The sequence below is a fragment of the Streptomyces sp. IBSBF 3136 genome (genome assembly GCF_036815105.1).
GTDB lineage: Bacteria > Actinomycetota > Actinomycetes > Streptomycetales > Streptomycetaceae > Streptomyces.
The window spans coordinates 1-54,188 of record NZ_JAJSZC010000067.1 but is presented as its reverse complement, the minus strand read 5'-3'; the positions used below and the strand labels follow the sequence as shown (position 1 = coordinate 54,188).

General features: G+C 71.3%; 57 protein-coding genes and 1 pseudogene (1 of these 58 running past the window's edge). 27 read left to right on the top strand and 31 right to left on the bottom strand.

Features of this window, described 5'->3' with window-relative positions; all coding sequences use genetic code 11:
• Both V7E45_RS16955 and V7E45_RS16950 read left to right on the top strand, forming a co-directional pair.
• A protein-coding gene (locus V7E45_RS16955; protein WP_333775007.1) for a chitinase crosses the window boundary here: on the top strand, positions 1-167 show its final stretch. The gene continues 1,357 nt to the left of window position 1, outside the view; the window shows 167 of its 1,524 coding nt (coding positions 1,358-1,524); its start codon lies off the left edge, out of view; its stop codon occupies positions 165-167.
• Positions 168-231: 64 nt separating this feature from the next.
• Positions 232-417 (top strand): annotated as a pseudogene (locus V7E45_RS16950) (MFS transporter); the annotation flags it as partial.
• A gap of 17 nt (positions 418-434) precedes the next feature.
• Here V7E45_RS16950 and V7E45_RS16945 read toward each other — a convergent pair.
• Positions 435-1,184, bottom strand: a complete 750-nt coding sequence (locus V7E45_RS16945) for a DsbA family protein (protein WP_333775006.1) — start codon at positions 1,182-1,184, stop codon at positions 435-437.
• A gap of 240 nt (positions 1,185-1,424) precedes the next feature.
• On the opposite strand from V7E45_RS16945, the gene V7E45_RS16940 reads away from it, so the two are divergent.
• From V7E45_RS16940 to V7E45_RS16930, 3 genes are all read left to right on the top strand, one after another.
• Positions 1,425-1,748, top strand: a complete 324-nt coding sequence (locus V7E45_RS16940; protein WP_333775005.1) for a hypothetical protein — start codon at positions 1,425-1,427, stop codon at positions 1,746-1,748.
• 104 nt (positions 1,749-1,852) lie between these two features.
• Positions 1,853-2,047, top strand: coding sequence for an antitoxin (locus V7E45_RS16935; RefSeq protein WP_333775004.1), 195 nt, complete (start codon positions 1,853-1,855; stop codon positions 2,045-2,047).
• A 140-nt stretch (positions 2,048-2,187) separates the two neighbouring features.
• Entirely contained in the window at positions 2,188-2,532 is a 345-nt protein-coding gene (locus V7E45_RS16930; protein WP_333775003.1) for a hypothetical protein, read from the top strand.
• Positions 2,533-2,592: 60 nt separating this feature from the next.
• Here the strand turns inward: V7E45_RS16930 and V7E45_RS16925 are convergent, their stop codons facing one another.
• The 3 genes from V7E45_RS16925 to V7E45_RS16915 all read right to left on the bottom strand — a co-directional run bounded on the left by V7E45_RS16925 (position 2,593) and on the right by V7E45_RS16915 (position 5,491).
• Positions 2,593-3,477 carry an AraC family transcriptional regulator gene (locus V7E45_RS16925; protein WP_333775002.1) on the bottom strand — a complete coding sequence of 295 codons (885 nt, stop codon included), beginning with the start codon at positions 3,475-3,477 and terminating at the stop codon, positions 2,593-2,595.
• Between the two features lie 162 nt (positions 3,478-3,639).
• The gene (locus tag V7E45_RS16920; RefSeq protein ID WP_333775018.1) at positions 3,640-4,407 is read right to left on the bottom strand and encodes an alpha/beta hydrolase; all 768 of its coding nucleotides are present in this window, start codon (positions 4,405-4,407) and stop codon (positions 3,640-3,642) included.
• A 181-nt stretch (positions 4,408-4,588) separates the two neighbouring features.
• Positions 4,589-5,491 (bottom strand): aminoglycoside phosphotransferase family protein, encoded by a 903-nt coding sequence (locus tag V7E45_RS16915; protein WP_333775001.1) that lies wholly within the window; start codon positions 5,489-5,491, stop codon positions 4,589-4,591.
• Positions 5,492-5,689: 198 nt separating this feature from the next.
• On the opposite strand from V7E45_RS16915, the gene V7E45_RS16910 reads away from it, so the two are divergent.
• A complete protein-coding gene (locus V7E45_RS16910; protein WP_333775000.1) occupies positions 5,690-7,663 on the top strand; it encodes a lamin tail domain-containing protein in 1,974 nt (657 codons plus the stop codon).
• A gap of 230 nt (positions 7,664-7,893) precedes the next feature.
• On the opposite strand, the gene V7E45_RS16905 is transcribed toward V7E45_RS16910, so the two are convergent.
• Positions 7,894-8,832 carry a LysR family transcriptional regulator gene (locus tag V7E45_RS16905; RefSeq protein WP_333774999.1) on the bottom strand — a complete coding sequence of 313 codons (939 nt, stop codon included), beginning with the start codon at positions 8,830-8,832 and terminating at the stop codon, positions 7,894-7,896.
• 84 nt (positions 8,833-8,916) lie between these two features.
• On the opposite strand from V7E45_RS16905, the gene V7E45_RS16900 reads away from it, so the two are divergent.
• Positions 8,917-9,843: an EamA family transporter gene (locus V7E45_RS16900; RefSeq protein ID WP_333774998.1), complete on the top strand. Its 927-nt coding sequence runs from the start codon at positions 8,917-8,919 to the stop codon at positions 9,841-9,843.
• Between the two features lie 173 nt (positions 9,844-10,016).
• Here the strand turns inward: V7E45_RS16900 and V7E45_RS16895 are convergent, their stop codons facing one another.
• From V7E45_RS16895 to V7E45_RS16885, 3 genes are all read right to left on the bottom strand, one after another.
• Positions 10,017-12,593, bottom strand: a complete 2,577-nt coding sequence (locus V7E45_RS16895) for a prolyl oligopeptidase family serine peptidase (RefSeq protein ID WP_333774997.1) — start codon at positions 12,591-12,593, stop codon at positions 10,017-10,019.
• Positions 12,569-14,350 (bottom strand): N-acetylglutaminylglutamine amidotransferase, encoded by a 1,782-nt coding sequence (locus V7E45_RS16890; protein ID WP_333774996.1) that lies wholly within the window; start codon positions 14,348-14,350, stop codon positions 12,569-12,571. Before V7E45_RS16890 ends, V7E45_RS16895 begins: the two co-directional genes overlap by 25 nt.
• A gap of 179 nt (positions 14,351-14,529) precedes the next feature.
• A complete protein-coding gene (locus tag V7E45_RS16885) occupies positions 14,530-15,726 on the bottom strand; it encodes a carboxylate-amine ligase (RefSeq protein ID WP_333774995.1) in 1,197 nt (398 codons plus the stop codon).
• Positions 15,727-15,999: 273 nt separating this feature from the next.
• Between V7E45_RS16885 and V7E45_RS16880 the strand changes: the two genes are divergently transcribed.
• Positions 16,000-16,335 (top strand): UBP-type zinc finger domain-containing protein, encoded by a 336-nt coding sequence (locus V7E45_RS16880; protein ID WP_333774994.1) that lies wholly within the window; start codon positions 16,000-16,002, stop codon positions 16,333-16,335.
• 15 nt (positions 16,336-16,350) lie between these two features.
• Here V7E45_RS16880 and V7E45_RS16875 read toward each other — a convergent pair whose 3' ends face one another.
• Positions 16,351-16,989 (bottom strand): glyoxalase, encoded by a 639-nt coding sequence (locus V7E45_RS16875; protein ID WP_333774993.1) that lies wholly within the window; start codon positions 16,987-16,989, stop codon positions 16,351-16,353.
• A gap of 241 nt (positions 16,990-17,230) precedes the next feature.
• On the bottom strand, positions 17,231-17,647 hold the full coding sequence (locus V7E45_RS16870; RefSeq protein WP_333774992.1) for a DUF4345 domain-containing protein: 417 nt from the start codon (positions 17,645-17,647) through the stop codon (positions 17,231-17,233).
• An 89-nt stretch (positions 17,648-17,736) separates the two neighbouring features.
• Here V7E45_RS16870 and V7E45_RS16865 point away from each other — a divergent pair, with 89 nt between their 5' ends.
• The gene (locus V7E45_RS16865; RefSeq protein WP_333774991.1) at positions 17,737-18,363 is read left to right on the top strand and encodes a TetR/AcrR family transcriptional regulator; all 627 of its coding nucleotides are present in this window, start codon (positions 17,737-17,739) and stop codon (positions 18,361-18,363) included.
• Positions 18,364-18,435: 72 nt separating this feature from the next.
• On the top strand, positions 18,436-19,077 hold the full coding sequence (locus tag V7E45_RS16860; RefSeq protein WP_333774990.1) for a carbonic anhydrase: 642 nt from the start codon (positions 18,436-18,438) through the stop codon (positions 19,075-19,077).
• Between the two features lie 229 nt (positions 19,078-19,306).
• On the opposite strand, the gene V7E45_RS16855 is transcribed toward V7E45_RS16860, so the two are convergent.
• Entirely contained in the window at positions 19,307-19,804 is a 498-nt protein-coding gene (locus V7E45_RS16855) for an FBP domain-containing protein (protein WP_333774989.1), read from the bottom strand.
• Between the two features lie 71 nt (positions 19,805-19,875).
• Between V7E45_RS16855 and V7E45_RS16850 the strand changes: the two genes are divergently transcribed.
• A complete protein-coding gene (locus tag V7E45_RS16850) occupies positions 19,876-20,445 on the top strand; it encodes a TetR/AcrR family transcriptional regulator (protein ID WP_333775017.1) in 570 nt (189 codons plus the stop codon).
• Between the two features lie 82 nt (positions 20,446-20,527).
• Positions 20,528-21,706 (top strand): GDSL-type esterase/lipase family protein, encoded by a 1,179-nt coding sequence (locus tag V7E45_RS16845; RefSeq protein ID WP_333774988.1) that lies wholly within the window; start codon positions 20,528-20,530, stop codon positions 21,704-21,706.
• A 115-nt stretch (positions 21,707-21,821) separates the two neighbouring features.
• Here V7E45_RS16845 and V7E45_RS16840 read toward each other — a convergent pair whose 3' ends face one another.
• Positions 21,822-22,358 (bottom strand): GNAT family N-acetyltransferase, encoded by a 537-nt coding sequence (locus V7E45_RS16840; protein WP_333774987.1) that lies wholly within the window; start codon positions 22,356-22,358, stop codon positions 21,822-21,824.
• Between the two features lie 128 nt (positions 22,359-22,486).
• Here V7E45_RS16840 and V7E45_RS16835 point away from each other — a divergent pair, with 128 nt between their 5' ends.
• Complete coding sequence (locus tag V7E45_RS16835; RefSeq protein ID WP_333774986.1) at positions 22,487-22,909, top strand: ASCH domain-containing protein; 423 nt, start codon at positions 22,487-22,489, stop codon at positions 22,907-22,909.
• Positions 22,910-23,073: 164 nt separating this feature from the next.
• On the opposite strand, the gene V7E45_RS16830 is transcribed toward V7E45_RS16835, so the two are convergent.
• Positions 23,074-23,244, bottom strand: coding sequence for a hydrophobic protein (locus tag V7E45_RS16830; protein WP_333774985.1), 171 nt, complete (start codon positions 23,242-23,244; stop codon positions 23,074-23,076).
• A gap of 163 nt (positions 23,245-23,407) precedes the next feature.
• Between V7E45_RS16830 and V7E45_RS16825 the strand changes: the two genes are divergently transcribed.
• Positions 23,408-23,581 (top strand): CsbD family protein, encoded by a 174-nt coding sequence (locus tag V7E45_RS16825; protein WP_333774984.1) that lies wholly within the window; start codon positions 23,408-23,410, stop codon positions 23,579-23,581.
• A gap of 58 nt (positions 23,582-23,639) precedes the next feature.
• On the opposite strand, the gene V7E45_RS16820 is transcribed toward V7E45_RS16825, so the two are convergent.
• Positions 23,640-24,116 carry an ATP-binding protein gene (locus V7E45_RS16820; RefSeq protein WP_333774983.1) on the bottom strand — a complete coding sequence of 159 codons (477 nt, stop codon included), beginning with the start codon at positions 24,114-24,116 and terminating at the stop codon, positions 23,640-23,642.
• 145 nt (positions 24,117-24,261) lie between these two features.
• Between V7E45_RS16820 and V7E45_RS16815 the strand changes: the two genes are divergently transcribed.
• On the top strand, positions 24,262-24,624 hold the full coding sequence (locus V7E45_RS16815) for an STAS domain-containing protein (RefSeq protein ID WP_333774982.1): 363 nt from the start codon (positions 24,262-24,264) through the stop codon (positions 24,622-24,624).
• A 77-nt stretch (positions 24,625-24,701) separates the two neighbouring features.
• Here V7E45_RS16815 and V7E45_RS16810 read toward each other — a convergent pair whose 3' ends face one another.
• Positions 24,702-25,547 carry an RNA polymerase sigma factor SigF gene (locus V7E45_RS16810; protein ID WP_333774981.1) on the bottom strand — a complete coding sequence of 282 codons (846 nt, stop codon included), beginning with the start codon at positions 25,545-25,547 and terminating at the stop codon, positions 24,702-24,704.
• 379 nt (positions 25,548-25,926) lie between these two features.
• On the opposite strand from V7E45_RS16810, the gene V7E45_RS16805 reads away from it, so the two are divergent.
• The gene (locus V7E45_RS16805) at positions 25,927-26,322 is read left to right on the top strand and encodes an STAS domain-containing protein (RefSeq protein ID WP_333774980.1); all 396 of its coding nucleotides are present in this window, start codon (positions 25,927-25,929) and stop codon (positions 26,320-26,322) included.
• A gap of 13 nt (positions 26,323-26,335) precedes the next feature.
• Positions 26,336-28,576 (top strand): SpoIIE family protein phosphatase, encoded by a 2,241-nt coding sequence (locus V7E45_RS16800; RefSeq protein WP_333774979.1) that lies wholly within the window; start codon positions 26,336-26,338, stop codon positions 28,574-28,576.
• Between the two features lie 131 nt (positions 28,577-28,707).
• Here the strand turns inward: V7E45_RS16800 and V7E45_RS16795 are convergent, their stop codons facing one another.
• On the bottom strand, positions 28,708-29,271 hold the full coding sequence (locus tag V7E45_RS16795) for a GNAT family N-acetyltransferase (protein WP_333774978.1): 564 nt from the start codon (positions 29,269-29,271) through the stop codon (positions 28,708-28,710).
• An 83-nt stretch (positions 29,272-29,354) separates the two neighbouring features.
• Here V7E45_RS16795 and V7E45_RS16790 point away from each other — a divergent pair, with 83 nt between their 5' ends.
• Entirely contained in the window at positions 29,355-29,951 is a 597-nt protein-coding gene (locus tag V7E45_RS16790) for a YdcF family protein (protein WP_333774977.1), read from the top strand.
• 16 nt (positions 29,952-29,967) lie between these two features.
• Here V7E45_RS16790 and V7E45_RS16785 read toward each other — a convergent pair whose 3' ends face one another.
• Genes V7E45_RS16785 through V7E45_RS16775 form a run of 3 tightly spaced genes read right to left on the bottom strand, consistent with a single transcriptional unit; the run spans position 29,968 to position 32,569 of the window.
• Positions 29,968-30,510, bottom strand: coding sequence for a hypothetical protein (locus tag V7E45_RS16785; RefSeq protein WP_333774976.1), 543 nt, complete (start codon positions 30,508-30,510; stop codon positions 29,968-29,970).
• A 48-nt stretch (positions 30,511-30,558) separates the two neighbouring features.
• Positions 30,559-31,848: an amidohydrolase gene (locus tag V7E45_RS16780; RefSeq protein ID WP_333774975.1), complete on the bottom strand. Its 1,290-nt coding sequence runs from the start codon at positions 31,846-31,848 to the stop codon at positions 30,559-30,561.
• Between the two features lie 46 nt (positions 31,849-31,894).
• Positions 31,895-32,569 carry a trimeric intracellular cation channel family protein gene (locus V7E45_RS16775; protein ID WP_333774974.1) on the bottom strand — a complete coding sequence of 225 codons (675 nt, stop codon included), beginning with the start codon at positions 32,567-32,569 and terminating at the stop codon, positions 31,895-31,897.
• 402 nt (positions 32,570-32,971) lie between these two features.
• Here V7E45_RS16775 and V7E45_RS16770 point away from each other — a divergent pair, with 402 nt between their 5' ends.
• Complete coding sequence (locus V7E45_RS16770; RefSeq protein ID WP_333774973.1) at positions 32,972-33,427, top strand: hypothetical protein; 456 nt, start codon at positions 32,972-32,974, stop codon at positions 33,425-33,427.
• A 199-nt stretch (positions 33,428-33,626) separates the two neighbouring features.
• Positions 33,627-34,028, top strand: coding sequence for a WhiB family transcriptional regulator (locus V7E45_RS16765; RefSeq protein ID WP_333774972.1), 402 nt, complete (start codon positions 33,627-33,629; stop codon positions 34,026-34,028).
• Between the two features lie 21 nt (positions 34,029-34,049).
• Here V7E45_RS16765 and V7E45_RS16760 read toward each other — a convergent pair whose 3' ends face one another.
• On the bottom strand, positions 34,050-35,057 hold the full coding sequence (locus V7E45_RS16760) for a YihY/virulence factor BrkB family protein (RefSeq protein WP_333774971.1): 1,008 nt from the start codon (positions 35,055-35,057) through the stop codon (positions 34,050-34,052).
• Between the two features lie 490 nt (positions 35,058-35,547).
• On the opposite strand from V7E45_RS16760, the gene V7E45_RS16755 reads away from it, so the two are divergent.
• The gene (locus V7E45_RS16755; protein ID WP_133924777.1) at positions 35,548-35,922 is read left to right on the top strand and encodes a hypothetical protein; all 375 of its coding nucleotides are present in this window, start codon (positions 35,548-35,550) and stop codon (positions 35,920-35,922) included.
• A 191-nt stretch (positions 35,923-36,113) separates the two neighbouring features.
• Positions 36,114-36,500 carry an ArsR/SmtB family transcription factor gene (locus V7E45_RS16750; RefSeq protein WP_333774970.1) on the top strand — a complete coding sequence of 129 codons (387 nt, stop codon included), beginning with the start codon at positions 36,114-36,116 and terminating at the stop codon, positions 36,498-36,500.
• A gap of 353 nt (positions 36,501-36,853) precedes the next feature.
• Here V7E45_RS16750 and V7E45_RS16745 read toward each other — a convergent pair whose 3' ends face one another.
• The 4 genes from V7E45_RS16745 to V7E45_RS16730 form a co-directional block, all read right to left on the bottom strand.
• Positions 36,854-37,288 (bottom strand): VOC family protein, encoded by a 435-nt coding sequence (locus V7E45_RS16745; RefSeq protein WP_333774969.1) that lies wholly within the window; start codon positions 37,286-37,288, stop codon positions 36,854-36,856.
• A 180-nt stretch (positions 37,289-37,468) separates the two neighbouring features.
• Complete coding sequence (locus V7E45_RS16740) at positions 37,469-37,792, bottom strand: DUF5133 domain-containing protein (protein ID WP_333774968.1); 324 nt, start codon at positions 37,790-37,792, stop codon at positions 37,469-37,471.
• Positions 37,793-37,826: 34 nt separating this feature from the next.
• The gene (locus V7E45_RS16735) at positions 37,827-38,693 is read right to left on the bottom strand and encodes a SigB/SigF/SigG family RNA polymerase sigma factor (RefSeq protein WP_333774967.1); all 867 of its coding nucleotides are present in this window, start codon (positions 38,691-38,693) and stop codon (positions 37,827-37,829) included.
• A 309-nt stretch (positions 38,694-39,002) separates the two neighbouring features.
• The gene (locus V7E45_RS16730) at positions 39,003-39,977 is read right to left on the bottom strand and encodes a DNA polymerase Y family protein (RefSeq protein ID WP_333775016.1); all 975 of its coding nucleotides are present in this window, start codon (positions 39,975-39,977) and stop codon (positions 39,003-39,005) included.
• Positions 39,978-40,258: 281 nt separating this feature from the next.
• Between V7E45_RS16730 and V7E45_RS16725 the strand changes: the two genes are divergently transcribed.
• Complete coding sequence (locus tag V7E45_RS16725; protein WP_333774966.1) at positions 40,259-40,996, top strand: alpha/beta hydrolase; 738 nt, start codon at positions 40,259-40,261, stop codon at positions 40,994-40,996.
• Between the two features lie 225 nt (positions 40,997-41,221).
• On the opposite strand, the gene V7E45_RS16720 is transcribed toward V7E45_RS16725, so the two are convergent.
• Positions 41,222-41,407: a hypothetical protein gene (locus V7E45_RS16720; protein ID WP_333774965.1), complete on the bottom strand. Its 186-nt coding sequence runs from the start codon at positions 41,405-41,407 to the stop codon at positions 41,222-41,224.
• A gap of 200 nt (positions 41,408-41,607) precedes the next feature.
• Between V7E45_RS16720 and V7E45_RS16715 the strand changes: the two genes are divergently transcribed.
• A complete protein-coding gene (locus V7E45_RS16715; RefSeq protein ID WP_333774964.1) occupies positions 41,608-42,807 on the top strand; it encodes a cysteine desulfurase-like protein in 1,200 nt (399 codons plus the stop codon).
• A gap of 24 nt (positions 42,808-42,831) precedes the next feature.
• On the opposite strand, the gene V7E45_RS16710 is transcribed toward V7E45_RS16715, so the two are convergent.
• From V7E45_RS16710 to V7E45_RS16690, 5 genes are all read right to left on the bottom strand, one after another.
• Positions 42,832-44,094 (bottom strand): cytochrome P450 family protein, encoded by a 1,263-nt coding sequence (locus tag V7E45_RS16710; protein ID WP_333774963.1) that lies wholly within the window; start codon positions 44,092-44,094, stop codon positions 42,832-42,834.
• 151 nt (positions 44,095-44,245) lie between these two features.
• Positions 44,246-44,992, bottom strand: coding sequence for an endonuclease/exonuclease/phosphatase family protein (locus V7E45_RS16705; protein ID WP_333774962.1), 747 nt, complete (start codon positions 44,990-44,992; stop codon positions 44,246-44,248).
• Between the two features lie 1,201 nt (positions 44,993-46,193).
• Positions 46,194-46,490 carry a hypothetical protein gene (locus tag V7E45_RS16700; protein ID WP_333774961.1) on the bottom strand — a complete coding sequence of 99 codons (297 nt, stop codon included), beginning with the start codon at positions 46,488-46,490 and terminating at the stop codon, positions 46,194-46,196.
• 186 nt (positions 46,491-46,676) lie between these two features.
• Positions 46,677-47,207 (bottom strand): hypothetical protein, encoded by a 531-nt coding sequence (locus V7E45_RS16695; protein ID WP_333774960.1) that lies wholly within the window; start codon positions 47,205-47,207, stop codon positions 46,677-46,679.
• A 30-nt stretch (positions 47,208-47,237) separates the two neighbouring features.
• Entirely contained in the window at positions 47,238-48,326 is a 1,089-nt protein-coding gene (locus tag V7E45_RS16690) for an NAD(P)/FAD-dependent oxidoreductase (RefSeq protein WP_333774959.1), read from the bottom strand.
• Between the two features lie 97 nt (positions 48,327-48,423).
• Between V7E45_RS16690 and V7E45_RS16685 the strand changes: the two genes are divergently transcribed.
• The 3 genes from V7E45_RS16685 to V7E45_RS16675 all read left to right on the top strand — a co-directional run bounded on the left by V7E45_RS16685 (position 48,424) and on the right by V7E45_RS16675 (position 53,693).
• Positions 48,424-49,014, top strand: coding sequence for a helix-turn-helix domain-containing protein (locus V7E45_RS16685; RefSeq protein ID WP_333774958.1), 591 nt, complete (start codon positions 48,424-48,426; stop codon positions 49,012-49,014).
• Positions 49,015-49,175: 161 nt separating this feature from the next.
• Positions 49,176-50,090 carry a class I SAM-dependent methyltransferase gene (locus V7E45_RS16680; RefSeq protein ID WP_333774957.1) on the top strand — a complete coding sequence of 305 codons (915 nt, stop codon included), beginning with the start codon at positions 49,176-49,178 and terminating at the stop codon, positions 50,088-50,090.
• Between the two features lie 657 nt (positions 50,091-50,747).
• On the top strand, positions 50,748-53,693 hold the full coding sequence (locus tag V7E45_RS16675) for a SpoIIE family protein phosphatase (protein WP_333774956.1): 2,946 nt from the start codon (positions 50,748-50,750) through the stop codon (positions 53,691-53,693).
• Positions 53,694-53,776: 83 nt separating this feature from the next.
• Here V7E45_RS16675 and V7E45_RS16670 read toward each other — a convergent pair whose 3' ends face one another.
• Positions 53,777-54,145 (bottom strand): gas vesicle structural protein GvpA, encoded by a 369-nt coding sequence (locus tag V7E45_RS16670; protein ID WP_317441245.1) that lies wholly within the window; start codon positions 54,143-54,145, stop codon positions 53,777-53,779.
• Between the last annotated feature and the right edge of the window lie 43 nt (positions 54,146-54,188).

Genomic DNA, 54,188 nt, shown 5'->3' with positions numbered 1-54,188 from the left:
CCGGCAACCAGTGCACGGACGCCCCGTGGGCCAAGGACAAGGTCTACACCGGCGGCCAGAAGGTCTCGCACAAGAGTCACGTCTGGAAGGCCAAGTGGTGGACGACGGGCGAGGAGCCCGGCACCACCGGCGAGTGGGGCGTCTGGCAGGACCTCGGCGCCTGCTGAACCTCCCGGCCCACGGGGCGGCCGTGCTGGTCGCAGACCTCGGCGAGGGGCTGCGACCAGCACGGACTACCTGCCCTCCCGTGTCGGCAGCGTCGGCGGGATCACCCTCGGCCTCACCGTCAGCATCGGCGATCCGACCAGCCCCGCCATCGGCAGCCTCGCCGACGCCGCGTCCCGGCGGACGGCCCTGACGCCCCTCGCGGCGATGCCGGTACCGAGCGGGCTGTGGCTGCGCACCCTGCCCGAGCCCGACCGGCGGTTCGTCGCTCAGGCCGACTCATCGACCACCTTCGCCAGGAACTGGTCGAAGAGATCCGCCTGGTACAGGATCGCGCCCTGTTCGACGGGGATCCGGTACCCGTTCACTTCGGCGGTCGGCGTGCCCGGGCCCTCGTGTCCGTTGTAGTGACCGGCGGCAGCGAACGACTTCTCCGAAGCGTCCACGAACGCCTGGTACTTCACGGATCTCACAGCCGATTCGAAGGACGGCGTGCGCAGCCCCTCCACCTTGCCGGCCAGTTGCAGCAGCCGCGCGTCCGTGTAGCCGTCCTCCTCCTCGGGGGGCTGGTTCAGGTAGAGGACGGTGTGGTACTCGGCGAACTTGCCTTCCTTCAGCGCGGCTCGCAGCGCGTTGACCGCCTTCTTCGACCCGCTTCCTCCCAGCCGTCCGTCCAGGAAGGACGCCATGGTGTACTCGACCTTCACCTTGTGCGTCAGCACCCACTTGGTCAGGACCGGGCCACCGCCGGTGGTCTCGAACTGCCGGCAGTAGGGGCAGCGCGGGTCTTCGAAGAGGTGCACGGTCACCCGCGCGTCGGGGTCGCCCACCACGACGGTCGCGCCGTCGGGCTCCACCTGCTCGGGCACGTCGGCCACGCGGGTGTAAGCGGGCTTGTCCCCCGCGTGTCGCTCTCCGCCGTCCGCCGCGACCGGATGCCGAGCACCGCAGCCCAGCACCGTCGCACCGAACCCCAACACCAGCACGGCTGTGATCAGCCGTCCACCCCCACGCTTCACGCCCGTCAACCCCCTGTATGCGTCTTGGACACGCGAGAGTAGGGCATCCGCGGAAGGGCCGCGGCTGCGGGGCTCCTTCCTTTTCCCCGGATGCGCGGAGGTTCGACGTGCCGCGCGGCTGTGGAGGTGCTGCGAACTCGGGCGCCCCGTAGGGCCGAACCGGCCGTCTTGACGGAGGAGTAAGCGCGTTTTCCGGCCAGTACTCACAGGTAGCCGCATGCGCACCAGGGCGGTGGGGGCATGATCGCGGTTGTGTTCAGCGAAGACAAGCCCTGCTGCGTGAAGTGGGAGATCCTGATGCACGAGCGCTTCAGCGACGTGTGGATCTGCAAAGGCTTCGGCCGCGCCAGCACCGGCGCGGATCCCACCGAGCTGGGCAGGGCCGTGCTTGCCGCGTACCTCGCCGGGCGGCCCACCCGGGGTGAAACGTTCCGCGTCGTCGTCCGGACCGACGACGGCGGCCAGTTCGTCATCACTCCCGGCCAGCTCGCCGACCCCGGCTGGAAGGCGGACCCCGCCATCTGCCGGGAACTGCCCGTATACCTCCGCAACGCCCTCGCCTGAACCGGCACGCCCGCTTTCCTCCGATCCCGCAGGCGCGCATCGAACGGGGTGCCGCGGGTACTCAGCGCCGGGTACGACACACACGTATCGCCTGGAGGTACCTGATGGGCAAGCTGGGAGACATGGCGAACAAGGCCAAGGAGATGGCGAAGGGCCACCCGGACCAGGCCGACAAGGGCGTCGACAGTGTCGAGCGGATGGTCGACGAGCGTACGGGGGACAAGTACGACGCGCAGACCGACAAGGCCGCCGACGCGGTGCGCCGATCCTACGGCGGCCGGGAGATGACGGAGCGCTGATCCCCGCGGCACCCGGAACCGGGCCCCGGCGCGCGGCGTCGGGGCCCGGTCGCGCTCCGGGCGTGAAGCGCCGCCGCGCCCGCGTCATCGGCCACGTCGGCATAGGGTGAGCGGGGCGGGACGAGTGGAGGGGGCGCACGATGCACGACGGAAAGACGCCGGCGCAGCAGGCCCTGGAGCGTTCCTGGTCCAGCCTTGACCATGTCGGTTTCACCGTCACGGGATTGTCCATCGAGCACCGTCCCGACCGTACGGTGACGTTGGTGTACGCCCTCACTGTGGAACGTCCGGGCCATCCGCACGAAAGCTGGGCGGTCGCTCTGCCCTGGGACGACAAGTCCTTCGCGGACGTGTTCACTTCGCCCGCGCCGGACCCTGACCGGTTGCGGCAGCTCGTCCACGTCGTCCGCGCCTTGCTGGAAGAGTGGTGGGACACCAAGGGCCGCAACAGGCGGTCGGCGAGGATGGGCCGGCGGATCTCCTGAGTCGGCGTCGCCGCCGCTGCTGGTGATGGCGCCGGCCACCACGAGGCGCCTTGGATTCGGTTACGCCGACTCGCGGGTGCGTGTGCGGGTCACCGGGATCCACAACTGCGCGTCGGACTCGGTCGGGGTGTCCCGCGACGGGCGGGTGCGCAGGATCTCGGGACCCGGCCGGTACTCGTACGGGTTGGACGGGATCCACTGGGCGGCCACGTCACCCCACATCCGCTGCAGCGCCTGCGGGAACGGGCCGGTGTTCTCGAAGACGGCCCAGGTTCCCGCCGGGCACTCCAGCACGTCGAGGTCCTCGGGCAGCTCGGCGGCATGGGTCACCACGGCGTGGTGGTATTCGAGTTCACTGCCCTCCTCGAAGCCGTCCGAGAGGCGTACGGTCGCCGACACCACGCCCTCCGGTTCCTGGTCGGAGAGGCCGGCGATGCGCAGCATCGTCTGCGGCGAGATGCTCCGGACGTGCTCGGCGATGTACGGGTTGACGCCCTGGTGGATCAGCGGCACGCGGGCCTTCTTTCCGACGACCCGGAATGCTTCCTTCTCCACGATGCGGTACCGCATGGTGCTGTTCCCTTCGACGGTGAGGCGGAAGGACAGCCGGGGCTGCGAGTTCAGGGCCGCACCGGTGCGCCTGGCCTCGCCGGGACCGACACCGTGCACCGCGCGGAACGCCCGGGCGAACGCCTCCCCCGAGGTGTATCCGTAGCGGATCGCGATCTCGAGCAAGGTCGGCTCCCCGGCCAGCACCTCGGCCCCCGCGACGGTGAGCCGCCGGCGTCGGACGTACTCCGACAGCGGCATCCCCGCCAGTGACGAGAACAGCCGCCGGAAGTGGTACTCCGACGTCACCGTGATCCGGGCCAGCGCGGACACCTCGATGGGGTGGTCGAGGTGATCCTCGATGTGCTCCATCGCCTGGTTCAGCCGATCCAGCAACCCCGGCCTCCTTTCCTTTCGATCACCCACGTTAGGAACGGCCGGGCCTGCCGTACCCGACATCCTGTGCCCGTTCCGGTCGGGTGCGGCAGGACCGCCTGGCTCGTGCCCCTTCGCCTGGGCGGCGCCCGGCCGGCAAGCCTGGCGCCGCGCCCGTGGACGTCAGGCCGTCGAGGTGACGGACCTGCGGAGGTGCCGGGCGAAGAACCGTACCGCGCTGTCGGCCTCGAAGCGCGGCAGCTCCTTGTGCCTGCCCGAGTTCACGTGCAACGACTTCTCCTTCGAGGCGAAGGCGTCGAACAGCGCGAGACCCTCCTCGCGCGAGATGTGCTCGTCGTCCCACTGCATGTCGAACTCGATCGGAACGGTGATCCGCCTCGCCTTCTCTGCCAGGACGTCGGGCCAGTGCTGGCCGAAGACGGCAGCCGCGATCCTGGGTTCGGACGCCACGAACGGTATGCCGATCGCGGTTCCCATGTTGATGCCCCAGAAGCCGACCGGCCCTTCGGTGCCGATCTCCGGGAGTTGCTGGAGGGCGTCCAAGGTCGCCTGGTACTCGGGTACGGCGAGCTTCGCCAGGTGGTCGTTGTAACGCACGACGATCGGGCCCTCCGGCTCGCCCGCCGCCCTGGCCCGGAACAGCTCGGCGATCTCCGCCTCGTCGTGTGCCGTGCGCGGCCGGTCGCCGTGACCGGGCGCGTCGATGACGGCGACGTGGAAGCCGCAGCCGGTCACGAGGAGGCGGGCGCGGCCGGACATCGCCGGGTGCTTCTTGTGGTTACCGCCGCCGTGGGCCAACAGGACCAGGGGCGCACCGTCGGCCGCGTCGGAGGCCGGTGACCAGAGGACGCCTGGGACGTCGCCCACGGTGAAGTCGCGTTCGAGCACACCGTTCGTCGACGACTCGGCGGTGACGCGCAGAGAGTGCAGAGGGTACATGGGTGTTGCCCTTCAGGAGTGCCTTGTCGGAGAGGCGCTCCCGGCGACACCTGCGTCAGTCGCCGGCCGTGACGGCAAGAGGGAGCACCCACGTCGATACAGCGTTCACGGGTCTCACCTCCTCGGACGGTGTCACGGTTCACCTGGAAGCTAGCAGCCCGGTGATCACCGCTCAACTCATTTCCCGCAGCACGGTGCGGATCACGTGCCGGGCGTTGAGTGCCATCGCCGGGTTCGTGTCGCGGTAGTAGGGCAGGGCGATCAACGCCTGGGAGAGCGTTCGCCCTCGGCCGCGGGTCCAGGTCTCGTCGTCCACGCCCAGCGCGGCGCGGTAGACCTCCCTGGCCTTGGCCGGCAGCAGGTTCCACGCCGGGAACAGGTCGCAGGCCGGATCGCCCGTTCCCAGGCACCCGAAGTCGATGACCGCGCTCAGCCTGCCCCCGTCCACCAGCAGGTTGCCGGGCATGAGATCGCCGTGCAGCCACACGGGCGGCCCGTCGCCGCCGGGGGTCCTCAGTGCTTCCTCCCACACCGCCGCGGCGGCATCACAGGCGACGCCCTCCTCGGGGATGCGGCGCAGTTCCTCGATCCCCGCACGGGTCTCCACGTCCAGCGAGGCGAGTGGCCCCCCGCGGTGGGCCGCCGGGGCACCGGGCAGGGTGATGCTTCGCATCGCCGCCACGAAGGCGGCCAGATCCTCGGCGAGCAGCACCGGCTCGGACAGGGACCCCACCTCGGGAGCGGCTCCCGCGAGCCACCGGTAGACCGACCACCGCCACGGATATCCCTCCGCCGGCTCGCCCTCGCCGAGCAGTTCGGGGACGGCCGTGGGCAGGTGCGGCGCGAGCCTGGGCAGCCACGTCCGCTCCCTCATCACGTCGTCGGCTCCGCCCCGCACGAGCGGCAGACGTACGACCATGCCATCGCCCAGCCGGAACATGGCGTTCACTGTGCCGCCGGACGCCAGGCGCTGGACCGGCAGTCGCGCCCATCGCGGGAACTGCCCGGCGATCAGCCGCCGTACGAGGCCGGCGTCGACGGGATGCATGTCCGGGTGCATCTGCCTAGTGTTCATGGCACGTCATCCGACCTTCGGACACCCGCGGGCGTCAATCGCTTTTGCGGTGGCATCACTTGTCCGGCGGGACGAAGGCATCAGGCCGCGACCTCGCGCTCCACGGTCACGAAGTGAGCCTGTCGTTCCGGCGGCCACCAGGTGACATTCAGCCGCAGTACACGCTGAGTCCTCTTTCTGTCAGCAGAGTTCCGCCTCGTGCCTACCTCACACTCGCGTGTCAGCGCCGCCTCCGTATGCGCCGCGGCTCTGACGTTCTCAGGACTGCTCGTCACGGGGGTGGTCGCCGCGCAGCCCGCGGCCGCCGCCGACCCGGCCGGCTACCAGAACGTCCGGATCAACGAAGTCACCTCGTCGGGCAACGACACGGTGGAGCTGTACAACGCCGGCTCGACCCCGGTGAGCATCAGCGGCTGGAAGATGTCCGACGACAGCTTCTCGGGGCAGTCGTTCAGCCCGTCGTCCAGCACGATCGCGGCGGGCGGTTTCGTCACGTTCAACTCGCCCAAGGGACTGGGCGACGCGGACAAGGTGGTGATCTACACGTCCGGTGGCACGGTGGTCGACCGCGTCGAGTGGGCCACCAACGGGGCGAAGCCCGCGATGGCGCGCTGCGGCGGCGACGGCACCGGGGCGTGGGTGCCCACGACCGCGGCGGCCACGTTCGGCGCCGCTAACGCGAGCGGCTGCCCGGCGACCGTCCCGGCGGCCGGCAACGTGCGGATCAACGAGGTAACCTCCGACGGCGCGGACACCGTGGAGCTGTACAACGGCGGGACGAGCGCGGTCAGTGTCGGATCGTGGAAGTACGTCGACAACGACACGACCCATTCTGCGGCGTCGGTCTCGTCCTCGTCGCCGAGCGCGACCAGCATCCCGGCCGGTGGCCGCGTCACCTTCAACTCCACCCTCGGCCTGGGCGACAACGACTCGCTTTTCCTCGTCGACAGCAGCGGCGACACGGTCGACTCGGTGACCTGGGCGACCGGTGGTGCCAAGCCGTCGGACGAGCGCTGCGCCGACGGCACCGGCTGGTTCCAGACCTCCGCGACCGCGACGCTCGGCAGTGCGAACTCCTGCTCGGGCAGCGGCGGTGGTGGCGGTGGCCAGACGGGCCGGTTGCTCGGTGGTGGAGGCTCGCTCACCAGCGGTTGCACGCCTGAGGCGCCCAGCGGAACGGGTACCACTCCGTCGGGCACGTCGGCATGGCCGGGCGGCCTGGACGTCACGATCGCCGACAACGTCTGCGCGTTCACCACGTCCACCGGTCCCGAGGGCCGCGATGTGAGCGGCCTGGCGTTCGACCCCGCGAACCCGTCGGTGCTGTGGGCGGCCAAGAACAAGAACTGGCTTTTCAAGCTGGTGAAGAGCAACGGCAAGTGGATTCCGGACGCGTCGTGGAGTGCTACCGGCAAGCAGATCCGCTTCGCGAGCGGCTCCGGCGAGCCGGACTCCGAGGGCCTGACCGTCGGTGCCAACGGCCACGTCTACGTGACCTCCGAGCGCGACAACACCGACAACACGGTGCCCAAGGACACGATCATGGAGTTCGACCCGGCCGCGACCGGCTCGACCCTGACGCCGGTCCACCAGTGGGACATGACCTCGCAGTTCCCGCAGTTGAACACCGGCAGCAAGGACGACGCCAACCTCGGCTTCGAGGGCGTCGGCTACGTGCCGGACAGCTGGCTGACCGCCAACGGGTGGGTGGACCCGCGCACCGGTGCGGCCTACAACCCGGCGAACTACCCGCTGCACGGCTCGGGCCTGTTCTTCGCCGGCCTGGAGTGGGACGGCTCGCTGCACGTCTACGGCCTCAACTCCGACGGCACGTTCACCACGTTCACCACCATCGCGACCGGCAAGGCCTCCGTGATGGACGTGCTGTTCGACGCCGGCACCCAGCGACTCGTCGCCACCTGCGACAACACCTGCGGTGAGACGCACACCTTCATGAAGGTCAACGCGAGCGGCGCGATCGTGCCCGACGTGACCTACACCAACCCCACTGTCATGCCCACCGACAACCTGGAAGGCTTCGCGATCGCGCCGACCTCGACCTGCGTCAACGGCTCCCGCGAAGCGGTCTGGTCCGATGACGGTATCTACGGCTTCGGCTCCGGGACCTCCTCCAACGGGCACGCCCTGTACAGCGGCACCTTCCCCTGCTGAGCGCAGCGGGCGGAGAGCGGACGTCCACGGACCGTCCTCGGCCTGAACCCGAGCCGTAGCAGAGGCCGTTGGGCCCCATGAGCGGTACCCGACGAAGAAGCTCCCGGCGAGCGGGGTGGCGACCAGGCCACCCGCGCCTGCCGGGAGCTTCGGCCGTCCGGGCCCGAAGGCGCCGGCCTGGGGCCGGTTGTGAAAGTGGACTCGTCGCCCGACCACTTTCACACCCGGCCCTACGCGCCGGGCTCCGTGCCGCCGGGGCGGGGTGGGCGCTCGGCCGTGGCCGCGGTCTGCTGGGCGAGGAGGCCGGTGACCAGGGTGAGCGGGGGCCAGGTCAAACGGCCGTGACGTGCGACGGCGTAGGCACGCATGGTCACGAGCGGGCCGGTCAGCGGCACCAGGCGCACCCCGGGGAAGGTGGGGATGTTCATGGGTAGCAGTCCCACCCCGAGTCCGGCGGTGATCATGCCTTGGACCAGGTCGAGACTGTCGGCCCGGTGGGTGACGCGGGGGGTGAATCCTGCCATGGAGGCCAGGGTCCGGATCACCGTCTCGTCCGCGGTGTTACGGGAGTTGACGACCCAGTCCTGTGTGCGGAAGCGGGCGAAGACGTCCAGGGTGTCCGCCGGGTCCGGCACATCGGCGCCCGCCGGGACGCCCAGCCCCCAGGGAGTTGTCCACAGGGCGGTGGTGTGCAGCGCCGGGTCCGCGTCGGCGGGGGCCAGGTTGTAGTCGTAGGTGAGGGCGAGGTCGGTCTCGTCGGCGGCGAGCAGTTGCATGGCCTCCGGGGGTTCGTGCTCACGGATGAGGACGTGCAGCCGGGGGTGGCTGACGGCCAGGTCTGTGAAGAGGGGCAGGAGGTGGTCGCGGATGGCGGTCGCGTAGCCGGCCACTCGTAGGGTTCCGTTGGGTTCGGCGCCGGGGGCGAGGTCCAGACGTGCGGTCTCGACGGCCGAGAGGATCACCACGGCGTGTTCGGCCAGGCGGCGGCCGGCCGGGGTGAGCCGCACCCGCCGGCCGTCCGGCTCGATCAGGTCGGCGTCCATCTCCCGCGCGAGAACCGTGAGTTGCTGCGAGACGGTCGAGGTGGTGGTGCCCATCGCCTCGGCGACCGCGCGCATCGATCCGAGCCGGGACAGTTCCACCAGAAGCCGCAGACGCCGTGTCTCCATCCCTGCATTGTTCAGTATCTTCGAACGGAATGTCCATGATCCGCACGTGGACACGAACGGTGGTCGGGGTTTTCACTGGGGGCCATGAGTTCGTTCAAGCCATCACGCCCGTCCCGTCCGAGCGGTGCGCGGGCCGGGTTCGTGATGGCGGTCGCCTCCATGTCCACCGTCCAGCTCGGCTCGGCGCTGACCGTTCCCCTGTTCGACCGGCTCAGCGCGCTGGGCACGGCGGGGCTGCGCCTGGGCTGGGCCGGGCTGCTCCTGCTCGTCCTCGTCCGGCCCCGTCGCCGCGACTTCGCCCCCGGGGACCTGTCGGCCTGCGTCGTGCTCGGCGGCGCGACCGCGGGCATGATGATGTTCTTCATGCTCGCCCTCCCCCACCTGCCGCTGGGCACCGCGAGCGCGCTGGAGTTCCTCGGCCCGCTGGCAGTCTCCCTTTACGGGCCCGGGCATGGCCGACGGGTGTGGACCGCCGCGGCAGCGATCGGCGTCGTACTGCTGACCGAACCCTGGCACGGCGGCCTCGACCTGCTCGGTACGGGTTACGCGCTTGCCGCCGCCGCCTGCTGGGCCGCCTACATCCTGCTGACCCAGCGCGTCGGCGACCGCGTCACCGGCCTGAAGGGCCTGGCCGTCTCACTGCCCGTCGCCGCGCTGATCGGCACGCTCATCGCCGCGCCCACCCTCTCGACCCGCGTGACCTGGCCGGCCATGTGGACCATGCTCGCCCTGGCCGTCCTGAGCCCGGTACTGCCCTTCGCCCTCGAATTCCTCGCGCTGCGCCGCCTGACCACCTCCGCCTTCGGCACCCTGATGAGCCTCGAACCGGCCATCGCGATGCTGATCGGCTTCCTCGTGCTCAGCCAGAAGCCCGGCCTGGCACCGGCGGCCGGAATCGCCTGCGTCGTCGTCGCGAGCATCGGCGCGACCCGCACAGGCGACCGCCGGACAGAGCCGTCGGCCGCCGCCACACCGGCCGGCGCCCAGCCCTGCGTCCAGAAAGTGTCCTGACCAGGGCAACGACCCACCGCGCCACGGGAGTCACACAGGCACCACAGGCGCACGTGGAGACCGTGCTTTCACGCACCGGAGGCGGTGCGCGCCGACGGCAGCGTCGGCGGGACGTCCGCGTGGAACCGCGTCTTCCCGGACCGCGTCCAGGAACGACGAAGCCCGCCGACCGGTCAGCCGGTCAGGTGTCGTTGCAGCCAGTCGGCGGCCGCGCGGCGGAAGAGGCGGCGGTTGTCGGCGCGGAGGAAGTCGTGGCCCTCGTCGCGCAGCGTGAGCAGTTCGGCGTTCAGGCCGCGTTCGCGGGCCGCCCGTACGAACTGCTCGGACTCCCCCGGCGGGACGTTGGTGTCGTGCTCCCCGTGCACGGCGAGCAGCGGCGCCCGCAGCGCGTCGATGCGGCTCATGGGCGAGAGCCGGCGCAGGAGTTCGCGGTCACGTTCGGGGTGGCCGTACTTGTGGGCCGCCGACTGGGCGAGCCACGGTTCGGTGCCCTGGAAGAACGTCGCGAAGTCCGACATGCCGCACACCGCGACGCCGGTGCGGAACAGGTCCGGGTGCCAGACCAGCGAGGCGAAGGTGAGGTAGCCGCCGTAGGAGCGGCCCATGACCGCGAGCCGGGAGGGGTCGGCCGATCCGCTCAGCACCACGTGGGCGGCGCAGTCCGCCACGTCGTCGATGGCGGCGAAGCGGCCTTCGCCCAGGTCCGAGTCGACGAACGACCTGCCGTATCCGGACGACCCGCGCACGTCGGGGGCGAAGACGTCCACCCCCCGGCCCACGATCTCGTGGTAGAGCGGTTCGAGGACGGGGCGCTCCTGGTCCTCGGGGCCGCCGTGGAGGTAGATGACACAGGGCGCCGGCTCCCCGGGGTTGCGACCGGGTGCGCGGTAGTACCAGCCGTTGAGCGGCACCCCGTCCCGCGCGGTCAGGCGGCGGTGCACGGGGCGTACGGGTGGGCGGCCCGGGGGAACGGCGTCCTCGTCCGCCGACGACCAGGGGGTACGCGCCATGGCCACTCCCCCGGGGAGCCACCAGATCCCGGGGCGCCGCTGCGATCCCGAGAGGGCCAGGAGCAGTCGTCCCGGGCCGGCGTCGACGATGCGGGTGACCACTTCGTGCGGCAACTCGAGCACGGGGCCGGACCGTTCGGGCGGGGCCCCCACCGTGAGGGGCGTGGCGCTCGTCGTATCGGGCGCGGAATCGGTCGTACGGAGCAGGGTCAGAGCCGATGTCGTACCGGCTGCGGTGTCCGCCGTGACGGACGCGGTTCCCGACGTGCCCGCCGTAGCCCCCGTCGCACCGGCCGGCGTGCCCGTGGCGCCGGACGGGGCGACGTCGAAGATCTCGACCTCGCTCGTGCCCCGGACGTTCCAGGCGAGGACGGCTGCGCTGCCGTCGTGGACGCAGCGCAGCAGTTCAAGGTCGCTGTCGTCCCGCGATGCCCGAACGGACCAGCCGCGCGGCTGCCCTTCCGGGTCGAGTTCGGCGGCGAGCAGGACCGCGAACTCGCGGTAGGCGTCGCTGCGCAGCCAGAGGGTGTCCGCGCCGGGTGAGAAGGCGCCGATCCACGGGTCGCCGTCGGCGACCGGCGTCACGCAGGTCGTCACGTGGTCGGTGGTGCGCAGGACCACGGCCTCGCGCCGCCCGCGGGGCCCCCGGCGCAGCAGTGCCAGGGTGCCGTCACGGCTGAGGTCGCACACGCGCAGCGTCGCCGCGTCCTTCTCGGTGGCGAGCAGTACGGGGGCGGTCAGCCCGTCCGGGTCGATGAGGTAAGCCGACAGTCCGTCGCCGAAGCCGGCCGCCGGGTAGGCGTGCGGGTCACCGAGAGCGCCGATCATCAGTGCCTCGGTGGTCGTCTGGGGTGACGCGGTGCCCGGTTCGCGGTCCGTGGGGGCTGAGGGCGGTGCGAGTCCGTGGCCGCCGGGCGGGGCCACGTCGAGACGTGCGGCGTCGAAGAGCACGGCATCGCCCATCGGGCCCTGCCCGTGCTCGGACAGCCGGTCCGTGGCCCGGCCGCCGCCGGTGAGAGCGGGCTCCGCCGTGGCCTCGGGGGTGGGCTCGGTGGGGACCGCGACGGTGACGGCGACCGCCGAACCGTCGTGTGCCCAGCAGCCCAGGTGGGCGGAGCTGCCCGGCTCGGCGCCGGCCATGATGTGGCGGTCGCTGCCGTCGGGCCGTACGCACAGCACCCGTTTCTGCTCCCCGCCCCCGGGGGCGGTGGTGTAGGCGATCCATCGCCCGTCGGGTGACCAGGACACCTCCCGGACGGGATCCGGTCCGTCGTCGAGCAGCCGCGGCGCGTCGCCGTCGACGGGACCAACCCAGAGCTGGGGTACGCCGCCCCGGTCGCAGATGAAGGCGACGTGGGTGCCGGCGGGGTCGGCCGAGGGGTACCAGCAGCCGTGGGCGATGAGCCGCGTCGTCGCCTCGCGCGGCCCGGAGGCGTCCGGGAGCGGGATGCGGGCGGGCGCCGCGAAGGCGGGGCCGCGGCCGTCGGGAGCTGGCGGGCGCGGCCCGCCGTCGAGTTTCGGGCGGCCGTCCGCGTCAGGCGGCGCCGGGTCCGCGGGGGCGTGGCTGTGGGCAGCGGTACCCCCGGCGGGGGTGCTCCGCGCCGGGGGACTCCCCGGAGGCGCGCCGCCCGCAGGGGCGGTCCCGGCAGGGCTGCTCCCGGCAGGGGCCCCGCCCCTGCCGGGTGCGCCCTGCGCGACGGCTTCCGGTCCTCCGGTCAGATTCCGTGCGTCTGCAGCCATATCTCCAGCAAAGCAAGTTGCCACAGCGCGTTCGCTCCGCGCTTGGTGCGGTGTCGGTCGGGTGCCGCCAGGAGTTCGGCGACGTAGCGGTCCTGGAAGATGCCGCGCCGTTTGGCCTCGGGGGCGTTGAGCGCCGCTCGCACCCTTTCCAGGACGGGTCCGGCCATGTGGGTGATCGCCGGGACCGGGAAGTAGCCCTTGGGGCGGTCGACCACCTCGTGGGGCAGCAGTTTGCGGCCGGCCTCCTTCAGGACGCCCTTGCCGCCGTCGGCCAGCTTCAGCTCCGGCGGGCAGGCGGCGGCCAGCTCGACCAGTTCATGGTCGAGGAACGGCACGCGGGCCTCCAGGCCCCAGTCCATGGTCATGTTGTCGACCCTCTTGACCGGGTCGTCCACGAGCATGACGTGGGTGTCGAGCCGCAGGGCGGCGTCGAGCGCGGTCTCGGCCCCCGGCACCGCCATGTGCTCGCGCACGAACCGGCGCGAGACGTCGTCCTCGGGCAGCATGTGCGGTTGCAGTATCGCGGCGAGGTCGGCGTGGGACCGGTCGAAGTACGTCTCGGCGTACCTCTCCGGCTCCTCCTCGCGGGCCGCGTCGGCCAGTCGCGGGTACCAGTGGTAACCGGCGAAGACCTCGTCGGCGCCCTGCCCGCTCTGGACGACCTTGACGTTCTTGGCCACCTCCTCGGACAGCAGGTGGAAGGCGACCGTGTCGTGGCTCATCATCGGCTCGCTCATCGCCGCGACCGTCGCGTCCAGGGCGCTCGACACGCGGTGCGAGGGGATGACCAGCTGGTGGTGGTCGGTGGCGAACTCCCGCGCGACCAGGTCGGAGTAGCGGAACTCGTCTCCGTCCGCGCCGCCTTCCGACTCGAAGCCCACGCTGAACGTCGCGAGGTCGCGCTGGCCCTCGTCGGCCAGGAGGGCGACGATCAGGCTGGAGTCCAGACCACCGGAGAGCAGGACGCCGACCGGCACGTCGGCGACCATCCGGCGGCGTACGGCGGTGCGCAGCGCGTCCAGCACCGCGTCCCGCCACTCGGTGGCGCTCATGCCCGCGTGCTCGGGACGGCGCGTGTACGACGGCTGCCAGTAGCAGTGCTCCCGGTGGCTGCCGTCCGGCTCCACGATCCGCACGGTGGCCGGGGGCAGCTTGCGCACCCCGCTCAGCACGGTGCGGGGCGCGGCCACGGTCGCGTGCCAGCTGAAGTACTGGTGCAGGGCGGCCGGGTCCAGCGAGGTGTCGACGTCGCCGGCCGCGAGCAGGGCGGGCAGCGAGGAGGCGAAACGCAGCCGCTCCGGTGTCTGCGCGAGGTAGAGGGGCTTGATGCCCAGCCGGTCGCGCCCGAGGACCAGCCGGCCGGTGCGGTGTTCGACGATGGCGAAGGCGAACATGCCGCGGAACCGGTCGACGCAGTCGGTACCCCACTGCTGGTAGGCCTTGAGGACGACCTCGGTGTCGGACGTGGAGCTGAAGCGGTGACCCAGGGCCTTGAGTTCGACGCGCAGGTCCTCGTAGTTGTAGATGCAGCCGTTGAAGACACCGGTGAGGTGCAGCTGGGAGTCGGTCATCGGCTGGTCCCCTCGCTCGGAGAGGTCGATGATCTTCAGTCGGCGGTGCCCCAGGGCCACGGCGCCCCGCGACCAGATGCCGTGTCCGTCGGGGCCGCGGGCGGCGAGACGGTCACTCATGCGTTCGACGGCCGCCAGGTCGGGCCGCGAGCCGTCGAAGCGCATCTCTCCGCTCAGGCCGCACATCCGGAACCACCTCCCCACTGCGCGTACGGGGCGCGCGCGTCGCACAGCGCTGCGCTGTGCGCGGGCCCGCCCGGCGTCATGTGGTCGGGACTGGTCGACACGGTGCTGTCTCTCCTTAGCGACAAGAGCGTGCAGGTGGTGGGTCGGTGGATGAGAAGGCTCAACGGCTCGTGTTCACCTCAAAGGCCGGCGGCCCATGCCGGGCGCGCTCCGTAGGTGCTCGCGGCGAAGCGCTCGCAGAGCGCGACGCGCCGGTCGGGGTCGGCGGCGACGGGCCGCGGGCGCGGGTGGTCGTCGCCACGGGTTTCCGCGATCGCCAGGTCGGTGCAGGCCAGCAGGCCCTCCGCGGCAGCCGTGCGGCGCATGCGGTGGGCGGCGCTGCCGGCCGCGAGCGCCCTCTCGGCGAGGTCGCGGATCGTCTGCCGGTCTCCGGCGGCATCGAGCGCCGGGCCCACCCGTCGCAGCAGGTCGCGGACGACTTCGGCCGCGGGCGCCTCGTGCCGCGTGCCGGGGTCGATCAGGTTCCCTTCAAGCCCTGAGCGCGCGGCCCGCCACGCAGCGGCACGCAGCCACTCGTGCCGGCCCGCGCAGGCCGGGGCGTCGCCCGCTTCGAGCCGCCGGCGTGCGTCGGTCACCAGAGCGCGGAAGAGCCCGGCGATCAGCACAACCGTTTCCGCGCCCGGACAGGCGTCGCAGATGCGCAGTTCGAGGGTCGGCTGGTGGGCGGAGGGCCGGATGTCGTAGTAGATCATTCCCGCGTCACTGATGACGCCGGAGTCGACGAGGCACCGCACGGCCGCGTCGTACTCGGCGGCGTCGGCGAAGCAGCCGGGCGGCCCCGCGGTGGGCCAGCGCTGCCACAGCATGGTCCGCCAGCTGGCGTATCCCGTGTCGGCGCCCTCCCAGAACGGCGAGCTGGCGGACAGGGCCAGCAGCACGTGCAGCCAGGGGGACACCTCGCACATGACGCGTACGGCGAGGTCACGGTCGGGGACGTCGACGTGGACGTGCGTTCCGCAGATGAGCTGCTCGTCGGCGATCATGCGGTACTCGTCGACCATGTGACGGTAGCGGTCGCCCGCGGTGGGACGTATGTCCTCGGTACGCGCCAGCGGGACGGTCCCGGCGGCCACCACGGCCAGGCCGTGGGCCCCCGCCGCGGCGTCGAGCCGGCGCCGGGTGCCGATGACGTCGCTGTACAGGCCGTCCAGGGACGAGTGCACACCGCTGTTCGACTCGACGGTCGACTGCTGGAGCTCGGTGGTGAAAGTCTGCTCGGGAAGTCCTTCCAGCACCGCCGCGGCACGAGGCACGAGCAGCCCCGTGCCCACCTCGACGATGTGGAACTCTTCCTCCACTCCGATACGAACGGTCATGACACTCCAGAGAGGGCGGGCGGGACGTCCGACTGCCTCGCCCGGGACCGGACCGAACCCGCCGGTACGGCGACACCCGAGCTGTGCACCTCTGGGTTCCCAGATGACTCATTACTAACCATAGGCCGCTCTACGGAGGCATGCCCATCACAGATGAGCGCCGCAGTGCGACGCGAGCCGCATCCGAGCCACCATGAACGCGCGAAGGGTGGATGGGAGAGGGGCAGAGGAGGCGGCGATCAGGATTTCGCCCCGCACGGAGGAGGTGACGCCATGACCCGGTGGGAGGTACGGCCGGACGGAGGCCGGCCGAAGGGCCGCGGCTGCGTTCACCTCGACGTCGCTCCTGATCCGGAACCCGCGCCGCGGAGCGATGCCTGCCCGGAGTGCGCCGCCCGGGGACGGGACGGGAGGGCAGGCGGCCTGCGGCTCTGCCTGACCTGCGGCCACATCGGGTGCAGTGACAGTTCACCGGGCGCTCACGCCACCGCTCATCACGAGGCGACCGGGCACCCTCTCGCACGGTCAGCGGATCCGGGCGAGCTGTGGGCCTGGTGCTACGTGGACGAGGTCTTCCTGCGGCCTCGGGGTGGCCGCTCGGTGAAATGAGCGGCCGAGTTCCGCTCAGCCGGCCGCGGTCACCGGGGCACTGACACCGGCTTCCCAGACGAACCCGTCCAGGTCCGCACAGGGGCCGGCGGTGCCGGAGAGGACGAGCCGGTGCGATCCCGTGCCCTCGGCGGGCACCCCCGCATCCTTGGCGAGGGCCCGGCGCTTGTACAGCGCCAGCTTGACGTGGCCCGGGTCGGAGGCGAACTCCACGTACTTGCCGCCGAAGCCCCTTCCCACGACCAGACCCCGCTCGGCGTAGAACTGCTTGGTGGCCTTCACGTCCTCGACGCCGAGCAGAAGCACGATCTCGTCGAAGGCGGGGGTGACCGGGCCGCTGTCCTTCTTCGTCGATGTGGCGATCTTGACGATCGTGCCGTCCGGGGCCTGGACGACCCCGCCGTAGCCCCACAGCGACTTCGACGCCGCCTTGAGGGGCGTGGCACCGGCGTCGAGGGCGGCGGCGACGAGGGCGTCCACGTTGCCCGGCTGGGACACCACCAGCGACAGCGTGAATCCGCGGAAGCCGGACGTGGCGTGGGACGAGGTCCTCAGGCGCAGATGCGGCGAGTCGGGCCCGAGGACGGCGGAGTAGAAGCGTGTGGCGGCCGCGAGGTCGGCCACTTCCAGGGTGACGGCGTCGATGGAGTTCATGCCTTCGACGGTAGAAGCGGCCGGGCGCCCGGCGCTTCTCGAAAACTGACCGGTTCGACCGAGCGGTTCGCCCGGCCGGTTCGGCTGAGCGTCCAGTCGTCGGTCGGTTCGGTCGGCCGGTTCGGCTGAGCGTCCAGTCGTCGGTCGGTTCGGTCGGTCCCTTCGGCTGACCCGTTTCGGACGGCGTCGCCGTCGGCTTCCCCGGCCGGGCGCGCGGTTCGGATGAGTCGCTCCCCCGCGCTCACCGGCCGGCGGCGGACACGGTTCGCGCATCGCCGCGCGGGGCCCGCTCCTCAGCGTCGGCCAGCCAGAAGAGGACCGGCGGCAGACCCAGCTCGATCACCGCCAGCGCGATCTGGAACCACTGCGGCCGGCCGTGCACGGCGAGCGAGAGCAGCCGGCCCACGCCGCCGAGCAGGAACACGCCCGCCAGCCACCGCACCGCCCGGGCCGGGACGGGGCGCTGCCGCGCGGCCCAGAGCCAGGCAAGCCCGTAGCCGACGAAGCTGGCACCCATGAACCGGCCCCAACTGTCGATCGTCGCACCCGCGGAGCCTGCCCCCGGGATCGCCGCGTTGCCGAGGGCCACGTGGAACAGACCGATCGCCACACACGACCAGCCCATCAACTGTGTCAGTACGCGCAGAGTCCTGGCCATCGTTCCCCCAAGTCGCGATGCGGAGACTAGTTGACACCCGTCTACTAGAGTGGGCGCCCTAGTAGACGTATGTCAACTAGACTTCGGTCGTGCCATCCCGCCAACGACTCACCCCCGACGCCCGCCGCGCCCAGCTCCTCGCCGTCGGCGCCCGGCTGTTCGCCGCACACCCGTACGCCGACGTGCTGATGGAGCACGTCGCCGAGGAGGCCGGCGTCTCCCGAGCCCTGCTCTACCGCCACTTCCCCAGCAAGCACGCCCTCTTCGCGGCCGTCTACCAGCAGGCGGCGGACCAGCTGCTCGCGGAGACACGTCTCGACCCCGCGGACTCGCTGGTGGAACAGTTGATCCAGGGCATGGACGTCCACCTCGACTACTTCGTGGCGAACCGCAACGCCGTCCTCGCCGCGAACCGCGTCCTGGCGGGCGACCCGGTGATCCAGACGATCATGACGAACGAGCTGGACGCACTCCGCGCGCGGCTGCTGGCCGTACTGCCCCTCGCCGACGAGACGGCCCGCGAGGCCGTGTCCGGCGTCCTCAAGAGCTGGCTGGTCTTCGTCCAGGTTCTCTGCGTCGACTGGCTCACCCACGAAACCTGCACCCGCGCCCAGTTGCGCGATGTCTGCGTCGGCGCGGTCCTCGGTGCCCTGCGGCCACTGCTCGCGGGCGACCCTGCCCCGGGCTGGCCGCGGCACGGGCCCGTACAGCGGTGACGTCCCCTGCCGCCCCTGCTCGGCAGGGGGGGCGCTCTCGCGGGGCGCGGCGGCAGGACGTAGTCTGCGGCCATGATCGACGCTCCCACTTCATCACCTCAGGCCGCGCTCGACACCCTGTTGGCCGGCAACCAGCGATTCGTCGCCGGTGCGACGGAGCACCCGAACCAGGACGCGGCCCGCCGCGCCGAGACCGCTCCGTCCCAGAGCCCCTTCGCGGTGCTGTTCGGCTGCTCCGACTCCCGCCTGGCCGCCGAGATCATCTTCGACCGGGGGCTGGGTGACCTGTTCGTCGTCCGCACCGCCGGACACGTCGCGGGACCGGAGGTGCTCGGCAGCATCGAGTACGGGGTCAGCGTGCTGGAGTGCCCCCTGGTCGTGGTGCTCGGCCACGACGCCTGTGGCGCGGTCGCGGCGACCCGCGCCGCCGTCCAGGACGGCACCACCGCGGGCGGCTACGTGCGCGACGTGGTCGAGAAGGTGACCCCCAGCGTGCTGGCCTCCCACGCCGCCGGCCACACCGAGGACGGCGAGTTCATCGACGAGCACATAAGGCGCACCGTCGACCTGCTGCTGGAGCGCTCCCGCACCCTCGCCGACGCGGTGGACGCGGGCCGGGTCGCGGTCGCCGGACTGTCCTACCGGCTCGCCGACGGCACCGCCCACCTGGTCACCGTCCGCGGCCTCGCCCTCCCGGCGGGCTCGGCGAGCTGACCCCGCTCGACGAACGACACGGCGCTCAGGCCGGGGCTCCCGGCCTGAGCGCCGGCGCGTCGTCGACCCGATGAGTGCCGGCTCCCTCGCCCCGCGGATCCACCGTCGGCGTGCCGGTCTTCCTCGCCCCGCGGAACCCCCGTCGGCGCCCGGCGTGGTGGAGCGAGCGCTTTGCGGAGTCGTACGAGACGTGCGGCGTGCGGCGTGCGGCGTGCGACCGGCCCCCGCCTCAGGCGGCGGTCACCCGGGCGATGAACGCCGCCAGGTTCGCGACGGTCCGCTGGACCTTCTCCTCCAGGGTGAGCGACTCCGGCAGGCGGGCGCCGACGCCCGCGTCCTTCCTGCCCCGCACGTACAGCGGGCAGGCGAGGTCGCCGCACATGTAGACACCCACGGAGTTGCCCTGCTGCCCGGCCCTGCCGGCCTTGGCGGCGACCATGAGGGTCACGCCGCCGGTGTGGATGGTCAGACAGAGCGAGCACATGCTGCGTCGCGTCTGCCACGAGGACGCCCCGGAGGTGCGCAGAGCGAGCGCGACGGGGTGGCCGTCCTCCAGCTCGGTGACGAGGTAGGCGCGGTCGGGGGCCTGTGGGTCCCGCCAGCCGAAGAAGTCCAGGTCGTCCCAGGGTTGTTCGGCCAGGTCGTGCGGAACGGACAGGCGCTTGGCCTCACCTTTGGTGCAGTTCACGAAGGCGGTGCGGATCTCCCGCTCGGTCAGGGGTCTCATGAGTCGCAGGCTAATTTGCCTAAAGCCTTTAGGCAAATGACTTATAGTTGTCGCCGAACAGGAGGATGACTATGGTGAGAGTGGGCCTGACCCCTGAGCGTCTGACCCTGGCGGGGGCCGAGCTGGCCGACGAGGTCGGCTTCGACCAGGTGACCGTCTCGGCGCTCGCCCGGCGCTTCGACGTCAAGGTCGCGAGTCTGTACTCGCATCTGAAGAACTCCCAGGAGCTGAAGACCAGGATCGCCCTGTTCGCCCTGGAGGAACTCGCCGACCGCGTCGCCGACGCCCTGGCCGGACGGGCCGGCAAGGACGCTCTGGCCGCCTTCGCGGACGCCTACCGCGACTACGCCCGCGAGCATCCGGGCCGGTACGACGCGGCACGGCTGCGGCTCGATCCCGAGACGGCGGCCGCCAGCGCCGGCGTGCGGCACGCGCAGATGACCCGGGCGATCCTGCGCGGCTACCGCCTGAGCGAGCCGGACCAGACGCACGCGGTGCGGATGCTCGGCAGCGTCTTCCACGGCTACGTCAGCCTGGAGCTGGCCGGGGGCTTCGAGCACAGCGCCCCCGACGCGCGGGAGTCGTGGGCCTGGATGGTGGACGCCCTCGACGCGCTCCTGCGCGGCAAGGCCACGTCCTGACTCCTGTCCCCCGGGGCCTCGCTCCGGCCCCGCGCCCGCCCCTGACGCACACGAACCATTGAGCAACGGACCGAGGCCCGTCATGAGCACCGAGTACGACCGGATCACCACACCCGTCACCGCGGACCTCCTGCGCGGTCACCTCGACGCGGAGATCACCGCGCACGGTCTGCTGCCGCACCGGCTTCCGGCTCGGGCACGTCGGCAGATTCCCGACGATCAGCTCGCCATCGCGGAGGCCCAGCCCTCAGGCGTGCGGCTGGTCTTCCGCACCGGGGCGAGCGTCATCGAGCTGGACACGCTGCCGACCAAGCGGGCCTATCGGGGGTTCCCGGGTCCGGCGGACGGCACGTACGACCTCGTGGTCGACGGCCGTCTCACCGCCCAGGCCACGGTCGCGGGTGGCAACGTGCTCACGGTCACCGACATGCTCACCCAGTCCTCCGAACTCACCGAGGGGCCCGCCGGCACCGCCCGGTTCGCCGGCCTCCCGGCCGGTGACAAGGAGGTGGAGATCTGGCTTCCGCACACGGAGATCACCGAGCTGATCGCCCTGCGCACCGACGCGCCCGTCGAGGCGGCCCCGGACAGCGGGCGCAGGGTGTGGCTGCACCACGGCAGTTCCATCAGCCATGGCTCCAACGCCATTCACCCGACGGGTACTTGGCCTGCCCTGGCCGCCGCCCGTGGCGAAGTGGAGCTGGTCAATCTGGGGTTCGGCGGCAGCGCTCTGCTGGACCCGTTCACCGCCAGGGCGATGCGCGACGCTCCCGCGGACCTGATCAGCGTGAAGATCGGCATCAACATCGTCAACGCCGACGTCATGCGGCTTCGTGCCTTCGCTCCGGCGGTCCACGGCTTCCTCGACACCATCCGCGAGGGCCACCCCACGACGCCGCTGCTGGTCGTGTCGCCGCTGCTGTGTCCCGTCCAGGAGGACACCCCCGGCCCGCTCGCACCGAACTTCGACGGCAGGACCCTGCGGTTCAAGGCGACGGGCGACCCGACCGAGCGCGCCGCGGGACGCCTCACGCTCAACATCATCCGCGCCGAACTCGCCCGGACCGTCGAGCAGCGGGCGGCCGACGACCCTCACCTGCATTATCTCGACGGCCGTGAGCTGTACGGCGAGAAGGACTACGCGGAATTCCCGCTGCCCGACGAGGTCCATCCCGACCCCGCGGGACACCGCCGCATCGCCGAGAACTTCGCGCGGCTCGTGTTCGGCGCCGGCGGCCTCTTCGCCACCGGGCCCAACTGATCTCCGAGCCAGTCGACTTACCGGCCCACCGGCCGACCGACTGACCGACTGACCGGCTGACCGGCTGACCGGCTGACCGGCTGACCGGGGGCAGAGTGCCGCCAGGCGCTCGCGCTCACCTCGTTCCGGCGTCGGACAGCTCCCCGCGGAGCAGGGAGAAGATCACCTGATCGTGCCACTCGCCCCCGCGCCACTGGGCGGACCGCAGCACACCCTCCCTGGCGAAGCCCGCCTTCTCCAGCGCACGCTGCTCGGCGAGGTTGGCGCAGTCCGTCCAGGCCTGGATCCGCTCGGCCCTGGTGTGGTCGAAGAGGTACTCGGCCAGCAGTCGTTGGGCGCGCGTGCCTATGCCACGCCCGTGCGCGTCCGGCACCAGACCGATCGCCAGGGTCCAGCAGGTCGAGGTCGCGGGGCGCCCCCAGGTGCCGGCGAACCACTCGACCCGGCCCACGGTCCTGCCCGCCTCCGCGACGGAGAGCACGCCGCCGTCGGGGCCGAGCAGGCCGGTCTCCGTGAACCGCCGGCGCAGGCCGGCCGATGAGCCGAAGCCGAACCACTGGTACGGGCCGGCCCCCTCGGGTCCGCTGAACTCGCGTTCGAACAGGTCGAGATCGTCAGCGGTCACTGGGCGCAGCGTGATCTCATCGGTCATGGAACGGCTCCTGATCCTCTCGACCGCACGGCTCGACCTCGCACGGCCGGCGTGGGCAACGGCGCCTGACTGTCCCACACTTGGGGGTGGTTCTTGATCGATCCGATCGGGCCTCGTACGCTCGCTCGATGGGACATGACGATCTTCCGCCCCTCGAACTCGCCTTTCCGGGCCCGGAGCGTGACCGTGGCGTGGCGGCGATCCTGAGCGGTCACAAGACCGCGCTCACGGGTCTCCTGGAGATCTACGAGCACGCCGGGGAGGCAGTACCGGCGGCCGGTCAGCGGTTCGCGGTGCTTGATTCCGACGGCCGTCCGGCCGTCACGATCGAGGTCGTCGAGGTACGCGTCGTTCCCATGAAGGAGATCGACGACGACTTCGCGCGAGCCGAGGGGCGTGGCTACGCCGACGCCGCGCAGTGGCGGGCAGCCCACGAGGAGTTCTTCCGGAGCGAGGGTGTGAGCGGGTTCCTGGGACACACTCCCGTCGTCGATGACGACACCCTCGTCGTGGCCGAACGCTTCCGGGTGGTCGGGACCGGCAGTCCTTGAGCGGACAAACCCGTAGGGGGGGGGGGGGGGGGGGGGGGGGGGGGGGGGGGGGGGGGGGGGGGGGGGGGGGNCCCCCCCCCCCCCCCCCCCCCCCCCCCCCCCCCCCCCCCCCCCCCCCCCCCCCCCCCCCCCCTACGCGGTGGGTATGGAGCTGTCGCCTCAGGTCACCATCGGTACCAGCGACCGCGGCCGCCGCCCGAATTGGCGGAACGCATGACGAAACCGAGGAGCCAGATCACCAGGACGGCGACGGCCACCCACCAAAGGATCTTGACGGCGAATCCGGCGCCGAAAAGGATCAGGGCGAGAAGCAGAACAAGCAAAAGGGGAACCATAGTTATCGACCTCCTGACCCTCCGTCTGCCCTGCTTCGCTTCGCGCATTCCGCCACCGCGCCTTTGTCCGCGGCAGGGGACGGGTTTGTTTGTGAGGGGAGAGGCGGGGCACGAGGGCCGTTACCGAGACAGTGATACGGACGGTTCTGAGGAGGCCCCTTTCATGACTGCCAACGAGAAGGCCAAGGCGAAGACCGAGCAGGCCACGGGCAAGACCAAGGAAGCCGTGGGCAACGCCGTCGGCAATGACCGGATGGCCGCCGAGGGCCAGGCCGAGAAGAGCAAGGGTGACGCTCGCGAGGCCAAGGAAAAGACGAAGGACGCCTTCAAGCACTGACATCTTTTCTCGCTCCACCGGAATGGGCCTTCCCTGCCAGGGAAGGCCCATTCCGGTGTCAGGCGGGATCGAGCAGAATGCGTGCGGTGACGCGCTTGCCGACCGTGTCCCGCAGGACGGCGAGGTCGGCTGCCACGGCTTTCACGATCTCCAGCCCGTGCCGGCCCACCCGCTGGGGATCGGCGTTACTGGCGGTCGGCAGGACCGGGGCGCTGTCCCACACCTCCACCTCAAGCGCTTCCCCGGCCAGGCGCAGGCTGAGCAGGACGGGACCGGGGGCGTACTTGCAGGCATTCGTGACCAGCTCGCTGACCACCAGCTCGGCCAGCCCCACGACACGCGCGGGCACTCTCGGCCGGTCCCCGGACTCGTGCCGGGTGAGGAAGGCGGTGGCCTGATGGCGTGCCTCGGCGATGCACGACCCGTCTCCGGACAGGGCGATGGTCGCCTCTGTCGCTCCGGCGCCCGGTCCGCCGCAACAATCGTCGTCCGGCTCGTTGTTCCGCCCCGCCACTTCGACCCTGTCCCTCCGCATGCCGTCTGCTGCCTGGCCGGGTACCACGCCTGCCGTGCGTACACGTGTGACAGGGCCATCCGGGTCCATAACCAGTACCATGCCCCAGCCGGTCCTCGCCGAGGAAGCACTGGCTTGACCCTGTGTACTGGCTGGTCAGGAGAGCGTGGACGACAACCGAGAGGCATCGGCGGGCGACAGACTGTCGATCACGCTGACCGAAACCGACGGCATCACCGTGGTGGCCGCGCACGGCGAGGTCGACCGCGACAGCGGCCCCCAGCTCCTTCAGGCCCTGACTGCCAGGGACTCTTCGGCGCGCCGCACGGTGCTCAACCTCAGCGGCATCACCTTCATGGACTCCAGCGGCATCAACGTCCTCATCGTCGCCCACCGCTCGGCGCGGAGCGCGGGAGGCTGGCTTCGCCTGGCCGCCCCCAGCCCCTCCCTGTCGCGCCTCATCCAGATCGTCGGCCTCGACGAGGTCATCCCGTGTCGCCCCACCGTCCAGGACGCCCTGCGCGACTGAACGGCCGGACGCGGACGTGGCTGATGCCCGCCACGGGCGTGACGGGCGTCAGGCTGGACGTGGACGGGCGGCGGTTGTCAGCCGGTGGTGAGCAGCCCCTCGCGCAGGCGGTTCAGGCACCGGGACAGGAGCCGGGAGACGTGCATCTGGGAGACGCCCAGGCGCTCACCGATCTGCGCCTGGGTGAGTTCCTCCACGAACCGCATGTGGATGATCTGCCGGTCCCGCTCGTCCAGGGCGGCGATCAGCGGAGCCAGCGCGTGAAAGTCCTCCACCAGCTCCAGCGCGGAGTCCTCGACCCCGATGAAGTCCTGCAGGACGGCTTCACCGTCCTCGCCGCCTCCGATGGCGGCGTCGAGGGAGGTGGAGTTGTAGCCGTTGGAGGCCAGGCGGGCCTCGCGGACCTCGTCCTCGGGCAGGCTCATCAGCTCCGACAGCTCCTTGACCGTCGGATCGCGGTCCAGGCGGCTGCGCAGCTCCTCGGTCGCGTGGGCGAGCTGGACCCGGGCCTCCTGGAGCCGGCGGGGCACGTGGACGGCCCAGGTGGTGTCACGGAAGAACCGCTTGATCTCGCCCACGATGTAGGGGACGGCGAAGGAGGTGAACTCCACTTCGCGGGACAGCTCGAACCGGTCGATCGCCTTGATCAGACCGATCATGCCGACCTGGACGATGTCCTCCATCTCCTCCGGGCCGCGGCTGCGGAACCGGCCGGCCGCGTAGCGGACCAGGGACATGTTCATCTCGATCAGCGTGTTCCGCGCGTACTGGTACTGGGGCGTGCCCTCCTCCAGCACGGTCAGCTGCTGGAAGAACAGCCGCGACAGCTCGCGGGCGTCCTTCGGCGCCACCTGGGAAGGGTCGGCGACCTCCGGCAGCTCAGAAATCCGCGTGCCTGTCGCCAACGTGCTCGTGAGAGCCATGAGGGTCCCCTCCCGGTTCGAATGCGTGCCCGGCCGCCGTCGAGCGGCCGACGGAGCTGCGGTTACCCCGTCTTCTCCCATGCATGCCTGCCACCGCACGAAAGTGTGCGGTTCGGCGTCCAGACCCTCGCCGCACCGCCGCGCGCAAGGCTGTTTCCCCAGGAGCGCAGTGGGTTGACTCGTTTCATAGCCGCCGCGATCGCAGGCTCGGGCCGCGTTGAACCATGATCGGTGGGTGGTCACGTGGACCGCTGGGGCGGATTGCCCTCCGGGGTCGCCCCGTGCCACTCTGACCCGGGCCAGTGGACAGGGTGGGTGAACACCTCAATCGGTCTCGGACACGCCATCGGGGTCTTGACGAGTTCGGAGGCAGTCGAAGGTGTTCTCGGTACAGATCTGGTCGGCGGCGCGGACGGGTGTGCTCACGCTGCGCGGCGAGCTCGACTACGACAGCGCCGTTCAGCTTCAGGAGGCCGCCGATCAGGTGCTCGCCGATGCACGACGGTCGGTGCTCGTCGTGGACTGCTCGGCGTTGGAGTTCTGCGACTCCTCCGGGATCGGCTGCCTGGTGCGGGTGTACCAGCGTCTTTCCGCGCGAGGCGGAGTGCTGCGGCTCGCCGCGGTCCCCGTGTCCGTCGCGCGGGTGTTCGCACTGACGGGCCTGGATACGGCGATTCCGGTCCACGCCACCCTTCATGAGGCCATGGGCGCCGGCGGCACCGTGCCGGCACCCGGCGGCGAGGACGGTCCGTCCCCGCTGCGTTCCGTAAGCTAAAGGTGACAGGGCGATGACCTACGTGACGGACCAGCAGCCCGACCCTGCCACCTCACCGGAGGCCGGTGTTTCCGTTCCGACGAGCGCTGAGCACGATCTACGCGCATTGTTCGGGGAGTCCCCCGCGGTGTTCGCGTCCCTGGCCGGGCCGGCGCACATGGTGGAGGCGGCCAACCCCGCCTTCTTCGCCGCCATCGGCGGCGAAGCCCGGGTGCGCACCGGAGTACCGCTCGGCCGGCTGGCGCCGGAACTCATGGACCAGGGTTTCATCGCCCTGCTCGATCGCGTCTACCGCACCGGCGAGCGGCACGTCGGCCGCGCCGCCCGCGTTGTACTGGGCACCGGGCGTGACGCTCGGGAGGCGTTCTTCGACTTCACCTACGAGCCGCGGCTCGACGCGGGGGGCAACGTGGTAGGCGTCCGGGTCATCGGTGTGGAGATCACCCAACTGATCCACGCCCAGCGGCTGACGGCCGAGCACCGGGTGCTGCTGGAGCAGATCGCCTTCCAGGCACCCTTGAAGCAGGTGCTGGAGGGCATGGCCCGTGCCATCGAGGAGCTGACACCCGACGAGGTCCTCGTCTCGGTGCTGCTCGCCGACGCCGACGGCCGCCACCTGCGCCACGGTGCCGCGCCCAGCCTGCCCGACTTCTACAACGAGGCCATCGACGGCATCCCCACCGGTGAGGGAATCGGCTCCTGCGGCACCGCCGCGCACCGCCGCGCGCCGGTCGTCGTCGCCGACATAGCCACCCACCCCTTCTGGGACGACTTCCGCGACCTGGCCGCGCGTGCCCGGGTGGCGGCCTGCTGGTCCACCCCGATCCTCGCCCGCGACGGCTCCTTGCTCGGCACGTTCGCGATGTACCACCGCACCGCTCGTACGCCGCAGGACGCCGATGTCGCCCTGGCGCGGGTGTTCGCCGAAACCGCCGCGCTGGCCATCGAGCGCCACCAGGCCGAAGAGGCCCGCAAGGCGGCCGAGGCCAAGGAGAAGGCCGCCCGCGACGACCTGGCCTTCCTGCTGGAAGCCAGCACCTCGCTCAACGCCGGTCTGGACTACGCCGAGACCCTGCGGCGGCTCGCCGACCTGTGCGCGCCCAAGCTGGCCCCGCTGTGCGCGGTCGACGTCGTCGAGTCCGGTCGTGTCCGCCGCATAGCCGCCGTGGCGCCCACCGAGGAGGAAGAACGCCTCCTCGCCTCCCACGTCCCGGTCTACGACGCCGACGATGACGCCGTCGCCCGCGTCCTGACCTCCCGGCTGAGCGAGGTCGCCCGCCGCACCCCCACCGGGCCCGGTCCCTGGGACGATCTGAAGGTCACCGCCTACCTGTGCGTCCCGCTGCTCGACCGCGGCCGGATCTTCGGCACCCTGACCCTGCTCACCACCAGCGACGACACCTTCGACGGACACACCGTCGCACTGGCCGAGGAACTCGCCCGGCGCGCCGCCTCCGCCGCGCTGAACGCCCGCCAGTACACCCAGCGCGTCACCCTCGCCCGCGACCTCCAAGCCGGCCTCCTGCTTCCCGAGGTCCCCGCCCTGCCCGGCGCGCGAGTCGCCACGTACTACCATCCCGCCGGCGAAGGGCTCGACATCGGCGGCGACTTCTACGATCTCTTCCCCCTGGGCGATGACACCTGGGCGTTCATGCTGGGCGACGTCTGCGGGCGCGGCGCCACCGCCGCCACCACCACCGCCCTCGTCCGTCACACCGCCCGCGCCGTGGCCTCCCTCCTGCCAGGGCCCGAAGCCGTCGTCCAGGCGGTCAACAAAGCGCTCCTCGACCGGCCCCACAGCCACGGGACCGGCTTCGTCACGCTCGTCTACGGCCACCTCACCCCGCACCGTGACGGCGGCCTCGACATCACCTTCGTCCGCGCCGGTCACACCCTCCCCCTGCACATCGGCGACAGTTCGAGTGCCCGTGCCATCGACTGCGAAGGCGCGCTTCTCGGCATCACCGCCGGCCCTCATCTGGACACCCGCCGCCTCCGCCTCCGTCCGGCGGAGAGCCTGGTGCTCTACACCGACGGCCTCACCGAGGTCCGCGACCCCAAGGGTGAGCAGTTCGGCGAAGAACGCCTGGCCCACGCACTGAGCACGCACCGCCACACCGGGCCCGAGGAGATCATCGCCACCCTCACCGAAGCAGTGCACACGTTCACCGGCACGACGGCCGTGGAGGACGACCAGGCCGCCCTGGTCATCACCGCGGGAGATTCCGACCGGCGGTGTGGCGAGCCGAAATAGGCTGCGCACTTCGAGGAGAAGCGGCGGTCATGGAGCGTCATTCGGGGGCGTGGCCGATGCCGAGTCGCTGGACCGACAGGTGCCCGTCGTCGCCGGTCTCTCCGGGGTGTGGGGGACGGGGAACTGCGCGGCTACCGCTGTTCCCACTGCTCCTTGGTGATCTCGTACCGTACGCCTCCGTGCTCGGAGCCCTCGATCATCTCCATGTCGGCGGGAGTGGGGATGGTTTCCGTGAGCGTCATGCCGAGCTTCTCCATGATGTTGCGCGAACCGTGGTTCACGGACATCGTCTCGGCCCAGACCATGCGCACGCCGAGCTCCTGGAATGCCTTGACCAGCAGGGCTCGTGAGCCCTCGGTGGCATAGCCGCGGCCCCAAGCCGCCTGTCGCAGCCGGTAGCCGAGTTCCACCTCGTCGAGCGGGCCTTCCGGCTCGGGACGCAGGATGAACCAGCCGATGAACGCGCCGCCTTCCTTCTCGTGCGCGGCGAACAGGCCGAGGTCGCCGCCCCACTTCTGGTAGCCGGCGAGGATGTTCGGCAGGTAGCGGTCGCGGACGATCTCCGGCCGCGTCGGAAGGCCACCGGTCAGGTAGCGCATCACCGCCGGGTCGCTGTCCAGCTCGATCAGGAGGTCCGCGTCATCGGCGGTGAAGCGGCGCAGGGCCAGGCGCTCGGTCTCCAGGTAGGTTTCCACGAGGTGATCATGCCTGAAGCGGGTCGAACAGCCCAGCGGATTTACCTTCCCCGCCCGGTACCGCACTGCCCTAGAGTCGCCGCATGCGACGGCGAACGGGACTGGCGATGGGCGGGGTTGCGGCCCTGGCCTGGGGTGAGTGGCTGAACTGGCGCTGGTCCCGGGCCCTCGTGGGGAACGGCGGTGGCGCATCCGAGGCCGTGGTCGTGCTGGGGTACCGCAATCCGCGGTCGACGGCGAACTTCATCAACCGCTGGCGGGTTCGTGCCGGGATTCGCTCCGCCGCCGACGAGGCGCGAGGCACTCGCGTGATCTTCAGCGGCGGTCCGGCCGGCAGCCGCGTCGCGGAAGCCCGACTGATGGCTGACTACGCGAAGTCGGTGCTCGCGTTCGACGGCACAGTGCTTCTGGAGGACCGGAGTGCGACGACCTGGGAGAACATCGCGAACGTGATCCCCTTGCTCGAGGATGTCGACCGCATCAAGATCGTCTCCCAGCCGGCTCACGCGCTCAAGGCCCGTGCGTATCTGCGGCGGCAGCGCCCTGATCTCGCCGAGAGGCTCGTGCGAGCAAGTGACTACCGCCTGGGCGAGTGGGTGATCGGCAAACCGCTGCTGGCTCTGTACGGGCTCTGGTCGCTTCGCGGTCTGACGGCCGAGGAGCGGAAGGTCACGCGGTAGCCCGCCGGGCGCTCACTCAACCACTGGACGTCTCCCCCGGGTTGCTCCCCTGTTCTTCGAGGAACTTGCTCACTTCCTGGGCGAGGGAGTTCCTGCCCTTGCCGGACTTCTTCGACGGCGTCGTGGCGGACTCGGGCACGTCGACACCGCCTACCCACACTTGGGCGGTGGTCGGTTCCTCGTCGATTCTCATGTGCACCTGGATGCCGATGATGTCCAGGTGCCGGGCGGGAGCGGCGGCGTAGAAGGTCGCCGTGGCCCGGCGGAGCGGATAGAGCTTGAAGCCCTTGATCTCCTTGCTGTGGTAGTCGACGAGGGCAGGGTCGCCGTCACCGCCGTACCGCACGTCGAGATGGCGTCGCTCCAACTCGATCCAGAACCACTCCTCGGCCCGGTTCTCAACGGTGACGCGGAAGCTGAAATAGGTGAGTTTCCGTGCCTGGCTGTCCCGCCCCTCGGGTGGGACGTCGTCCTTCTTGACGGAGTGGACGCGGACCCGTATTCCTTCGTGGTCCGCGTCGTACTCGCGCCAGTCGCCGATGACGTTCGGTCGATGCATCCCCACCCCTGGCCTCTCTCGCCGGCTTGGTCCGAGGTCACACCAAGATTACCGAGCGCCCTGGCCTGGGGCGGTGCTGTTCCCCAGGTGAGTGAGGGCAGCCGTGACCAGAGCCTGGACGCCGGTGTCCAGGGTGGGCTGCAGAACCGGAGCGAAGCGGGAGCTGTGGTTGACCGGGATGTCCTGGGCCACGGTGCCGCGTTGCCGGGCGGCCTCGTAGGCGGCCGGGTCGACACAGCCCAGGGCCCAGTAGGTGTACGGGATGCCGAAGGCGTCCGGGATCCGGCTGAAGTCCTCGCTTGCGCTCTGCAGTTCGACGGTGACGGCGCGCTCCCCGAACATCTCGGAGAAGGCGGCGGCCACCTCGCGGGTCACGACGTCGTCGTTGACGGTCGGCGGGAAGCGGGTGCCCTCCTCGATCTGCGGCGCGCGGGTCGTCCCGGAGGCGTCGCACTCGGCGTGGACGATGCGCCGCACGGCGTCCAGGACGGCCCGCCGGGTGTCGTCGTCGTACGTGCGGACGTTCACCAGCAGCTCGGCCGACTCCGGAATCACGTTGCCGCTGGAGCCCGCCTGCACGGAGCCCACGGTGACCACGACCGGTTGGGTGGCGGCCAGCTCGCGCGAGACGATCGTCTGCAGACGTACGACGATCATCGAGGCGATCACCACAGGGTCGATGGCCGCCTGCGGTGCCGAGCCGTGGGCGCCCCGGCCATGGACCGTGATCCTCATGTTGTCCGCCGCGGAGAGGAAGGACCCGGCGCGCGTGCCGACCTGTCCGGCCGGACAGGGCAGCACGTGCTGGGCGAACGCGACGTCGGGGCGGGGAACGCGGTCGGTGAGCCGGTCGGCGAGCATTGCGTCGGCGCCGTCTCCCGGTTCTTCGGCGGGCTGGAACAGAGCCACCAACGTGCCGTGCCACGCCCCCGGCGCGGCGGCCATGAGCCGAGCGGCCCCCAGCAGGCAGGTGACGTGCATGTCGTGCCCGCAGGCGTGCGCCACGGGCACCCGGCGGCCGGAAGCGGCCGTGGCCTCGGCCGTGCTGGCGTAGGGCAGACCGGTCTCCTCGAGGACCGGCAGGGCGTCCATGTCGGCCCGCAGCAGGACGGTCGGGCCCTCTCCGTTGGTCAGCACACCGACCACACCGGTGCCGCCGATCCCCTCGTGCACCTGGTAGCCGCAGTTTCTCAGGCGCTCCCCCACCCGGGTCGCGGTGCGGTGCTCCTGGTGTCCCAGCTCGGGGTGGGCGTGCAGGTCCTTGTAGACGTCTTCGAGCTCGGACCGGAGGTCACCGAGCCCGGCCAGCACGGCGGCAGCGGAATCCTTGAGCGTCATGGCTGTGTACTCCTCCGTCTCGCGGGGGCCGCGGCGTCCGGACGGGTCAGTGGTCCGGGCCCTTCGACGACCCCGGCCGCCAGTCGCGGCTGCCCGGCAGTCTCCAGCCCCAGGTGAGCGCGGCCAGCCGCAGCGAGACGCCGACCGTGATGCCGGCCAGGACGCCCACGGTGGGTGCGCCGAGCCGGCTGCACACCACCATCACGGCGCTCACCAGCACCGCGACGGTCGCGTACAACGGGGTGCCGCCGAAGACGGCGGGGGTCCGTGCGAGCAGCAGATCCCGGATGGCCCCGCCGCCGACCGCGGTGATGGTGCCCAGGAGCACCGCCGACAGCCAGCCGAGGCCGACTGAGAGGGTCTTCTGCGCCCCGGCGACCGCCCACACGCTCAGCGCCGCGGCGTCCAGGAGGTGGAAGACCCGGCCCGAGGTGGGGCGGCTCAGGTCGGCGACGAAGGCCAGCAGGGTGCCGGCGGCGGCGACCGTCAGGTAGGTGTAGTCGGTCAGGGCCACGGGTGTGCCGTGCTGGAGCAGGGTGTCGCGGAGGATTCCGCCGCCCAGGCCGGAGACGATGCCGATGACCAGGAAGCCGAAGAGGTCCAGGCGACGGCTCCGGGCCAGCACCCCGCCGAGCATGCCGTTGGCGAACACCCCGCTCAGGTCCAGCGCCCGGGTCAGCTCGGTCACGCTCTCGGGTGACAAGGACCGGGCCACGGACACCAGCGTCTCCCTTCGCGCCGTCGCGCTTCCACCATCGAAGCAGCCGTAACGGCGCCCTGCCCGCCAGGGACGGCCGCGAGGCAGGTGGACATGGATCGCCCTCGCCCGGTGCGCTCGCCGTCGAGTCCCCGGTGGGCCATGGGCCCGCAGCCGACCGAGTCACTCTACGTGACCCCGTACAGCCATTTCAGCGACAAAAGGTAAGAACCCGGTAAGCGGCCCGCAATGCCGGATAGGCCGCCCACCTGCGGGTTCACGCAAAGCGATAGACGCTTCAACGATTCGCCCACCGCGTTCGACATGCCACCCCGCCACGCTCGGGCCAGCCTGAGTTCGCGAGTCACCGCCGAATGGGCGACCCGCTCCCAGGGGGGAACCTCCGACGAACACAGGAGACCCGCAATGAGCACCACCCGAGACCACCGCACCGCTCGCGCGATCGCCGCCGGCGCCCTGTCCGCCGCCGTACTGTCGACCGGTGCGGCCGGAGCCGTCGCCGCGACCGGGACGCCGACCCCCAAGCCCTCCATGACCCGCACGGGCATGCCGAGCATGAAGCCGTCGCGGACGGCGACGGCCATGGGCTCGATCACCGTTTCGGCCAACCGCAAGGCCGTCAAGGTGGGCAACACCGTCGTGTTCACCGGCCGGGTCAAGGGCATCAAGGCCGGTTCGACACTGGTGCTCCAGCACATGCGCAACGGCAAGTGGACGACGCTGAAAACCACGGCGGCCGTCAACAAGAACGGCACCTACACGATCAAGCGGACGTTCACCAACAAGGGCACCGAACAGGTGCGGGTGGCGACCAAGTCCGGCACGTTCCACTCCTCGCCGCTCACCGTGAACGTCAGCTGACCCTGCGCTGACCCGGGGCGACCTCCGGTCGCAGCGGCGTCCGGAACGGCGGCGGGGCTGGGCAGGACGATCCTGCCCGACCCCGCCGTCCAGCGTTCCCACCCGCCCCTGACAGCCGCGGCGGCACCGGGTGCGCGGTGACATCCTCCGTGAATCAGTGGCTCCAGGACCTGTCGAAAAGGGTGCATTTCAACCTACGATGGGCCGAACCTCTGCCGGGCCTGCGGCGCGAACGCGCGCCGTAGCCTTCGCCCGATCTGCCCGCGCGCGGGCCCAGAGGTGCACCATGACCAGCTCCTTCAGCGGATATCCGAAGAACTCCACGTGGCGGGACCGGGCCGCGTGCATCGGGGAAGACCCCGAGATCTTCTTTCCTCTCGTGGACCTTCCCGCTCCCGGTACGGAGGCCTCTCTGGCCCGAGCTGTCTGCCGCCGCTGTCCCGTGATCATCGACTGCCGCACGTGGGCTCTCGACCACGGTGAGGACGACGGCATATGGGGTGCCACCACAGCCGCGCAGCGCCGTGCCATCCGCCGGGCCACCACGGACCCCGCCCCTGCCATGGCCCCACGGCGGGACGAGGACTCCTTGGGTGAGTGACGAGACCGGCCGCGGGCGCGGTCAGGGCGGCCCCTTGTCGCCGACCGCGGGCGGGGGCGGCTCGCCGAAGCGGACGGAGATCTTCTCGAAGCCCTTGAAGGACTCGGCGGTCGCGTAGGAGCGGTAGGCGCGCAGGTCACCCGTGGCGAGGTGCACGCGGTCGGTGAACGGAGTGAGCAGGCTGCGCGGCCACAGCCGCAGGCAGCGCACGGCGACGATCTCGGCCGCGGTCAGGTAGACCAGGGCGGCGAGGTAGATCCAGGCGAGCAGGCCGAGCACGATGCCGAACATGCCGTAGGTCGCCGTGGCGCCGCGCAGCACGTGCCCGACGTAATAGGAACCGCCCCACGACAGCACCTGCCAGGCGCACGCGGCTCCCAGCGCGGGGCCGTACATCAGGCGCAGCGGGAGTTTGCGCCGGGTCATGATCCGGTAGCTGATCATCAGCAGCGCGGCGTTGACCGCCACCGCCACGACGCCGATGGCCACCCGGATGCCGGTCGCCAGGCTCTCCCCCGCGACACCGGCCACGGAGCCCGCGGCGGACAGCGCCGACGTGAGGACGACGCCGACCGCGAGCAGCAACAGGAAGGAGAGCCCCCTGACCCGTGACCGCAGGGGATCGGGACGTGCGTGTCTCGGCACGGCGAAGATCTTGTTCAGGGCGTGCTGGACCGCCTGGGCGATCCCCAGGGCGCCGTAGGCGCTGCCGATGACACCCACCGCGACCGCGGCGCCGCTGCCGTGGAACGAGTGGATGTTCTGTCCGAGCTGATCGCCGATCACGGGGAACTCGCCGAGCGCGGAGTGGAGCACGGAGTGCTGGAGCTGCGCATTTCCGTGCAGGGAACTGCTGAGGAGAGCGACGAGGAGCAGCAGCAGCGGGAACAGGGAGACGAAGCCGTAGTACGTCAGCAGCGCGGCCAGATACGTGGCCTGGTCGTCGAAGAACTTGTACGTGACCGCGAGCGGCATCCCCGCCCACCGGTGCCGCCGCTGATATCGGTCCAGCCGGGCCAGCACGCCCATGTGCCCTCCCACCGCTCGCGCGGGTCTCCGAGCCCTGATGGGAGACACCGCAGCATCCCTGTGCCCCCGCCCGTGCGGTCCCACACGGCCCGGCCGGTCGGCCGACGGCGCCCGGGCGTCGGCCGCGCGTACGGCGGCGCGCGAATTCGATCGACAGTGCGGTTCGGCCGACCTGGGGTCCGTGCTTGTGACAGCGACCGTGCAAGACGTCGCGGCCCCCTCCGTCACGTCGGGGTGCGCGTGGTGATACGGATCGCCGCTGAGCGGGTCGTGGGCACGCTCGCGAAGTGACACCTGCCCCGGCCGTCGCTCCCTTCACGAACATCGACAATTCTGATCGCCGGATCATCACATCAGACGGCTTGCCGATCATCTTGGATCATTCCTGAGCAGACCTCTCCCCCGGCGGGTGGGCGCGCATACGGTGCGATCACGGGCGGGCACCGGAGATCGGAGCCGGCCGCAGCCAGTAACCAAGGGGAGGGCGCCGATGGCGACCGTGGAAGTGGCGTTGAAGGAAATGGTGACCGGGATCGAGGGGGCGCTGGGGGCGGCCGTCGTCGACTACACCAGCGGGATGGCTCTGGGCACCCTGGGCGGGAGCAAGGACCTGGACCTGACGGTCGCCGCGGCCGGGAACACGGACGTGATCCGCGCCAAGGTGCGCACCATGGAGCTCCTCGGCCTCAAGAGCCAGATCGAGGACATCCTGATCACGCTCGACAGTCAGTACCACCTCATCCGGCTGGTGACCGGCCGGGACGGGAACGGCCTGTTTCTGTACCTCGTGATCGACAAGGCCCGCTCGAACCTGGCCATGGCGCGCCACCAGCTCAAACGGGTCGAAGAGCAACTCGAGGTCTAGGCCTTCCGGAAAACGGGCCGACGCATGCTCACCAATTGAAGACTTCTTCAAGCCATCACTTGGAGAGGATGACAATTCATGAACGGGAGCCGCCCGGACCGAGAAAAATGAATAGGCACGACTCATGGCGCGGCTGTGTCCCCGGACACCGCCGCGCCGTGAGAGGCCACTAGACAGGCAGGAAGAACGTCATGCAGGTACCGCTCTATCAAGCCAAAGCCGAGTTCTTCCGCATGCTGGGGCATCCCACGCGCATCAGGGTCCTGGAACTGCTGCAGCACGGCCCGGTCCCGGTACGGGACCTGCTCGCCGACATCGAGATCGAGCCCTCCAGCCTCTCGCAGCAACTGGCCGTCCTGCGCCGCGCCGGCATCGTCGTGTCCACCCGAGAGGGTTCCACCGTCACCTACGCGCTCGCCGGTGGCGATGTGGCCGAACTCCTGCGTGCGGCCCGCCGTATCCTCACCGAGTTGCTGGCCGGACGGAACCAGTTGCTGGCCGAACTGCAGCAGACCGACACCTCGCCGCCACCGGCAACAGCGGCGAGCAGACCTTCCGTCGAGACCGGCGCCCACTGAACCGGGGGCTCAAGTTCCGGTCGGACGCGTCCAAGCGGGTTGTTCGTGCGACGTGGACGAGCCGAAAACCGGGTCGCCGCCGTTGTCCACGGCAGCCAAGACCGACGTGAGAAAGGCCCGACCGATGCACCGCAACACGTTCCTGCTCTCGCTGTGCGCCCTCATCACCGCCGCCGCGACGGGATTCCTCGCCACCACCGCGCTGCGCAACCACCACGACCCGCACTGACGGCGCCCCGATCACCGGCTGCCGGCCGTGGAGAACAGCCGTAGGGGCCCGTCGTCGACGGGCCCTGGTGCGGCTGCCGGCCCGGGACGCCTCCGGTCGCTCACCTCGCCGTCACGGCGGATGCTCAGTCGAGACAGAACTCGTTGCCCTCGACGTCCTGCATCACGATGCAGGACTCGTTGTCCTCATCGGCGACCAGCACCTGCACGCATGTCGCGCCGAGCGCGACCAGCCGATCACACTCGGCCTGGAGCGTGGCGAGGCGCTCCGCGCCCACGAGGCCGGTGCCGACGCGCACGTCGATGTGCACACGGTTCTTGGCGACCTTCCCTTCGGGGACGCGCTGGAAGTACAGCCGCGGGCCCACGCCCGAGGGATCACCGCAGGAGAACCAGGCACCCTGCTGCTCGGGCGGCAGGGAGCGCTCGTACGCGTCCCACGTGGCGAACCCTTCCGGTGGCGCCGGTACGACGTACCCCAGCACCTCGCACCAGAAGCGGGCGACGCGCTCGGGTTCGGCGCAGTCGAAGGTGATTTGGATCTTCCTGATCGATGACACCGGCGCACCATAGCAGGGGGCTCTGTCGCGCATCTCCCCATTAAAAGCAGGCATGTTGCCAGGCGGTGCCAGGATCCCGCGGCGAGCGTCAAGGACTCGTGCCGGCGCTCCACGGCGGCCCGAAGTCCGGCACGCCGCCGGTCCCCCGGCCGGGCCCGGCGGCGTACCGGGCGTGTTCGGTCAGCCCACCGACGTCTCGGGCATCCGCACCTCGCGCATCCGCACCTCGGCAAGCGGGGCTCTGTCCGCCGCGGAGGCGCGGGGCGCGGAGGCGCGGGGCGCGGAGGCGCGGGGCGCGGGCCAGACCTCCTCCGTGCCGAGGTAGGAACGTGCCGCCTCCAGGGCCTGGGTGACCTCGCGCGTACCGGTCGACACGCACAGGGTGTACGCCAGGTCCTGCAGAGCCGGGCTGGGGGCGGTCGCCCCGGAGAGTGTCTCCTCGGCGAGGAGGGTCTCGTACTCCTTCACGAGCCGGCGCAGGGTGGCCGGAAGCGGCATCAGCATGCTGGAAGGCTCCTTGGGGTGAGGACAGACGGGGTCATGCCGGGCGGCGGCCGCTGGTGGGCCGCGCGGGGCGCTCGGCGAGGGCTTCGTCGCGTACGCGGGCGCAACTGCGGCTGATGAGCCGGGAGACGTGCATCTGGGAGATGCCGAATCGGTCGGCTATACGGCTCTGCGTCATGCCCTCGAAGAACCGCAGGTAGAGGATGGCCCGCTCCCGTTCGGGCAGCCGGCGCAGTCCCTCCTTGGCCGCCTCGCGGTCGACCACGACGTCGTAAGCGGCGTCCGCCGCGCCCAGGGTGTCGGCGAGGCAGTAGCCCTCGTCCCCCGCGGACAGTTCGGCGTCCAGGGACAGGGTGCTGAAACTTTCCAGGGCCTCCATGCCCGCCCTGACCTCTTCCTCCGTGAGGCCGGTGTGCGTGGCGATGTCGGCGGGTGTGGGTTCGGGGGCGCCCGGGTTCTGGGTGAGTTCGCGACGGGCCACGCGTACGCGGTTGCGCAGTTCCTGCACCCGGCGGGGCACCCGCAGGGCCCACATCCGGTCCCGGAAGTGCCGCTTGACCTCGCCGGTGATGGTCGGCACCGCGTAACTCTCGAAGGCGCCGCGTGAGGGGTCGAAGCGGTCGACGGCTTTGACCAGTCCCAGGGCGGCGACCTGCCGCAGGTCCTCGATGGACTCGCCGCGGTCGCGGAAACGCGAGGCGATCCGGTGGGCCATGGGGAGCCAGGCGGCGACGAGTTCGTCTCGTACGGCCTCCCGCTCGGGTCCGTCCCCGAGTTCCGCGAGTCGGGCGAAAAGGACGGCCGTGTCGGGTGCGTCGTCGTGGTTCCGCCGCGCGGGTGGTTCAGCGGCGGGTGCGGTCTCGAGGGTGCTGGGACGGCATTTCGACGTGTCGGTGAGCATGCGGATGTGCTCCTGAGCGATCTTACGGCGGCCCCGTGGACGGCGCCCGCGGGGTCGGTTCCGAACGGTGACTGTCAGGTTTGCCGCACGGGAACGGTCCGGGGTCGCTGGACGGAACCAGCAGCCGGGCCCAACCCGCTGGGCACGCGCCTCCGGTCCGAAGCACGAAATCCCGTTTGCCCTGCGGTATCACCTGCAAACCGGGCATTCGCGTTCCACATCGGCGCACCGCATGCTCCGACGCCACGTGCGCGCTTCAGCGCCGGCCCCTCGGGTGCTCGGCGTCCTTGGAACCGACCGCCTTTCCGCTCACGAGGCGCGCCGCAGCGGCGCGATGGTGGCGGGGCCGATTGCGTCGGCACCGAACTTCGCGCGGATCCGGTCCATGGTCTCCTCGGCGACGAGCCGGGACTCGCGGGCTTGGTCCAGGCTGATCTGCTGGGCCACCTCGTCGGCGGCCACGAGATCCTCGCCCTTCAGGACGATGCCGGTCAGGCGGGCGCGCTGGAGCCCGGCGGCGTCCATCAACTGGTAGGCCAGGATGCGCAGGTCCTCGTCATGGGCCGACGGCTCGGGCAGGCGGCGTGTCCTGTCCCAGCCGGTGCCACCCGCGAACTTCAGGGTCAGGGTCAGGGCTTGGGCGGCCTGGCCGCGGCGGCGCAGCAGGTGTCCGAGCTGGACGACCAGGTCCAGCAGTGCCGCCCGGACGGTGGCGCCGTCGAGGGTGTGCCGGGGGAAGCGGTGCCGTACGCGGGCGGAGGCGGGCAGCGCCCGGGGTACGACGGGGCGGGGGTCGATGCCGCGGGCACGGTCGGCGGCGAGCCTGCCGGCCTGCTTGCCGAGGAGGCGTTGGACGGTGGCCGGGGAGACGGCGGCGAGCAGGCCGACCGTGTGGACGCCGTAGTCGCACAGGACGGCCGCCTGCCGGGGGCCGATGCCGTGCAGGGCCTCCAGGGGCAGCGGCCCGAGCCATCCGGAGACCTGATCGGCCGGGACGGCGAGGACACCGCCGGGGCCGGGGACCTGCCCGGAGGCGGTCGCGGCGACCGTGATCGTGGGACCGATGCCGACCCGGACGTCGACGCCGAGGCGTGAGATGGACCGGACTCGCAGCATCTCGCCCAGATGCGCGGCGTCGCTGCCGTGGTACCGCAGGGCGCCCTTGAGCTCCACCAGGGCGCAGGTCGGCGGCAGCGCCTGGACGGTCGGGGACAGATCCGCGATGAGTTCGAGCACCCTCCGGTACAGCTCCTCCGGCAGTCGGTCCGGGCACCGCACGTGCATCACCGTCGGCTGCGCGACCTGCGTCTTTCCGTTCTCCACGGCGGTCACCTCCACTCCCGACCATATCGAACAGGAAATCGAACACGCGAGTGGTGGCGCTTCTGGGAATAACCGTTTGGCGGATCACCGCGGCCACTGCTAGCTTTCCGGAGGCCGTGCGAGAGAACGAGGAGGTGGTACCCGTGAACGCAGTATCGACGTGGGTGCTCTCCTCCGGGGTCACGGTCGGGCGGTAGGTCGTCCGGGAGCGCCGTTCAAGCGCACTCCCGAAAGGCACGACCATGCACTTCACTTCCGAACAGCGCCTCGACGACGGTGTCCTCGAGCGCGAATTCACCCTCGGCGAGATCCCGGGCATCCTGTGGACGCCCGCGTCCGCGTCCGTATCCGCACCGGCGCCGCTGATCCTGCTCGGCCACCCTCCCCTCGGACTGCGCAGGATGTACCCCCGGCTGGCGGGGCGGGCCCGGCAGGCCGCGGCGGACGGCTTCGCCGCGGCCACCATCGAGCTTCCCGGCAGCGGTGACCGGCCCCGCCGGCCCGCCGTCGACCAGGCCCGCGCCGACCTGCGCCGAGCCGTGGAGGCCGGTGAGCCGGTCGGCGACGAGATCATCGACGCCCTCGTCCTCCCGCTGGTCGACAAGGCGGTCCCGGAATGGCAGACCGCCCTCGACGCCCTCCTTTCGCTGCCCGGGATCGGCGGCCCGGTCGGGTACTCGGGAGGAGTGATCTCCATCGGCGTCCGGCTCGCGGTGGTCGAGCCGCGCATCGTGGCCGCCGGCCTCTTCGCCGGGAGCTTCGTGCCTCGCGCCACGTTCGAGGAGGCACGCCGGGTCACCATTCCGCTGCACGTCCTGCTCCAGTGGGACGACGAGGGGAACGACCGGCAGGCGGCCCTGGAACTGTTCGACGCCTTCGGCTCCAAGGAGAAGACCCTGCACGCCAACATGGGCGGACACACCGGCGTCCCGCAGTTCGCGGGGGACGACGCGGCCCGGTTCTTCACCCGCCACCTGTAGTGAGGCCGGGCCGTCGGTCCCGCGGCCGGGGACAGGCGGTGGACGGCAGTCAGGACGCCGCTCATCGAGGACAGGGCCCCGGCCCGCCCCGGTGGCGGTGACCGGCGGACGCACGGACGCACGGACGCACGGACGCACGGACGCACGGACGCACGGACGCCCCGACCGTGGCGGCAGGCGCCATCGGCGCTGCCGGCCGGTCGGGGCGGCGGCTCAGCCGCCGCCCTACGGCCGGAGGCTCCGCGGAGCCGGGGGCAACTGGGTGATCAGCTCGTCGATGACCGGGGGGCGGAGACCGGGGCGGTGCACCGCGAGGAACTCCCGGCGCAGCGGGGCGGTCCCGGGCGGCAGCACGACCCGCTGGAGTCCGCTGCGGTCGGCGTCCGCGCTGATGACACCTGCCCGGATCACCCGATCTGACCTTGGGGAGCCCGACAGGAGCTTCAGATCGAGCTGCTTCACCATGCGTGACTCTCGCATCGCGATCCATCGCTTTACATGTACCACCCTGCCGCGTCACAGTCGGCACACCGGACGGCCCCTCACCGGTGCCGTATGCCGACTGGGCCGGTCGTCCGCGTGAACGGCGTCCCTTCCGGAAAGCTGAGGCCATGGCCATCGACCTGAACGCTCTGCGAGCCCACTTCCCCTCCCTCGGCTCCGGCCTCGCCTTCTTCGACGGCCCCGGCGGAACCCAGACCCCCCGCCCCGTCGCCGAGGCCATCGCCGCCACCCTGACCGGCCCCCTGTCCAACCGGGGTGTCACCAGCCCGTCCGAACTCAACGCCGAGCAGGCCGTGGTGGCGTTCCGGGCCGCCTACGCCGACCTGCTCGACATGCCCGCCGACGGCATCGTCCACGGCCGCAGCGCCACCCAGCTCACCTACGACTTCTCCCGTCATCTCGCCAAGGACTGGAAGAGCGGCGACGAGATCGTCCTCAGCCGGCTGGACCACGACTGCAACGTCCGCCCCTGGGTGCAGGCCGCCCAGCGTGCCGGAATGACCGTCCGCTGGATCGAGATCGATCCCGACACCGCGGACCTCGACCTCGACTCCGTCGAGCGCGCGTTGTCACCGCGCACGCGTCTGGTCGCCCTGACCGCGGCCTCGAACGTGCTGGGCACCAAGCCGCCGGTTCGGCGGATCGCCGATCTGGCGCACGAGGCCGGGGCCCTGGTGTTCGTGGACGGCGTGCACTACGCCGCCCACCACCTCGTCGACGTACCCGCCCTGGGCGCTGACCTGTTCGTCTGCTCCCCTTACAAGTTCCTCGGGCCGCACTGCGGTGTGCTCACCGGCTCCCCCGAGCTTCTGGACACCATCCGGCCCGACAAGCTCCTGCCGTCGTCCGACGCGGTGCCCGAGCGGTTCGAGTTCGGCACCCTGCCGTACGAGATCCTGGCGGGCGCCACCGCCGCCGTGGACTTCCTCGCCGCCCTCGATCCGGGCGCACAGACCACCCGCCGTCGGCGGCTCACGCACTCGCTGGCCTCCCTGCACGAGCACGAGCGGACGCTGCGCGCCAGGCTGGAGGAGGGCCTGCGAGCCTTCGGGCCCGCCGTCACCCTGCACTCCAGGGCAGCCGAGCGCACCCCGACCCTCCTGATGTCCTTCGACGGCCGTGACGCCCGCGAGGCCCAGGCGCACCTGGCCGCCCGCGGTGTGGTGGCGCCCGCCGGGTCGTTCTACGCGTACGAGCCCTTCACCGCGCTCAAGCTCGAAGACCCGGCACTGCGGGCCGGGGTCGCGCCGTACAACACCGCCGAGGACGTGGACCGGCTCCTCGACGGCCTGTCCACGTTCCTCTGACGCGGCGCGTCGGTGGCCTGCGCGTCAGCTCCGGCCCGGGCGCACCGGTCGCACCGGCAACGCTTCGACGCTGTTGCCGATGAAGCTGCGCTGACGGGGCAGTTCCGCCTCGGGGACGGCGAGGTCGAGGTCCGGGAACCGGGTGAACAGCCGTTCCAGGGCGATCGTGGCTTCGAGGCGGGCGAGCGGGGCGCCCACGCAGTAGTGCGCGCCCTGCCCGAAGGAGAGGTGCCGGGCCGCACCGGGCCGGGTGACGTCGAAGCGGTCGGCGTCCGGGCCGTGGAAGGCCGGGTCGCGCCCGGCGGCGGTGTAGCCGGCGAGGACCGGGGTGCCCCTCGGGATCACGGTGCCGCCGAGGTCCAGGTCGCGGGTCGGGTAGCGGAACGGGAACCAGCTGACCGGGCCGTCCCAGCGCAGCGTCTCGTCCACCACGTCCGACCAGGTTGCCCTGCCCTCCAGGACCAGTGCAAGTTGGTCACGGTGGGTGCACAGGGCCCGTACGGCGTTGCTGATCAGGTTGAGTGTGGTCTCGTGTCCGGCGACCAGCATCAGGCGCATCGTTCCGATGAGTTCAGCCTCGCTGAGCCGGTCGCCGCCGTCCTCGCGGGCGGCTGTCAGGGCGCTGGTCAGGTCGTCGCCGGGGGTGGCCCGGCGGGCGGCCGCGATCGTGCCGAGCAGCCCGACGAGTTCGCGTACGGCGGCCATCACCTCCGCCGGAGTGGTGTCGGTGGCGATGATCACCGTGTAGCTCAGCTCGTGCACCCGGCCCCGGTGCTCGGGGTCGACGCCGAGCAACTCGCAGATGACGCTCAGCGGGAGCGGGAGCGCGAAGTGGGTGCGCAGGTCGGCGATCCCGTCGGGGTCCTCGGCCGCGGCCCGGCCGAGGTCGTCGAGGAGACCGGCGGTCAACTCCTCGATGCGGGGCCGCAGTCGCTCCACCTGGCGGGCGGTGAAGGCGTTGCCGACGAGGGAGCGCAGGCGGCGGTGGTCGGCGCCGTCGGCGGTGTGCATGCCCTGGGCGTTGGCGAAGACCCGCAACGGCCAATCCGCTGGAATCGTCCCGTCGTTCAGGGCCGGCCAGTGACGGGCGTCCTTGGCCACGTCGGGGTGGGACAGGAACTCCTTGAGCGCGTCGTGCCCCAGGACGACCGCGGCGGGGACCCCGCCCGGCAGGGTGATGTCCGCGACGGGCCCCCGGGCCCGCAGATCGGAGTTCAGGGCGTGCGGGCAGCCGCCGGCGGCGTCGACAGTATGAGCGGACGCGGAAGCGGGGATAGGGGACGACAAGCCGGAACTCCTGACCGACGGAACGGATACCGGCCCAACAGTGCGGCTCCGAAGCCCTGTTGCACAAGTCGGTCCCGCCGACGTCTCGGCCGGCGCCCCGGCAGAACGCCTGACCGGACAGCCGGGGGGCTTCCCGAGCCGTAACCCCTGGCTACGCGGCGGGCACCCGCAAGGCGGCGAGTACCGGGAGGTGGTCCGTGGCTGTGCGGAGGTCCTGTTCCGTGATGCCGGGGAGTCCCATCGGTACCCCGCAGCCCAGTACCTCCACGCCCGGCGTCGCGAAGACCGCGTCGATGCGTTGTAGCGGGTCGCCCAGCCTGGTCGTGTGCTCGCGGCCCCATGGTCTTGTCGCCCAGCCGTCCTGCAGGGCGTCCGCGAGGAGGCCGAAGGTGCGGCCGTCCGGGCGGTCGTTGAGGTCGCCCGCGGCGACGGCGTGCGGCACGTCCAGGGCGGACAGCCGGTCGAGGAGCAGCCGGCCCTGTTCGTAGCGCTCCTGGTCCTGGATGCTCAGATGACAACTGAGCACGCCGAGCCGGGCCCGGCCGAACCGCAGCACGGCGGTCGCGAAGCCACGCTGGTGGAGGCCGGGGATGCGGGGCAGCAGGACGTCCTCGGTGCGCTCCACGTGGGCGCGGAGCGAGGAGAGGATCATGGGGCCGGAGGCGGTGGCGCCGCCGGAGACGTACACCAGCCCGGAGGTTCGGGCGAGGCGGGCGGCGGCCTTGCGCCAGCGGAAGAACCGCGGCGCCTCCTGAACGCAGACGACGTCCGGCCGGCAGGTCCGGATCACCCGGGCGAGGGCCTCGACGTCGTCGCGCATGGAGCGGATGTTGTAACTGAGCACGCGCACGACCACGGAGCCGTCGGACTGCGTCGCCGATTCGGGCAGATCGCGCACGGCTCCCCTTTCCCTACCGCGACAACGGCCGGCTCCTCGTCCACTGTAAGCGTGAGCGCGGGAGTGAGAGTCCCTGGGGGCACGTCCGGACCGGACGTACAGAACCGTGCTACCGGGTCCGTTCAGTGGCAGGTGAACGACTTGTCGGTGAGACTCGTGCTCAGCGTGCAGGTCCGACCGCGCACCGAACCGCCCGTGCGGTGGAAGGTCAGGTCCCAGGTCCCGTTCTCGCCACTGCGGCGGCTACGGCGACAATCCGATGCTTCATGTTCCGGCTCCTCCGTCGGAGTGCCCGCGTGCCTGGGCAGCGGCCCCTCGCATCGCCGAGGGGTCACACCGGGAAGCGTCACCGACGCCCTCGCTCCGCGCACCAGCAGGAGGACAGATGGGCTAGTACCGGAATCACTCCGGATGCCGCACCGGCTGTCGCAGCGTGCGGCCTCGTCGCCGTGCCCACCGGGCGGTGATCGACCGGCCTGGAGGGACCCGGCGTGGGGTACGACCTCGGCAGGGCGGCCGCGGAACTACTCCCCGACGAGGACCGGCCGGGCCACACGCGCCGCCGGCTGGTGTTCCCGCCTCGGCTCATCGAGCGCAACTCATCCTGACCGCAGCGCTGTTAGGCATCGGGGTCCTCCGGTTCCTGCCGGGCACGGACGCCGCCCAGTGCCCGGGCCGGTCGAGACCGGTCCGGGCTGCGCTCGTTCCCCGGTGATCCCAGGTCACCAGGAGCCGCCGCCTCCCCCGCCGCCGAAAGAACCGCCCTCGCCGGAGCAGGTGGGGGAGTTGCCGGAGGCGGCGGTCGCGGCCAGGGTGCGGGACGGGTCGGACGGGAACTTGCGGGACGCGGCGACGCGCAGCCGCAGGTCGGCCCCGCGCGGAGTGGGGCGGGACAGCTCCCGGCCGAGGATCAGGAGTCCCAGCGCGGTGCGGACGGCGAACGCTCCGGGTACCGCGTACGCCCACCATGGCTGCCCGGGGTGCCCGGCAAGCAGGGCGGCCGGCGATCGTCACTCCCAGCGCGGGCAGTATCAGCGGCAGCCCCAGAAACAGGGCGTTCCCGTCGGCGGTGGACCGGCCGAGGTGCGGCTGCTCGCGCGGGCCCGTCGTCCGGCTGTCCTGCTCCAGCCAGTCGCCGAGGCGCTGCCGGCCGAGGCAAGAAATGGGTCAGCAGGCGATGGGCCTGCTCATAGACCGCTCCTCAGCTCCCATGAGCCGGGAACTGAGCCAGCTGATCCTTCACCCAGGGGTCGTAGATCGCGAGCCGTCGTGCGGCCGCGGGATCGAACCAGGCCACCTGGCCCGCCACCCAGGGATCGATGTGGCTGTGCCCGGCGGTCGGCCGCGACGCGTGATGGGTGGCCGCCGTCGCGGCGGTGACAGGTGACGCCGGCAGTGAGCCGGCCGCGCTCGCGGGGCCACCCACAGCGACCAGCGCGCTCACAGCGGCCACAGCGGAAACACCCGTGACGGCACAACGTCGTATCAGCTTGCTCACGGTCTGTCCTCCAGCATCGTCTAGCGACGGATCCAAAGCGGAATCAGTGGCTCCGGTCGGCTCGCCTACCCCGCCCCATCGGCGCCACACCCCTGTCGTCGACATACAACGAGAAGGTCGGTGTCGCACGGAGATGGTCTCCGCGCGGCACCGACCCGTCAGTGATCAGCCCTGCGTACCGCCTGATCAGCCCTGCGTACCGCCCTGCGTGTTCCCGGAGCCGCCGCCCTGGGTCCCGCCCTGGGTGTTGCCGTTACCGGCACCCTGGGTCCCACCCTGGGTGTTGCCATTGCCGGCACCCTGGGTGCCGCCCTGGGTGTTCCCGTTACCGGCACCCTGGGTCCCGCCCTGAGTGTTGCCGTTACCAGCGCCCTGGGTCCCACCCTGAGTGTTGCCATTGCCCGCACCCTGCGTACCACCCTGGGTGTTGCCGTTACCGGCACCCTGGGTCCCGCCCTGGGTGTTGCCGCCCTTGGGCATGGCAGCGTTCTTCGACGAGCTGTTCTTGTTGTTGCTGTTCTTGTTGTTGCTGTTCTTGTTGCTGTTGCTGTGACTGCCGTGGTGCTGCTGGTGATGGCTGCTGGCGTGGGAGGCGCTGTGGTGCTTCATCATGGGCGCGGCCTCCGCGCTGGCGACACCGAGGGTTCCGGCGGCGAGAGCGGCGATGCAGGAGATACCGGCGATACGGGCGGCCAGGTGACGTCGGGCGTTCAGCATGAGAAATCCTTAGGAAGCTGTTCGGGGGGACTAGGGCCGGTCGGCCTTTCGTGTATTCATTTCAGCCCGCCGGGCCGTCCCCGCACGTCCCCCGACCGGCCCACCCACCGGCTGACCAGCACCTCCACCGGTTGCGGCGAGGGCGGCGTCGGTGTCCGCCGCGGCCAGCAGGGCGTTGATGTGGGAGCCGGCCAGGGCGCCGGCGGCTGCGGAGGCGCCGACCTGGGCGACGAGGTCCGTGGCGTTGCCCGCCACCCACACACCTGGCACCTCGGTGGCACCGGCCGTGCCCGAGGCGAAGCGGCGGCCCATGTCGTCGGGCAGGTCCTCCATGGGCAGCTTCAGACCGTCCAGGCCGTCGGTTCGGGCCCGCATCCGCGTGGCGACCGCGAGGACGCGCCGTGCCACGACCTGTCCGTCGGCCAGCCGTACTCCCGCGAGCGTGCCGTCCGTGCCGGTGACGACCGCCCGCACCGGGACGTCGACGATGCGGATGCCGCGGGCGGCGAACCGGGCCCGGGTGTCCTCGTCCAGGGAAGTGCGGTCGGTGAAGTAGACCAGGTCCTCGGTCAGTTGGCGGAAGAGGAGGGCGTGGTGGACGGAGGCGGGACCGGTGGCGAGGATGCCGATGGGCTCGTCGCGCACCTCCCAGCCGTGGCAGTACGGGCAGTGCACCACGCCGTGTCCCCAGTGCTCCGCCAGGCCGGGGATCCCGGGCAGTTCGTCTCGCAGGCCGGTGGCCACCAGCACACGGCGCGCTGTCGTGCTCCGGCCGTCGGCCAGGGTGACGGTGAAGCGCAGGTCGCCGTCGGGCGACACGGGGGCGTGTTCGGCCGAGGCCACCTCGCCGGAGACGACGCGGCCGCCGTACTGGCGGACCTGTTCCCGGCCCCGGCGAAGGATCTCGGAGGGCGGGGTGCCGTCCAGGACGATGAATCCGTGCATGGCGTCGGCCGGCGCGTTGCGCGGAGTGCCGCTGTCGATCACGATGACCGAGCGGCGGGAGCGGGCGAGCATCAGCGCACCGTTCAGACCCGCGGCACCCCCACCGATCACCACCACGTCGACGGTCTCGTCGGGCAGTGCGTCGCTCGCGTATGGAGAGGTCGTCTCAGTCATGTTCTCCTGCCGTTTCCTCGTGGGTGGCCCGAGACGTTCCGGACCGTTCGCGCACGACGCTAATCCCGCCTTGCGGAGGAGGCATACCATGTTGCCCATGACGCATGAAGATGGTGAGCTGGACGGCCTCGTACGCAAACGCATCCGGGCTCTGCGGTTGGCGCAGGGCTGGTCCCTGGACGAGCTGGCCACCCGCGCCAACCTCAGTCAGTCCTCACTGAGCCGCATCGAGAACGGCCGGCGCCGGCTCGCCCTGGACCAACTGGTCATCCTCGCCCGCGCCCTGGGCACCACACTGGATCAACTCGTGGAGACCGCCGCCGACGACGTGATCAGCAGCCCGACGATCGACGCCGCCCACGGTCTCCTGCGCTGGGCCCTGAAGGCCGACCCCGGTATGAGCGTGATGCGCCGGCGCATGACCGAACCGCCGCCCGAGAATCCGGCGCACATGCGCGCCCACCCCGGCCACGAATGGCTCGTCGTACTGTCCGGCACCGCCGTCCTCATGCTCGGCCACCGCCAATTCCGCATAGAGACCAACCAGGCCGCCGAGTTCCCCACGATGATGCCGCACGCCATCGGCGCCGAGGGCGGGCCCTGCGACGTGCTGGGCATCTTCGACCGCGACGCCCGCCGGGGCCACCAGCGCGAGGGCGGCGACGACGCCCAGGGCGCCTACGGCTGACCGCCGCGACGCGTCGGGCGCCCGTGACCGACCAGCTCCGAGTGACCGCCCGATCCAAGCGGGCAGCGGCGTCTTGCGCCTCCGGCAGCACATCCCGCGATCGTCTTGCGTAAATCGGGAGGACCTGTGCCGCAGACGCATGAAGGTCCTACTGTGACGGCATGGATCACCCGCATACGCACGCGCACACCCTGCACCGCGACGCTCACCACGGCGGTCAACCCGGCGTTCGGCACACCGCCCAGCCCGGCCGCCACCAGGAGCACGAACCCGACGACCAGGCGGAGCTTCTCGACCTGGACGCCGAGGTCCTCGCGGAACACATAGCCTCCATCACGGCGTGGCTGCCGCTGAGGACCGCACCCCGCCGGATCGTGGACCTGGGCTGCGGCACCGGCGCGGGCACCTTCGCCCTCCTCGACCGCTTCCCCGACGCGCACGTCATCGCCGTCGACACGTCCGCCGGGCACCTCCAGCACCTGCGCAAGAAGGCGTGCGCGCGCGGCCTGGAACAGCGCGTGCGCACCGCGCAGGCCGACCTCGACGACCCGGCCTGGCCCGCTCTCGGCTCACCTGACCTGGTGTGGGCGTCGGCCTCGATGCACCACATGGCCGACCCGGAGCGCGCCCTGCGCAACGTGCGCGAAGCGCTCACCCCCGGCGGCCTGTTCACCGTCGTCGAGCTGGCCGGCTTCCCACGCTTTCTGCCCGCGAACGCCCCCGAGGACCGGCCCGGCCTGGAAGAACGACTCCACGCCGTCACCGACCGCGTCACAGCCGAGCACATGCCCCACCGAGGCGCCGACTGGGGCCCCATGCTGACCGCGTCCGGCTTCGCGATCGAGGGCGAACTCACCGTCACGGTCAACATCGAGGGTTCCTGTAGCGAGGCGATCGGCCGCTACGCACTCGGCGGCCTGCGACGCATCCGCGGCGCCGCCGCGAGCGACCTCTCCGCCGACGACCTCACCGCGCTCGACCGGCTCCTCGACACCGACAGCCCGCACAGCATCCTGCGCCGCGACGACCTGGCGGTGCGCACCGAACGCACCGTGTGGGCCGCACGCCGCGCCTGATCCCGAGCACGCCCGGCCGCCGGCCACGGTGGCCGCGACGGCGAGTGTCCGCGACCCTTCCGGCAGTTGATCAACAGGGCGTGATTCAGCGCCGAGCATGAGATCGTCACGCTCGCACTGGGCCGGCATGCCGCGCGGGGGGCTCGTGGGGCTGATCGCGGGCATGCTGATGGGCGGCTCGGGCGTGGACGCGGATCTGTGGACCACGCGTACGACTCACACCCCTCGCCACGATAGGCACCTCTGGCCCACCGATCCCCGCTTCGCGGGAAGTTGAGGAGGCGTCAGTCGACGCTCGCCGTCCGGCGCGTGTGCGGCCGGTGCCCAGCGGGCCGGCCGTGCCCACGCGTGCCGCACCCCCGGGCGACGACGCACCGTCCGATGGTGACAGAGGGCGAGAGAACGCCACATACCGTGGTTCCATTGCGGAAAACCGTAACTACGTATTGAATCGCCTAAATTTGTTCGGATAGGGATGCATCCGGCGTCCTGCGGATCGAGATCACCGCGATCCGCGTCGCGGACGTCCAGCCGGGCAAGCAGCCGAGCGGTGAGCGGAGGCGACAGTCGACCGTGATGAGTACCAGAGGCGGCGATGCGAACGACATCGGCGCGTCCATACCCCATGCCTCCCGTCCGCCGCACCAGCCCTGGGGCTTGCGGACCGTACCCCCCGTACGGCCCCTGGAACGCCATCGCATGCGGATGCGGCTGCTCGACGCAGTGGGCGAGGACCGGCCCGATGCCGAGGTACTGCTGACCGCGCTCCAGCACGCCGTGGCCGAGGTGCGCGGCCTGGGCGGCATGGTGCACCTCCCGGGCGGCGGCATGAGCGGCATCCTCTACCTGGTCGCCGACAGTGGCCTGCCCGAACCCATGACGCGCCCCTGGCTGATCATCCCGGTCCGGGGCACGGCTCCGCCCAGCATGGCCGCGCGCGACGACGGCCTCGCCTGGCAGCCCGAACTGACCCCGCCCGACCCGGTGCCCGGCCGGGACCCCGCCGCCCTGTGGCCCTCCCGCCTTCCGGCCGGCATCGGTCACCTCGCCGTCCCGCTTCCGGGCGACGGGCGGCGGCGCGGCGCCCTCTCCGTCCTCTTCGCCCCCGGCGACCGGCCCACCGCGGCGGAATGCGCGTTCCTGGACGAGGTGGCGGCCTGGATGTCCGCCGGACTCAGGTCGTCCGGGACCCTCAACCCCTCCCCCACCCTGATACGCGCCCTCGAGGACGGACCGGGCACCCGGGAGGAACCCCGGCCGGGCACCGGATGTGCGCCCGCCCTCAGGTACACCTGGGACCTGTGCACCGGCGCACTGACCGCCGACCGGCCCGTCGAGGACGTGCTGACCGGCATCGACCCGCAGGTGATGCGCGGCGGCATAGAGGCGTGGGCGGCCCTGATCCACCCGGACGACCTGCCCGGAGCGGTCGCCGGCTTCGACACGGGCATCCATCTGCGCGGCGGCTTCCAGAGCGAGTACCGGATCCGGCGCCAGGACGGCACGTACCTCTGGATCGAGGCGCGCGCCCGGACGATCACGGACGACGAGGGCACACCGGTCATGGTCGCCGGCACCCTCCGCGACAGCAGCGAGACGCACGCCGCCGCAGAATCCGTGGGACGGGCGTTGCGACACATGAGCGACGGCTTCGTGGCCCTGGACGCCGACTGGCGCATCGGATTCCTCAATCCGGCCGCCGAGCGGCTCTTCGGCGCCGCGGGCGAGGTGGCCGGAAGCCTGCTCTGGAACATCCCCGCGGTCCGGGCCGTGCCCGAGCTGGAGCAGTTGTGCCGTACCACGGCGGCCGAGGGCCGGCCGACCGAATTCGACGTACCGGGTCCTGAGGGAACGTCCTGGTACCACCTGCGGCTGGTGCCGGTGCCGGAGGGCCTCACGCTCTACATCACCGACACCACCGAGCGGCACCTGCGGGAGGCCGAGCGGGTCGCCGCCGAGCGCGCGGCCGCCGAGCGCGCGGCCCTGGTACAGCGGGTCACGCGGGAGCTGGCCGAGGCCGTCACGGCGCAGGACGTGATGGCGGCGGTGGCCGACGGTGTGATGGCACCCCTCGGGGCGACCGGGCTCGTCATGCTCGGCATGGCGGGCGACCGGCTGGCCGTGGTCGGCTCCCAGGGGCACCCGGACCGCTTCTGCCGGCTGCTGGACGGCATGTGGACCGTGGGGGACGCCACAAACCCGGTGGCGGACGCCCTGCGCACCCGCACCCCGCTCTGCATCTCCTCACCCGAGGAGATCGTCAAGCGCTATCCCGGTACCGGGACCCTCCTGCGGGAGGGCGGCAAGCAGGCGTGGGCGATCCTGCCGCTGGCGGTGTCAGGGCGTGAGATCGGCGCGGCCGTGATCTCCTTCGACCGGCCCCGGACACTGGACGACGACGAACGCACCCTGCTCACCGCACTCAGCGGGCTGATCGCACAGGCCCTGGAACGGGCCGGGCTCTACGACGAGGCGACCACGCGGGCCCGCACCCTGCAACGCAGCCTGCTGCCGCAGGCCCTGCCCGAACTGCCCGAGGTGACGACGGCCGCGAGGTACCAGCCGGCCACCCAGGGCGCCGACATCGGCGGCGACTGGTACGACGTGATCCCGCTCTCCGCTGCCCGTGTGGCGCTCGTGATCGGCGATGTCATGGGCCACGGCATGGCCGAGGCCGCCACCATGGGCGGCCTGCGCACCGCCGTGCGCACCCTCTCGGAACTGGAGCTGCCGCCCGACGAGATCCTCGGCCACCTCAACGACATCGTCGGCGAACTGGGCACCGACGCCTTCGCCACCTGCCTGTACGGCGTCTGGGACCCGGTGACCCGCCGCCTGTCCTACGCGAGCGCCGGCCAGCCACCGCCCGCGGTCGCCCACCCCGACGGCACCGTCACCTTCCTGCCCATGGCCCCCGACCCGCCCCTGGGAGTGGCGGCTCCCCCCTTCGAGACGCTGGAGACCGTACTGCCGGAAGGCAGCCTGCTCGCCCTGTACAGCGACGGCCTGGTGGAGAGCAAGGACCGGGACGTCACCACCGGCATGAACCACCTCGCCGCGCTCCTCTCACAGTCCGTACGGACCATGCCCGCCGCACCGGGGGACGCCTTCGACCTGGACGCGCTCTGCGCCTCCCTCACGTCCGCCCTCCTGCCGTCCCACGGCGCGATGGTCGACGACGCCGCCCTGCTGCTGGCCCGCCCGCACCCGCTCGACGCGCGCGACATCGCCGAATGGCCGCTGCCGGAGGACCCCATGGCGGCGGGCCAGGCCCGCGAACTGGTCCGCGCTCAGCTCACCGACTGGCAGCTGGCCGACGAGGAGCTGCTCATGACCACCGAACTGCTGGTCAGCGAGCTGGTCGGAAACGTCGTCCGGCACGCCTGCGGTCCCATCCGGCTGCGCATGCTCCGCGGCCGGGCTCTGATCTGCGAGGTCTCCGACGCCAGCCTGACCACACCCCACATCCGCCACACCTCGGCCACCGACGAGGGCGGCCGGGGCCTGCAACTCGTCTCCGCGCTCTGCCAGCGCTGGGGCACCCGACACACCAGCACCGGCAAGTCCATATGGACCGAACAACCCCTGCCGGCGGATGCCTGACCCCTCGCGGTGGGCCCCTGCGCGTGGGGAGCCCGTGGCTCGTCGCACCGCCGCCCGCTCGCGGCACCCACCGCCCCGACTGCCTACTTCTGCTGGCCTTCTTCGCGGGCCTGCCGGAAGGCGTCGGAGATCGTCTCCGCGGCACCGGACAGTGCGCCCTTGGTCTTGCCGCGGGCACCGGACTCCATCATCTTGCCGGGCAGTTCGGTCAGCCCGGCCGGCTTGCGCGGGCCCGACTCCAGGTCGAGGCGGTTGCAGGCCTCGGCGAAACGCAGGTAGGTGTCGACACTGGCGACGACGATCCGTATGTCGATCTTGAGGATCTCGATCCCGACCAGGGAGACCCGGATGAACGCGTCGATCACCAGTCCCCGGTCCAGGATGAGTTCCAGCACGTCGTAGAGACCGCTGGAACCGCCACCGCCGCCACTCTGCTGCGTCGCCACCGTCATCGCCATCAACCCCTTGCCCTCGTCGTCCGGCCACCCCGCCCAG

What these genes read in the sequence shown, in the direction of transcription:
- V7E45_RS16855 (WP_333774989.1), bottom strand. Translation starts at nt 19,804, where the DNA reads ATGAGACCCCTGACCGAGCGGGAGATCCGCACCGCCTTCGTGAACTGC.
- V7E45_RS16670 (WP_317441245.1), bottom strand. Translation starts at nt 54,145, where the DNA reads ATGACGGTGGCGACGCAGCAGAGTGGCGGCGGTGGCGGTTCCAGCGGT.
- V7E45_RS16820 (WP_333774983.1), bottom strand. Translation starts at nt 24,116, where the DNA reads ATGCGGAGGGACAGGGTCGAAGTGGCGGGGCGGAACAACGAGCCGGAC.
- V7E45_RS16755 (WP_133924777.1), top strand. Translation starts at nt 35,548, where the DNA reads ATGGCGACCGTGGAAGTGGCGTTGAAGGAAATGGTGACCGGGATCGAG.
- V7E45_RS16695 (WP_333774960.1), bottom strand. Translation starts at nt 47,207, where the DNA reads ATGCTGAACGCCCGACGTCACCTGGCCGCCCGTATCGCCGGTATCTCC.
- V7E45_RS16930 (WP_333775003.1), top strand. Translation starts at nt 2,188, where the DNA reads ATGCACGACGGAAAGACGCCGGCGCAGCAGGCCCTGGAGCGTTCCTGG.
- V7E45_RS16890 (WP_333774996.1), bottom strand. Translation starts at nt 14,350, where the DNA reads ATGTGCGGCCTGAGCGGAGAGATGCGCTTCGACGGCTCGCGGCCCGAC.
- V7E45_RS16690 (WP_333774959.1), bottom strand. Translation starts at nt 48,326, where the DNA reads ATGACTGAGACGACCTCTCCATACGCGAGCGACGCACTGCCCGACGAG.
- V7E45_RS16760 (WP_333774971.1), bottom strand. Translation starts at nt 35,057, where the DNA reads ATGGGCGTGCTGGCCCGGCTGGACCGATATCAGCGGCGGCACCGGTGG.
- V7E45_RS16885 (WP_333774995.1), bottom strand. Translation starts at nt 15,726, where the DNA reads ATGACCGTTCGTATCGGAGTGGAGGAAGAGTTCCACATCGTCGAGGTG.
- V7E45_RS16735 (WP_333774967.1), bottom strand. Translation starts at nt 38,693, where the DNA reads ATGCTCACCGACACGTCGAAATGCCGTCCCAGCACCCTCGAGACCGCA.
- V7E45_RS16835 (WP_333774986.1), top strand. Translation starts at nt 22,487, where the DNA reads ATGGGACATGACGATCTTCCGCCCCTCGAACTCGCCTTTCCGGGCCCG.
- V7E45_RS16685 (WP_333774958.1), top strand. Translation starts at nt 48,424, where the DNA reads ATGACGCATGAAGATGGTGAGCTGGACGGCCTCGTACGCAAACGCATC.
- V7E45_RS16880 (WP_333774994.1), top strand. Translation starts at nt 16,000, where the DNA reads ATGACCCGGTGGGAGGTACGGCCGGACGGAGGCCGGCCGAAGGGCCGC.
- V7E45_RS16770 (WP_333774973.1), top strand. Translation starts at nt 32,972, where the DNA reads ATGAGCACCACCCGAGACCACCGCACCGCTCGCGCGATCGCCGCCGGC.
- V7E45_RS16750 (WP_333774970.1), top strand. Translation starts at nt 36,114, where the DNA reads ATGCAGGTACCGCTCTATCAAGCCAAAGCCGAGTTCTTCCGCATGCTG.
- V7E45_RS16840 (WP_333774987.1), bottom strand. Translation starts at nt 22,358, where the DNA reads ATGACCGATGAGATCACGCTGCGCCCAGTGACCGCTGACGATCTCGAC.
- V7E45_RS16725 (WP_333774966.1), top strand. Translation starts at nt 40,259, where the DNA reads ATGCACTTCACTTCCGAACAGCGCCTCGACGACGGTGTCCTCGAGCGC.
- V7E45_RS16905 (WP_333774999.1), bottom strand. Translation starts at nt 8,832, where the DNA reads ATGGAGACACGGCGTCTGCGGCTTCTGGTGGAACTGTCCCGGCTCGGA.
- V7E45_RS16800 (WP_333774979.1), top strand. Translation starts at nt 26,336, where the DNA reads ATGACCTACGTGACGGACCAGCAGCCCGACCCTGCCACCTCACCGGAG.
- V7E45_RS16680 (WP_333774957.1), top strand. Translation starts at nt 49,176, where the DNA reads ATGGATCACCCGCATACGCACGCGCACACCCTGCACCGCGACGCTCAC.
- V7E45_RS16935 (WP_333775004.1), top strand. Translation starts at nt 1,853, where the DNA reads ATGGGCAAGCTGGGAGACATGGCGAACAAGGCCAAGGAGATGGCGAAG.
- V7E45_RS16785 (WP_333774976.1), bottom strand. Translation starts at nt 30,510, where the DNA reads ATGCATCGACCGAACGTCATCGGCGACTGGCGCGAGTACGACGCGGAC.
- V7E45_RS16875 (WP_333774993.1), bottom strand. Translation starts at nt 16,989, where the DNA reads ATGAACTCCATCGACGCCGTCACCCTGGAAGTGGCCGACCTCGCGGCC.
- V7E45_RS16895 (WP_333774997.1), bottom strand. Translation starts at nt 12,593, where the DNA reads ATGGCTGCAGACGCACGGAATCTGACCGGAGGACCGGAAGCCGTCGCG.
- V7E45_RS16870 (WP_333774992.1), bottom strand. Translation starts at nt 17,647, where the DNA reads ATGGCCAGGACTCTGCGCGTACTGACACAGTTGATGGGCTGGTCGTGT.
- V7E45_RS16715 (WP_333774964.1), top strand. Translation starts at nt 41,608, where the DNA reads ATGGCCATCGACCTGAACGCTCTGCGAGCCCACTTCCCCTCCCTCGGC.
- V7E45_RS16915 (WP_333775001.1), bottom strand. Translation starts at nt 5,491, where the DNA reads ATGAACACTAGGCAGATGCACCCGGACATGCATCCCGTCGACGCCGGC.
- V7E45_RS16845 (WP_333774988.1), top strand. Translation starts at nt 20,528, where the DNA reads ATGAGCACCGAGTACGACCGGATCACCACACCCGTCACCGCGGACCTC.
- V7E45_RS16825 (WP_333774984.1), top strand. Translation starts at nt 23,408, where the DNA reads ATGACTGCCAACGAGAAGGCCAAGGCGAAGACCGAGCAGGCCACGGGC.
- V7E45_RS16940 (WP_333775005.1), top strand. Translation starts at nt 1,425, where the DNA reads ATGATCGCGGTTGTGTTCAGCGAAGACAAGCCCTGCTGCGTGAAGTGG.
- V7E45_RS16790 (WP_333774977.1), top strand. Translation starts at nt 29,355, where the DNA reads ATGCGACGGCGAACGGGACTGGCGATGGGCGGGGTTGCGGCCCTGGCC.
- V7E45_RS16780 (WP_333774975.1), bottom strand. Translation starts at nt 31,848, where the DNA reads ATGACGCTCAAGGATTCCGCTGCCGCCGTGCTGGCCGGGCTCGGTGAC.
- V7E45_RS16810 (WP_333774981.1), bottom strand. Translation starts at nt 25,547, where the DNA reads ATGGCTCTCACGAGCACGTTGGCGACAGGCACGCGGATTTCTGAGCTG.
- V7E45_RS16730 (WP_333775016.1), bottom strand. Translation starts at nt 39,977, where the DNA reads ATGCACGTGCGGTGCCCGGACCGACTGCCGGAGGAGCTGTACCGGAGG.
- V7E45_RS16860 (WP_333774990.1), top strand. Translation starts at nt 18,436, where the DNA reads ATGATCGACGCTCCCACTTCATCACCTCAGGCCGCGCTCGACACCCTG.
- V7E45_RS16830 (WP_333774985.1), bottom strand. Translation starts at nt 23,244, where the DNA reads ATGGTTCCCCTTTTGCTTGTTCTGCTTCTCGCCCTGATCCTTTTCGGC.
- V7E45_RS16900 (WP_333774998.1), top strand. Translation starts at nt 8,917, where the DNA reads ATGAGTTCGTTCAAGCCATCACGCCCGTCCCGTCCGAGCGGTGCGCGG.
- V7E45_RS16765 (WP_333774972.1), top strand. Translation starts at nt 33,627, where the DNA reads ATGGGCCGAACCTCTGCCGGGCCTGCGGCGCGAACGCGCGCCGTAGCC.
- V7E45_RS16850 (WP_333775017.1), top strand. Translation starts at nt 19,876, where the DNA reads ATGGTGAGAGTGGGCCTGACCCCTGAGCGTCTGACCCTGGCGGGGGCC.
- V7E45_RS16740 (WP_333774968.1), bottom strand. Translation starts at nt 37,792, where the DNA reads ATGCTGATGCCGCTTCCGGCCACCCTGCGCCGGCTCGTGAAGGAGTAC.